We start from the raw sequence: 56,636 nt of genomic DNA on the forward strand, positions 1-56,636 counted from the left end.
GTCGCCGACCCCCACGGCGAGCCGGGCGCGCGGATGTACCGCACCGGCGACCTGGCCGGTCTCCGGCCCCGCCCGCGGGATGGCGGGAATGCGCCACGTCGCCGTCGCGGCGTCCGCGCACTGGCTGCTCGGGCCGCGGTGGGCGCTCGGCGGGAACGGCCCGCGGACGAACCAGATCATGGGATGGCTCGCGCTGGTCACCGCCGTCACGGTCGCGAGCCTGCTGGCCGGCCTGGTGTCGCATACGGCTCACCGGCCCGTCCCCGCACCTCCCCCGGAAAGACATTCCATGACATTCCAGGGTTACCCCTGATGCGCATCCCCGGATATGGGGCCAGGATGGATCATGTACAGCTATGCCGGTCCCCGCCCGGGGACCGCTTTTTCCGAAGACCACGATGGAGTGAGGATGGCGAACGCCGGAGTCATCGACGACTACGTGACCCGGCTCGGCCGCGCCCTCAAGGGCCCGCCCGGCCCCAAGCGGGACATGGTCGCCGAGGCTCGCGACAGCCTGGTCGACACCGCCGAGGCGCTGGAGGACGGCGGTCTGGACCGGGCCGAGGCCGAGCGGGTCGCGGTCGAGGAGTTCGGCGGGATCGACGAGATCGCCCCGGCCTACCAGGAGCGGCTGGCGGTCTCGGCGGGCCGCAGGCTGGCGGCCCTGCTCTTCGTCAGCGTGCCGCTCACCTGCCTCATGTGGGGCGTGATCTGGAAGTTCTTCCCCGGTGACCCGGCCGGCTACGTCTCCAGGCCGGGATGGTTCGGGCCGGTCGCCCGCGCCGTGGATCTCATCCAGGTGCTCGTCGGCGTGGTCGGCGGGCTCGCGCTGTTCGCGCTCGGCCGGGGACTGCGCAGGATCCGCCGGCCGCGGTTCGTCATCAGGTCGCTCGCCATGCTGGTCTGGGTCATGCTGCCGACGGTCGGCGTCCTGTCGCTGGCACTGACGTACGGCTCGCACAACGCGGGCGGCTTCCCCGCCTACGGGACGGCCGCCGCGCTGGTGAGCGACGCGCTGTCGCTCGTACAGCTGTACGGCGCGGTGCGATGCATGAGGGTCACCCGGCGCCGGCTCGCCATCGCCTGACCCCGCGCACCCGTTCACGACCCGCCCGCCCGCACACACGCTCGGCCGGCCACGGCCCGCCCGCGTGCCCGGTCCCGCGCTGACCGCATGCCCGGAGCGCCGGTCGTGTCCGTCCTCGGCTCTCTGCGCCGAACGCTCTCCGCCCTGAGCGCGCCCCGCTCCGAACGCTCCCCGGTATAGACCAGTTGGCATGGCCGTACCGCCTCGTTGTGAATTTGATATTTGCTGGTATAGACCGGCCCCCCGGTTCCGGTTTACCTTGGCGGAGCCGTACACGAGGGGCGCCTGCCCGTTCCTCACTGCCGGTACGGACCAGCCCCCCAATCCCAAGGTGGTAACCGAATGAACAAGAGGATCATCGGCGTGGCCGGCGCCGGCGTGGCCGCCGTGCTGGCCCTGTCGGCCTGCGGCTCGGGCGGCGGCGAGAGCGGCGGCGGGGAGAAGGCGGCCGACGGCTCGGTGACGCTGAAGCTCGTCGCCGCCGACTACGGCGGCGGTCCCAGCGCGCCGGACAGCGGCGACAAGTTCTGGAAGGGCGTCGTCGACGAGTTCCAGGCCGCCAACCCCAAGATCAAGGTCGACGTCCAGGTCATCAACTGGAACGACATCGACAAGCAGGTCGCGACCATGGTGCAGAACGGGCAGGTGCCCGACATCCTGCAGACCGGTGACTACTCCGGCTTCGTCAAGGACGGCCTGCTGTACAAGACCGACGAGATCCTCTCCTCCCAGACGCAGTCCGACCTGCTCGCGAAGTTCGCCGACTACGGCAAGGTGGACGGCACCGCCTACGGCATCCCGTTCGTCTCCTCCGCCCGCGCCCTGTTCTACAACAAGGCCCTCTTCACCAAGGCCGGGATCTCCGAGCCGCCCAAGACCTGGGACGAGCTCAAGGCCGACGCCGAGAAGCTGAAGAAGGCCGGGGTGTCCCAGCCGTTCGGCCTGCCGCTCGGTCAGGAGGAGGCGCAGGCCGAGTCGTTCCTGTGGTTCATGGGCAACGGCGGCGGCTACAAGGACGCCTCCGGCAAGTGGACGGTGAACTCGCCGCAGAACGTCGAGGCGTTCACCTTCCTCAAGGGCATGGTCGACGCCGGTCTCACCACCCCCAACCCCGGCACCAAGGACCGCAAGAAGGTCTGGGAGGACTTCGCCGCGGGCAAGGTCGGCATGGTCAACGGCGGCCCCATGTCCATCCCGATCTTCGAGAAGGGCGGCCTGACCGACTTCGGCGTGGCCCCGATCGCCGGCAAGACCGGTCCGCTGGACACCACCCTCGGCGTCATGGACTGGATCATGGCCTTCAACAAGAACGGCCACAAGGAGGAGATCAAGAAGTTCTTCGACTTCTTCTACTCCTCCTCGGCCGTGCAGAAGATCAGCGACACCTACAAGCTGCTGCCGGTGACCACGTCGGGCATCGAGAAGCTCTCCTCCGACGAGAAGCTCAAGCCGTTCCTCGACGCGCTGCCCAACGCCACCTTCTACCCGTTCACCGACCCCAAGTGGTCCGAGGTGAACACGCAGATGAAGCAGACCGTCGGCAACGCCGTCACCGGTGACCCGGCCCAGGTGCTCGGCGCGGTCCAGAAGGTCGCCGACGCCGGCTGAGTGAGGTCGATGGCTGTGTTCATGGCGGCGCGCAGCGCCGCCATGAACACAGCGAGAGGCGCGTCGGTGCCTGGACTGACGAGCACCGGGAGCGCAGCGACCAGAGCGAGGAGGGAAGGCGCCGACCCCCAGCGCCTCGAGCCGCGGCGCGCAGCGCCGCCATGAACACAGCCGCCATCAAAAAGGCAGGAATTATGCAGCAGACGTCCACCCTGAAACGGGTGATCCGTGCGCTCGGTCCGCTGCCCTGGATCGGCCCGGCGGTGGTGCTGATCGGCGTGGTGGTCGTGTGGCCGGTGGTCACGATGATCCAGTCGTCGCTCCTGAAGATCAGCCGGTTCGGCGTGACCCAGGGTTCCAACGGGCTGGACAACTACACCAAGCTGTTCGACGAGCCCGACTTCGGCGGGGTGATGTTCCGGAGCCTGGTGTGGGTGGTGGCGGTGGTCACCCTCACGGTCCTGATCTCGCTCGCCCTGGCCCAGCTGTTCAACCAGCGCTTCCCCGGCCGCCGCATCGCCCGCTGGGCGATGATCGCGCCCTGGGCCGCGTCGGTGCTGATGACCGCGATCATCTTCAAGTGGATGCTCGACCCCGAGGTCGGCCTGATCAACATGATCCTGCGCGATCTCGGGCTGCTCGACGCGCTGGGCGGCGTGGACGCCGACCCGCTCGGGCGGGCCTCGACGGCGATGCCGTGGCTGGTGGCCGTGGCGGTGTTCGTGTCGCTGCCGTTCACCACCTACGCGCTGCTGGCCGGGCTGGCCACGATTCCGGCCGACGTCTACGAGGCGGCGCGGATGGACGGCGCGTCGCGGTTGCGGACCTACTGGTCGATCACGCTGCCGCTGCTACGGCCGGCGCTGACCGTGGCGACGCTCATCAACGTGATGAACGTCTTCAACAGCTTCCCGATCATCTGGGCGATGACCCACGGCCAGCCGGGCTACTCGACGGCCACGTCCACGATCTTCATGTACATCCTCAAGGGAACCGACATCGGCGAGTCGGCCGCCATGTCCGTGGTGAACTTCGGCATGGTGATCGTCCTGGTGGCGATCTTCCTCAGGGTCAGCAAGTGGAAGACCGAGGTGTCCTGACATGTCCGCCATCGAGGCCGCACATCCGGCGGCGGGGGCTCCGCGTTCCAGGGAGATTCGATGACCGCCACCGAGACCGCGCGCCCGGCGGCGGGCACGACCGCCCGCCGTACCGCGCCCCCGGCCCCCGCACGACGGCTTCCGAGGATCAGGACGGTGCTCGTCGCGGCGACGGCGTACCTGGTCGCGTTCATATTCCTCTTCCCCTACCTGGAGATGGTGCTCACGGCGCTGCGGCCGCAGGAGGAGCTGCTCAAGGCGTCCTACCTGCCGACCGTCTTCGCCTGGGAGAACTTCACCGCCTTCTGGTCCGGCGGGCTGGCGGGCAACCTGCTGGTCACGCTGCAGGTCGCCGCGGGCTCGACGGTCCTGGTGCTGCTGGTGGCGCTGCCCGCGGCCTACTACACCGCCCGGCACGCCTTCCGGGGCCGCACGGCGTTCCTGGTGCTGGTGCTGATCACCCAGATGTTCCAGCCGACCGCGCTGCTGGTCGGCATCTACCGGGAGTTCTTCCAGTTCGGCATGGTCGACTCGATCTGGTCGCTGATCCTGGTCAACGGGGGCTTCAACCTCGCCTTCGCGGTGTGGATCCTCAACGCCTACTTCTCGTCGATCCCGCGTGAGCTGGAGGAGGCGGCGTTCATCGACGGCAACGGCCGGTTCGGCGCGCTGTTCCGGGTCACGCTGCCGCTCGCGGCGCCCGGCGTGGTCACCGCGCTGATCTTCACGTTCATCGCCGCCTGGAACGAGTTCGTGGTCGCCCTGACACTGACCACCACGCCGGAGCGGCAGCCGCTGACCGTGGCGCTCAACTCGTTCATCGGCCAGTACGAGGTGGACTGGCAGAACCTGTTCGCCGGATCGGTGATCGCGACGATCCCGGTCATCATCCTGTTCGCGCTGATCGAGCGGAAGGTGGTGGGCGGTCTCACGGCCGGGTCCATCAAGTGACGCCGTCCTGACGCCGGGACACCGCGCGGCCCGCACTCCTCGATGAAAGGGGGGTGCGGGCCGCGCCGTGTTCCGGCCGGCGACGTGCCCGCGCACCCCCGACGGCCGTACGGCTCACACCCTGACACCCCGGCGCGCCGTACCGGTTCCGCGGCTCCACGCTCCGGGAGCGGACGGGGCGGCGCGCGGCGGGTCAGCGGGTGGTGCGAGGTTCCAGGACGCTGCCGATGGCTCCGGTGAACTCGCGCCAGGCGGAGCGCTCCCCGGCCAGGGCGGTGCGGCCGGAGGAGGTCAGCCGGTAGGTGCGCCGTTTGCGCCCGCCCACCACGGCCCATTCGCTGGCGAGGTATCCCGCCTGCTCCAGGCGGCGCAGCGCCGGGTAGACGGTACCGGTCGGCACGCTCAGCGCGCCCCCGCTGCGCTCCTGGAGCGCCTCGATGATCGCGTAACCGTGCAGGGGCTCGTTCTCCAGCACCGACAGCAGCAGGGCGTCCATGTGCCCGCGGAGCGCGTCGGTGTTCACACCGCCTCCCCGGTCGTCTCCCCTGTCGTCTCCGCGGTGGGACGCGCGGGACTGGCGGGACGGCCGGAGGACGCGGGATGCGAGGGAGGCACGGCCCTCGCGCCGTCGCTCTTGTCGGCTCGCTCACTCACCCTCATCACCCTACCTCTCGAATAGGCATCCTACATGTAGGCGTTCTACATGTAGAGTGCCTATAGGTAGACAGACACAACAAGAGATGTGACGGAGGTGAGATCGTGGACGTGCTCGACCTGGCCCGGACCCAGTTCGCCGTGACGGGAAGCCTGCACTTCCTGTTCGTCGTGCTGACCCTCGGCCTGGCCCCCCTGGTCGCGATCACGCACACGCGGTACGCGCTGACCGGCAGGCCGCTCCACGAACGCCGGACCCGGTTCTGGGGCCAGATCTACGTGATCAACTACGCCCTGGGGATCTTCACCGGGCTGGTGATGGAGTTCCAGTTCGGCCTGAGCTGGAGCGGCCTGTCGCACTACGCGGGCGACGTCTTCGGCGCGCCACTGGCCATCGAGACGCTCGGCGCGTTCTTCCTGGAGTCCACGTTCCTCGGCCTGTGGATCTTCGGCTGGCACCGGCTGCCGAAGTGGCTCCACGTGGCCTGCATCTGGCTGGTGACGCTGACCGCCTACGCCTCCGCGCTGTGGATCATGGCGGCCAACTCGTTCCTGCAGAACCCGGCCGGCGCCGTGGAGCGGGGCGGCCGGCTGGTGCTGACCGACTTCGGGGCGCTGCTGACCAACCCGGCGCTGGCCATGTCCCTGCCCCACGTCATCGGCGCGTCCCTGTGGACCGGTGGCTTCGTGGTGATGGGCGCCAGCGCCTACCACCTGTACCGGCGCGACGGCGACCGGGAGTTCTTCACCGGTCCGCTCCGGCTCGGCGTGATCGTCGCGTCCGTCGGCTCGCTGATCACGGTCGGGTTCGGCTACGCCCAGTTCGGCATGCTCGGTCAGTACCAGCCGGGCAAGTTCAGCGCCGAGCCGCTGGCCGGGACCGGGCTCGGCCTGATGATCCTCATCGGCCAGACGCTCCAGCTCCTGCTCGCGTTCGTGCTGCTGCCCGCCGTGTACTGGCTGCCGCGCTGGCGGTGGGCGCAGCCCCTGCTGATGATGATGACCCCGCTGCCGTTCGTCGCCGCGATCTGCGGCTGGCTGGCCCGTGAGGTCGGCCGTCAGCCCTGGCTGATCAACAAGAAGCTGACCGTCGCGGACGCCATGTCCCCGGGCCTCACCTCCGGCATGGTCACCGCCTCGCTCATCGGGTTCGCCGGCGTGCTGGGCCTGCTGGCCGTCGCCGACTACCTCCTGATCGCCCGCGCCGTACGGCGCGGCCCCTCCTCCGTCGCCCTCGGCTCCCCCGGCCCGGCCGATCCGGCCGAGCGCGAGCCCGCGCTGAGCCTCTGACCCCCTCCGACCCCCGGGAAGGCACATGGACATCCTCTGGCTGGGCGTGCTCGCCCTGCTGCTGATCGGTTACTTCGCCCTGGAAGGCTTCGACATCGGCCTGGGGCTGCTGCTGCCCGTGCTGGGCCGTACCCCCCGGGACCGCGACCGGATCGTCGCCGCCATGGCGCCGTTCGTGCTGGCGAACGAGGTGTGGCTGGTGGCGGTGGCGGGCGTGCTGTTCGGCGCCTTCCCCGCGGCCGAGGGGGAGGCCCTGTTCGGCCTCTACCCGCTGGTCGTCTCCCTGCTCCTTTCATGGATCGTGCGCGACGCCGGCCTGTGGTTCCGCCGCCGCCTCGACGGCCCGGCCTGGCGGGCGGCCTGGGACTGGGCGATCTTCGCCGGCTCGGCGGGCCTGGCGCTGAGCTGGGGCATGGCGCTGGCGGCGATGGCCGGCGGCCTGTCCGGGCCCGCGATCGGGCTGCCGGGCATCGGCGCCGGGCTGCTGGTGGCCGCGGCGTTCGCCTTCCACGGCTGGACGTTCGCCTCCTGGCGCCTGCCGGACGGCCCCACCGGGGCGCGCCGTACCGGGACGGCGCTGCTGGTGTCGGCGTGCGTGGCCGCCGCGCCGGCCGCGGCGGTGGCCGCGGCCGCCGCCCCGTGGCTGCTGGAGCGCGTCGCGTCGGCGGAGACGCTGGGTGTGCTCAGTGTCATAATCCTGCCGTTCACGCCCCTGATGGTCGGTGCGCAAGTATGGGTGTGGCGCGCCTTCGGTCCCCGGAGCGCCGCCGACCGGATGCCGTCGTTCTTCTAGCGTCGCTCTTCTAAGGTTCGCATGCACAAGGATCTCCTACGGCTGGCGCGTGGCGAGCGCGCCGTCCGCGGGCACCTGGCCCTCTGCCTGGCCGCGGCGGTCCTCGCCGGATCGCTCGTCCTCGTCCAGGCGGAACTGCTCGCCGGGGTGCTGTCCGGGCGGTTCGCCACCTCCGCGCTGGGGCTGCTGGCGCTGGTCGTCGCGGTCCGCGCGGCGCTCGGCCTGCTGCAGGGCGTGGCGGCCGGGCGCACCGTGGCGGGGGTGAAGACCACGCTGCGCCTCCGGCTGCTGGGCAGGCTGCGGGACATGGGCCCGGCACGGCTGGCCGCGCACCGCTCCGGCGAGCTGGTCACGCTCGCCGGGCGGGGGCTGGACGCCCTCGACCCCTACCTGACGGGATACCTCCCGGCGGTCGCGGTGGCCGGCGTGGTGCCGATCGCCGTGCTGGTCCGGCTGTTCGCCGCCGACCTGACCAGCGCGCTGATCGTGCTGGTCACGCTGCCGCTCATCCCGGTCTTCGGCGCGCTGGTCGGCATGCACACCAAGGCCGTCACCGAGCGGCAGTGGCGGGCCCTCGCCCGGCTCGGCGGCCACTTCCTGGACGTGGTCCGGGGCCTGCCCACGCTGCGGGCCTTCGGCCGCGCCCGCTACCAGGCCGAGGTCATCGCGAAGGTGGCCGACGCCCACCGCGCCGCGACGATGCGCACCCTGCGGGTGGCGTTCCTGTCGTCGCTGGTGCTGGAGCTGGCGGCGTCGCTGTCGCTGGCGCTGGTCGCCGTGCCGGTGGGCCTGCGGCTGCTGTCGGGGTCGCTGGACCTCTCGGCCGCGCTGCTGGTGCTGCTGCTGGCGCCGGAGGCGTACCTGCCGCTGCGCGTCATGGGCAACAAGTTCCACGCGGCCATGGAGGGGGTCGCCGCGGCCGACGAGGCGTTCGCCGTACTGGACGAGCGGGCCGGCCCCCCGGCGGCAGGCGCGACCTCCGGGGACGGCGCGGCGGGTACGGTGACCGGTGCGGCGCCGGAGATCCGGCTGGAGAACGTCACCGTGCGCTACCCGGGCCGCGAGGACGCGGCGCTGGAGGACGTCTCGCTGGTGATCGCGCCCGGCGAGCGGGTCGCGCTGGTCGGCGAGAGCGGCGCGGGCAAGAGCACGCTGCTGCACCTGCTGCTCGGTTTCGTCGCCCCCGCCTCGGGCCGGGTCCTCGTGGACGGCGTGGAACTCGGCGGGCCCCGCGAGCCCCGGTCCGGCGAGGTCGCGGAGACCCCGGAGCCCACGGAGCCCGGGAACCACGCGGAGCCCGGGAACCACGCGGAGCCCGGGAACCACGCGGAGCTCGCGGAGCTCGCGGAGCTCGACGCCTGGCGGGCCCGGCTGGCGTTCGTGCCGCAGCGGCCGCACCTGTTCGCCGCGTCCGTGGCCGACAACATCCGGCTCGGCGCCCCCGGCGCGACGGACGCCGAGGTCCGGGACGCGGCGCGCGCCGCGCACGCCGACGAGTTCGTCACCGCGCTGCCCGAGGGCTACGACACCGTGCTGGGCGAGCGCGGGGCGAACCTGTCGGCCGGGCAGCGGCAGCGGGTCGCGCTCGCCCGGGCGTTCTGCCGCCCGTCGGCCGGCCTGCTGCTGCTCGACGAGCCGACGGCCCGGCTCGACGGCCGTAGCGAGGCCGCCGTGGTGGCCGCGACCCGGGAGCTGACCGGGGGCCGTACCGCGGTGATCGTGGCGCACCGGCCCGCGATGATCGACATCGCCGACCGGGTGATCAGGATCGCCGACGGGCGCGTGGTGGCCGCCGTCCCGGCCGGGGAGGCTCGATGAGCCGGCGGGACGAGGAGCGGGAGGACACGGCGGTGGGCCAGGACGACACGGGCCTGGAAGGCACGGCCGCCACGGTGAGGGCTGAGGATGCTCCCATCCGGACGAAAGCGCCGGTACGGCCCGGCAGGCGGCTGGCCCTGGCCGCGGTGGCCGGAGCGGCGGCGGAGCTCGCCGGGCTCGGGCTGATCGGCTCGGCGGCGTGGCTGATCACCCGGGCGGCCGAGCAGCCCCCGCTGGCCGCGCTGAGCGTGGCGATCGTGGGGGTGCGGGCGTTCGCGACCACCAGGGGCGTCCTGCGCTACGGCGAGCGCCTGGCCGGGCACGACGTGGCGCTGCGCGCCCAGGCCACGACCCGGGAGCGGCTGTACGAGGCGCTCATCCCCGCCGGGTTGCCGGGGCGGCGCGGTGCCGACCTGCTCAGCCGGATGGTGGACGACACCGACGCCGCCCAGGATCTGCTGGTGCGCGTCCTGCTCCCGGCGGCGGCGGCGCTGGTGACCGCGGTCGCCGCCGTGGTGCTCGCCGCGTTCCTGCTCCCGGCGGCGGCCCTCGCGCTGCTGGCCGGGCTGGCGGTGGCCGGGGCGCTGATCCCGGTCGGCACCGCCGCCGCGGCCCGCCGCTGGGCGGCGCGGATCGCCCCGGCCCGCGCCGACCTGGCGGCCCGGGTCGCCGACCTGGTGCACGGCTCGGCCGACCTCGCGGCCTACGGCGCCGGGGACCGGGCGCTGGCGGCCTGCGCCGAGGCCGACGCCCGCCTGGCCCGGCTGGAACGCCGCCAGGCGCGGGGGAACGCGCTGGCCACCGGCGCGGGCGTGCTCGCCCAGGGCCTCACCGTCCTGGCCGTCGTGCTGGTCGCCCGGGGCGCCGGGACGGGCCCGGTCGCCACGGCGGTGCTCGCGCTGACCGCGCTGGTGGCGTTCGAGCCGGTGCTGCCGATGGCCGCGGCCGGGGAACGGCTGACCGGGGTGCTGGCCGCCCTGCGCCGCCTGCGGGAGATCCGCGTGACCCCGCCGGCCGTCGCCGAGCCGTCCAGGCCCCTGCCCGTACCGGCGGGCCCGCCGTCCGTCGAGGTCTCCGGCCTGGTGGTCCGGCACGGCGACGGCCGCGCCCCCGCGCTCGACGGCGTCAGCCTGACCCTGACCCCCGGCAGGCGCGTCGCCCTGGTCGGCCCCAGCGGGGCCGGCAAGAGCACGCTGCTTTCGGCGCTGATGCGCCTGGTGGAGCCGGAGTCCGGAGTGATCCGGCTGAACGGCGCCGACATCCGCGAACTGGCCTCCGACGACGTCCGCGCGGTGATGACGGGCCTGACCCAGGACCCGTACGTGTTCCGGGCGTCGCTGCGCGACAACCTGCTGCTGGCCGGCCCCGAGGCCGGCCCGGAGGAACTGGCGGAGGCGGTACGGCGGGCCCGCCTGGAGACGTGGGTGGAGCGGACCGGCTGGGACACCGTGCTCGGCGAGGACGCCCGGACGGTGTCCGGCGGGCAGCTCCAGCGGCTGGCACTGGCGCGGGCCCTGCTGCACGACCCGCCGGTGCTGCTGCTGGACGAGCCCGCCGAGGCGCTGGACACCGAGACGGCCGAGGCTCTCATGGCCGACCTGCTGGACGCCACGCGGGGCCGTACGACGCTGCTGGTCACGCACCGCCTGCACGGCCTGGAGCAGGTCGACGAGATCGTCGTCCTGGAGAACGGCAGGGTGACGCAGCGCGGCACCCACGACGAGCTGGTGGGCGCTCCCGGCTACTACGGCGACCTGTGGCGGTCGGAGGAGATGATCTCCCGCCGCTGAGGCACCCCGCCGGACCTCTTCCGCGAGATTTCTCCGCCGAATCCCGCTGAGGGGTTGAGTTGGCGGCGCAAGCAGGTTTACAGTTCAAACCAGAGGGTTTGCAACGCAAACTTGTTTACCGCCGAAGGAACACCGTGGACGACGACGAGCGGGTGCTGAGCCCGCAGGAGATGCTCCGGCTCATCGAGCAGCAGGAGACGGCCGCCGCCGAGCGGTTCACCCCGAACCCGGTGCCGCACTTCCTGGCCTGGGGAGTGGCCTGGCTGGCCGGGTTCGGCGCGCTCTTCCTGAGCTACGGCCTGTCCGGCAGGCCGTACGCGCCGGTACCGATCTGGACGGCCCTGGTGGTCCTTTGGGTGCTCACAGTCGCCGCTCTGGTGATCAGCGCGGCGACCATGTGGCAGCTGCGCAGCCCGGTGCGCGGGGCGTCCCAGGAACGCGGCACCAGGTACGGCATGGCCTGGGGCCTGGGCTTCCTCGGCGTGTGGACGGTGGGCATCCGGTTCGGCCAGCTGCTTCCCCCGGCCGAGACCGGCCTGCTGTGGGCGGGCCTGTCGATGATGACGGTCGCCATGCTCTACGTGGCGGGCGGCGCCGTCTGGAACGACCGGACGATGTACCTCTTCGGGGCCGGCCTGGCCGTGCTCAACGCGGCCGGCGTGATGGCCGGCCCCGGCTGGCACTCGCTGCTGATGGCGGCGGGCGGCGGGGGCGGGTCGATCGTGGCCGGACTGCTGCTGCGCAGGGCGAGACACCGGTGACCCCCGGCCTCGACCCGGTGATCCACGCGCCGGCCCGGCTGCGGGTGGTCGCCACGCTCAACGCCCTCCGCGAGGGCGACACCGTCACCTTCCCCGGCCTGCGCGACCTCCTCGACATGACGGCCGGCAACCTCTCGGTGCACCTCGGCAAGCTGGAGGACGCCGGGTACGTCGAGATCACCAAGACCCACCGGGGCCGCACCCCCGTCACCTACGTCGCCCTCACCCGGCGGGGCCGGCTGGCCTTCGAGGACTACACCGCCGAGATCCGCTCGCTGCTCGACGCCGCGACACCGCCCACCGACGGCTGACGGCTGACGGCCGGCAACCGACGTCGGCGGTCGGCCCGCCTCCCCAACGACCCCGCACGACACGAAAGGCCCCACATGGAGACGCTGGCACGCGCCATCGAGGTCACCCGCCGTTACGGCAGCGTGACAGCCCTGGACGGGGTGTCGCTCGACATCCACCGGGGTGAGCTGGTCGGCCTGCTCGGCCCCAACGGAGCGGGCAAGTCCACCCTGATCAACCTCTTCGCCGGGCTGCGCAGGCCCCACTCGGGCCGGGTCGAACTGTTCGGCGGCTCCCCCGCCGACCCCGTACGGCGCCGCGACATCGGCGTCACCCCGCAGGAGACCGGCCTGCCGTCGACCCTGCGGGTCCGCGAGGTGGTCGACTTCGTCACCGCCCACTACCCCCGCGGCGCCGCCCGCGGGGAACTGCTGGAGCGGTTCGGGCTGACCGGGATGGAGCGCCGGCAGATCGGCGGGCTGTCGGGCGGGCAGAAGCGGCGGCTCGCGGTGGCGCTGGCCTTCGCCGGGGACCCTCGGCTGGTCTTCCTCGACGAGCCGACCACCGGCCTGGACGTCGAGGCCCGCCGGGCGCTGTGGGACGCCGTCCGGGACTTCCACGCCGGAGGGGGCACCGTGGTGCTCACCAGCCACTACCTGGAGGAGGTCGAGGCGCTGGCCGAGCGGGTCGTGGTGGTCGACCGGGGCAGGGTCCTGGCCGACGACACCGTGGCGGCGATCCGGGGCATCGCCGGGATGCGCCGCGTCACACTCACCGCCGGGGAGCTGCCCGACCTGCCCGGCGTCGTGCGCGCCGAGCGGGACGGCTCCCGTGTCCTGCTGCTCACCGCCGACGCCGACGCGCTGGTCCGGGCCCTGGTCCGGGCCGACGTCCCCTTCTCCGGCCTGGAGATCACCTCCACCTCCCTGGAAGAGGCGTTCCTGACCATCACCGCCCGCGAACCCCAGGCGGCCTGAACCCCGGTCGCGGGCCCCGGTCGCGTCGCGGCCGTCCGCTCCCCGCCGCGTCGCCCCCAGGTCCACGCCGCCCTGTCCGGCGGCTCCGCGCCCCGCACCGCTTCTCCTCTCCCCGGCTCTCATGCTTCCGGGAATCCCCGGTTCCCACGCTCCCGAGAAAGGGACGCCCCCATGTCGTCGCTCCTCCTGACCCACACCAAGTACCGGTTCCTGGAGACCATCCGGGTGCCGATCGCGGTGGTCGGCAACACCTTCTTCCCCTCGGCCTCGATGCTGTTCTTCGTCGTCCCGTTCACCGGGGAGGACCCGCTCCTGGCCACCCTCGCGACCGGGTCGATGATGACGTTCTCGGTGATGTCCACCGCCCTGTTCACGCACGGCCTCGGGGTCGCCGACGACCGCGCCCAGCCGTGGGACCCGTACATGCGCACCCTGCCGGCGGGCCCGTGGCCGAGGTTCGGGTCCAACATCCTCAACGGGTTGATCATGACCCTGCTCGGCATCCTGCCGGTGCTCGTCATCGCGGCCACGCTCACCGAGGCGACCGTGACCCCGTCGCAGCTGCTGCTCGGCCTGGGCGCGCTGCTCGTCGCGTCGGTCCCGTTCACCCTGATCGGGCTGTTCGTCGGCTATCTGCTGCCGGCCAAGGCGGCGATCGCGGTCGTCCAGCTCGTGCTGCTGCCGATGGCGGTGGGCGGCGGCCTGCTGATGAGCCCGACGGACCCGCCCGCGTTCATCGCCGCCGTCGCCCCCTACCTGCCCACCCGGGGCGGGGCCGAGCTGGTCTGGGCGGCGATCGGCGGGCCCGCGCCCCGGATGCTTCCGCTGGTCATGCTGGCGGTGTGGACCGTGGTGGCCGGGGCGCTGGCCGTCTGGGCCTACCGCCGCGACGAGGGCCGCCGCTTCTCCTGAGGCGGCCGCGCCCGCGGGGCCGGGCCGTACGGCGGCGCGTGCCACCGGGCGGTCCGGCCGGGCGTACGGCGGGCCGGGCGCGTCGGGTCGTCAGGAGGTGGTGGTCTTCTCCTCCAGGGTCACCCGGACGTTCTGCTCGCGGCCGTCGCGGACGTAGGTGAGCGACACCTCCTGGCCCGGCTTGAGGCCGCGCACCGCGCCGACCACCGTGTCGGGGCCGTCGACCGCGGTGCTGCCGATCTTCGTGATGACGTCGCCCTGCTTGATCCCGGCCTTCTCCGCGGGGCTGTCCGCGGTGACCTGGGCGACGAGGGCGCCGGACGCGTCACCGGTGGCCTGGGCGAGGTTCACGCCGAGGAACGCGTGGGAGACCTTGCCGCTCTTGATGAGCTGGTCGGCCACCTGCTTGGCCGTGTTGATCGGGATGGCGAAGCCGACGCCGATGTTGCCCTCGCCGCCGTTGGTGGCGATGGCCGAGTTGACGCCGACGACCTGGCCGCGCGTGTCGACCAGCGCGCCGCCGGAGTTGCCGGGGTTGATCGCCGCGTCGGTCTGGATCGCGTGGCCGATCGTGGTGGGCCCGCTCGCGGACTGCTGCTGTTGCTGCCCGCCGCCCCAGCCGCCGCCCCAGCCGGGCGGGAGCTGCGGCTGCTGCTGCTGGCCGCCGACGGTCACCGTACGGTCCAGGGCGCTGACGATGCCCGCGGTGACCGAGCCGGACAGGCCCAGCGGGCTGCCGACGGCGAGCACGGAGTCGCCCACCTTGAGCTTGTCGCTGTCGCCGAGCGACGCGGCGGTGAGGCCGGAGACGTCGTTCGCCTTGATCACCGCCAGGTCGGTGGCCGGGTCGGTGCCGACGACCCGCGCGGTGGCGGTCTTGCCGTCGCTGAACTTGACGGTCACCTCGCCGCCCTGCCCGCCGGCCTCGACCACGTGGTTGTTGGTCAGGATCATGCCGTCCGCCGTCAGCACCACGCCCGACCCCTCGCCGCTGCCTCCGGAGGTCTTGACCTGGATGGACACCACCGACGGCTGGACCGCCGCGGCGACGTCGGCGACCGTGGTCACGTTGCCGACCGGGGCGGCCAGCGGCGCCGACACCGCGGCCGACACCGCGGTGGGACCGTCGTCGAACGAGGCCGTGGCGACGGAGCCGACCACGCCGCCTCCGACGGCCGCCACGGCCAGCGCCAGTCCCGCGCCGATCTTCTGTGCGGCGGTGAGCCGCGTCCGCTGGGCGGGGACGGCTCCGGGCGCCGGGGCGGTGAGCGTCTCCGGCATCGGGTGGATCATCGTCGGCTGCGGGCCTTCGGCCCTGGAGGCGGCGAAGCCTCCCGCTCGCGGCGGCACCTTGCCGAACTGGCTCCAGCCGGTCACATCGGCCGGGGTGGTGTCCTGCCCATCCTTGTTCGGTTCCATGTCCTGCTCCCCAACTCCTCGCGTCCGCCCGTGCCGAGCCGAGGCGGCGACCGGTGACTCCAGTGCATCCAAAGATGCCGGAGAGGGTGTAAGACCAGGTTAAGAGGATGATCGGGAAAGAAGCGCTCTTCTGATGCCGGCTTTATGCGCCGTGGTCAGCGGGTCCGGCCGGCCCCGGAGATCGGTGACGGAAATCACGCCGGGCCGCGTGGGGGGCCGCGCGGGGCGGGCCGCGCGGGGTTGAGCCACCCGGGAACGGGCCGCGACGGCGCGCGTCAGCGTCCGGTGGGCCAGTACTCGTCGCGCAGCAGGCGCTTGTAGAGCTTGCCGGTGGGGTGGCGGGGCAGCTCCTCGCGGAAGTCCACCGACTTCGGGCACTTGTACGGCGCGAGCCGCTCCCGGCAGTAGGCGATCAGCTCCGCCTCCAGCGCGGGACCGGCCTGGTCCATCGAGACCGGTGAGACGACGGCCTTGACCTGCTCGCCCATCTCCTCGTCGGGGACGCCGAAGACCGCGACGTCCGCGACCTTCGGGTGCACCGACAGGACGTTCTCCGCCTCCTGCGGGTAGATGTTCACCCCGCCGGAGATGATCATGTAGGAGCGGCGGTCGGTCAGGTAGAGGAAGCCGTCCTCGTCGAGGTATCCGATGTCGCCGAGGGTGGTCCAGCCCCGGCCGCGGGGGTCGCGCGACGCCTCCGTCTTGGCCTCGTCGCCGTGGTAGACGAACCGCGGCCCGTCGGAGAAGTAGACCGTGCCGTGCTCGCCCGGCGGCAGCTCCTCCCCCTCCTCGTCGAGGATGCGCACGACGCCGAGCAGGGCGCGGCCGACCGTGCCCGGGTGCTTGAGCCAGTCCTCGGAGCCGACGTGCAGGAAGCCGTTGCCCTCGGTGCCGGCGTAGTACTCGTGGATGATCGGCCCCCACCATTCGATCATCCGCTCCTTGACCGGGATCGGGCAGGGGGCGGCGGCGTGGATGGCGCACCTCATCGACGACAGGTCGTGGCGGGCGCGGACCTCGTCGGGCAGCTTGAGCATCTTGATGAACATGGTCGGCACCCACTGCGAGTGGGTCACGCCGTACTTCTCGATGAGCGCGAGGGCCCGCTCGGGGTCGAACCGTTCCATGACCACGACCGTCGCGCCGAGCCGCTGGAAGGTCATGCAGTACCGCAGCGGAGCGGCGTGGTACAGCGGGGCCGGGGAGAGGTAGACGCTGTCGGCCGACGGCGCGAACAGCAGCCGCACGAGTTGCAGCAGGCCGCCGGGCGCGTCCAGCGGCGCCTTGGACAGGGTGGGCTTGACGCCCTTGGGGCGGCCGGTGGTGCCCGAGGAGTAGAGCATGTCCGCGCCCTGGCACTCGTCGGCGACGGGGGTGGGCGGGTGCGCCGCCACCGCCTCCTCGTAGGAGGCGAACCCCTCCGCCCCCTCCGGGACGCCGTCGAGCATGAGCCGCAGCTCGACCTTCGGGGTCAGGGCGGTGACGGAGGCGGCCACGTCGGCCAGGGAGGCCGAGGAGATGAAGACCCGCGCCCCGCAGTTGTCGACGATGTAGGCCAGTTCGTCGGTCCGCAACCGGGAACTGATCGCCGTGTAGTACAGGCCCGACCGGTGGGCGGCCCAGGCGATCGTCAGGAACAGAGGGTGGTTCTCCAGCATGAAGGCGATGTGGTCGCCCGGCCGCAGTCCCGCGGCCCGGAGGAGGTGGGCCAGCCGGTTGGACTCGGAGTCCAGCTCACGGTAGGTGACGACCTGCCCGGAGTCGGCCATGATCACGGCGGGCTTGTCCGGCGAGGTGGCGGCGATCGCTCCCGGGTGCATGAAACCGAACATTACTCTGCCGGTTGCCCGGTGAGAAGAGATGACCGGGCCGCGGCCCCGGGGGTCCGGAGACCGCGGCCCGGTCGTGCGGCACGCGCGTGGCGCGGGGTGTGCGGGACGGCACGGGCGCGAGACTCGCACGGGAACGCCGCGGAACCGTATGGAACGGTCGTGGGCCCGTACGGCACGCGCGGCGCGGGGTCAGGAGGCGGGGATGACCGCGCCCTTGTACTGCTGCTCGATGAACTGCTTCACCTCGGGACCGGCGAGCAGCTTGGCGAGCTTGACCACGCGCGGGTCCTTCTCCTTGCCGGCCGCCACGACCAGGCCGTTGGCGTAGGGGTTGTTCTCGGACTTCTCCAGCACCAGCGCGTTCTCGGCCGGCTTCAGGCCCGCCTCCAGGGCGTAGTTGCCGTTGATCACGGCGGCGTCCACGTCGTCGAGGGAGCGGGGCAGCTGCGCGGCCTCCAGCGGCTGGAACTTCAGGTTCTTGGGGTTGCCGGTCACGTCACGCTCGGTGGCGGCGGTGCCGACGCCCTCCTTCAGGGTGATCACGCCGTTGTCGGCGAGCAGCCTCAGCGCCCGGCCGAGGTTGGTGGCGTCGTTGGGCACGGCGACGGTCGCGTTCGAGCCCAGCGCGTCCAGGCTGGTGATCTTCTTGGAGTACAGGCCCAGCGGCTCCAGGTGGACCGGCTGCACGAAGGTCAGCTTGGTGCCCTTGGAGGAGTTGAAATCGTCCAGGTAGGGCTTGTGCTGGAAGTAGTTGGCGTCGAGCTGGCCGTCATTGAGCTGGACGTTCGGCTGGACGTAGTCGGTGAACTCGACGATCTCGAGGTTCAGGCCCTCCTTGGCGGCGAGCTTGTCCTTGACGAACTTCAGGATCTCGGCGTGCGGGACCGGGCTGGCGCCGACCTTGAGGACGTCGGAGGCCGAGGACGTGCCTTCGCCGCCGGACCCGGACGAGCCCGAGCCGCAGGCGGCCAGGGCCAGGGTCAGCGCGATGATCGCGGAGACGATTCCGATGAGCTTGCGCATGGTGTGCTTCCTTGTGGATACGGCGTCCGGCGGCCCGCTCGCGGCGGGGCCTCCGGGGGACGGGAAAGGTACGGCCGGCCCTCCGGGAACCCGTCTCGGCGGGATCCCGGGGGGACGGGAGGAACGCGGGGGGGCGCGGGGGGCGCGGGGGCGCGGAAGGTCAGCGGCGGGCCAGGCGGCGGGCGGCGAAGTCGCCCAGCATCTGGCCGAGCTGCACGATGACGATCAGGACGACGACGGTGACGATCATCAGTGAGGTCTCGAAGCGCTGATAGCCGTAGCGGATGGCCAGGTCCCCCAGCCCTCCGCCGCCGATGGCGCCGGCCATCGCCGAGTAGGAGATCAGCGCGACCACGGTCACCGTCAGGCCCGCGACCAGGCCGGGCATGGCCTCCGGCAGCAGGACCTTGCCGACGATCGTCGTACGGCTCGCGCCCATGGCCTGGGCGGCCTGCACCTTGTCGTCGCCGACCTCGCGCAGGGCGGTCTCCACCAGGCGGGCGAAGAACGGCGCGGCGCCGAGGGTCAGCGGGACCACCGAGGCGGTCGTGCCGATGGTGGTGCCGACGATCATCCGGGTCAGCGGGATCACCGCGATCATCAGGATGATGAACGGCAGCGAGCGGCCGATGTTGACCACCAGCCCGAGCACCCGGTTCAGCGGTCCGGAGGGCAGCAGCCCGCCGCGGTCGGTGACGATCAGCGCGACGCCGAGCGGCAGCCCGATCAGCACGGTGAACAGCGTGGACCAGGCGACCATCTCGACGGTCTGCCAGGTCGCCTCCCACAGCAGGGGGGCCATCTCGTCCCAGGTCATCGGGCTTCCTCCACCAGCAGGCCGCGCTCGGACAGGTGGGCGAGGGCGGCGTCCCTGCCGCCGCCGGTGAGGCGCACGCGCAGCCGTCCGGCGGAGACCCCGGCGACCTCCTCCAGCGCCCCGCCGAGGATGTTGACGTCCACGTCGAACTTGCGGACCAGCTGCGAGATCACCGGCTCGCCGGCCTGCCCGGCGAAGGTGATCGTGACGGCGTCCGGCTCGGCCGGGGGAAGCGGGAACAGCTCCTCCGTCAGCCGGGACCCCGGACGGGCGAGCAGGTCGGGGATGGCTCCGGACTCCTGGATCCGGCCGTCCGCCATGATGGCGGCCGAGTCGCAGATCGACTTGACGACGTTCATCTCGTGGGTGATCAGCAGGATCGTCAGGCCGAGCTCGCGGTTGAGGCTCTTCAGCAGGGCGAGGATCGACTGGGTGGTGGCCGGGTCGAGCGCCGAGGTGGCCTCGTCCGACAGCAGCACCGCGGGCCTGCCCGCCAGCGCGCGGGCGATGCCGACGCGCTGCTTCTGGCCGCCGGACAGCTGCCCGGGGTGCGCCTTCGCCTTGTCGCCCAGGCCCACCAGCTCCAGCAGCTCGGCGACGCGCCGGGCGCGTTCCGCCCGGCCGGTCTTCATGACCTCCAGGGGGAACGCGACGTTCCCGGCGACCGTGCGGGAGGACATCAGCGCGAAGTGCTGATGGACCATCCCGATGCCGCGGCGGGCCAGGCGCAGCTCGCCCTCCCCCAGCGCGGTCAGCTCCCGGCCGGCCACGGTCACCGTGCCCTCGGTGGGCCGTTCCAGCAGGTTGACGCAGCGCAGCAGGGTGCTCTTGCCCGCGCCGCTGCGGCCCAGCACACCGAAGATCTCACCCTCGCGGACCCGGAGGTCGACGCCGTCGACGGCGACCACCTCGCGTCCACGATCCCGGTAGACCTTGCGCAGGCCTGACACGTCGATCACAGCCGTGAATCCCCCAAACGGATGTCGAAGAAAGGACGTCGAGCGGGGGACGGGCTAGCGGGTGCCGGGGGGGAAGGGCAGGTGGCTCAGACGGCGCAGGACGAGACGGTCCGCGGGGCAGGTCATGGTGGAAGCCTTCGTGGGTTCGCGAAGAGGACGGGGCGGGGGCGGGGTCAGCGCGCGGAGCGGATCCGGTGAGTCCCGCACATGCACATGCCACGACACGACCCTCGGTCCGTCGAGGTCGGGGCGGCACGGCGCGTCGTCTTCACGTGGGCGTCAACACATGCTTTAGAAGCCCTATTCCTGATATTTCATGTGATTCAGGCCACTTTACCAAAGTAGGGTTGACCAGGGAGAACCGGGGATACGGTCTCCCGGGAGGCGCTCCGGGGACCGCGACGGCCTCCCCCGAAGCCGTACGGCGACCACCTGGCGGGGCCGGGTCTCGCGGTCCCCCCGAGAGCGCGAGGCGCGCCACCGGCTCAGACGTCGTGGTCTCCCGGAGACCGCGAGACGCGCCACCGGCTCAGACGTGGCGGTAGGGGTCGCGCAGCGGCACCGCCCGCGCGGCGAAGCCGTCCTTGATCTCCTGCATCCGCGGGCCGGGCGCGTAGAAGCGCCCCTTGGTCTCCCCGTACGGCCGCAACCATCCCCCGGCCGCCAGGTCGCGCAGGTCCCGGGCCGCCTGCCCCTGGCTGAGCGCCTCGTCGGCCTGGTACCGGCTGCGGCGCAGCCGCCGGTTGACGAACACCTCGTAGAGCGCGGAGACGGTCCGCGGGTTCAGGCCGTCGGCGTCGACGCGCTCCTCCAGCATCGTCCACACCTCCCCCGCCTCGGCCAGCCGCCGCCCGACCTGCTGGGCCTGGAGGTGGTGGGCGCGCAGGCAGAACCGCACCCAGGGCAGCGTGTCGCCGTGCGGGTTCCACCGGATGTCCCGCCGTGTGCCGGACAGGGCGCGGTAGTAGTCGACCGTGTTCTCCAGGGTGCCCAGCCACTCCTCGATGGAGGAGAACTCCGGGGTGGTGATCTGGTCGCGGCCGAGCACCAGCGTCTGCAGCGCCCGGGACATCCGGCCGTTGCCGTCGCGCCAGGGGTGGATGCTCACCAGGTTGAAGTGGGCCATGGCCGCCCGCACGTAGCTCGGCGCGTCGAGGTCGCCGGAGTTCAGCCAGCCGGTCAGCTCCTCCAGCAGCTCCGGCACCTCCTCGGCGTCCGGGCCCTCGTAGACGACCTCGCCGGTGGCCGTGTTGCGGACGTAGATGCCGCCGGGCCGTACGGCGCCCGGGGTCTTGTCCACGTGGTGGCCGATCATCATGAAGTTGAGCGCGTGGAGCAGGCCGGTGTCGAATCGGAACGCCCTGGCGTGAGAGAGGATCCGGATGTAGGTGAGTGCCTGCTGGTAGCCGGAGATCTCCCTGGCCACCGCGGCGGAGGTCTCCAGCGGGTCCTCACCGGCCATGATCGACTCGATGTCCTCGACGCTGGCGCGGTAGCCCTCGATGGAGTTCGAGCCCTGGATGGCCAGGGCCTGGAGGTGGCGCCGGAGTTTCCCGTCCCAGCGGTGGGTCTCCGCGAGGCGGTATTTCAGGTCGCGCCGCATCTCCTCGATCTCGCCGAGGACCTTGTCGTCGATGGCCTCCAGCCGAGGCGTGCCGTACAGCATGCCCCCATGACAGCATGGACGGATCATCCCTTCAAGCGAATGAATAATTCGTCCATTTATGTCCTTTGGGAGGGCCGGCCGAACCACCGCGGCCGTCCGGAACGGCGGACGGCCCGCCCTCTCGGAAGGGCGGGCCGTCACGGGTACGGCCGGCCGGGCCGCACGCGGCCGGCCGTACCCCGGGCGGCCGGTCGGGCCGCGGGAGGCGGGCCCGGCCGGGTGAGGCGGGCGGGGCCCGTGAGCCGGGTCAGGCCGCGGCGCGGTCGGCGACCTTGGCCGGGGTGAGCGCGATCTCCAGGACCTCGCGCACGTCGCTGACCGTGTGGACGGTCAGCTCGTCGCGCACCGCCTGGGGCACGTCGTCCAGGTCGGGCTCGTTGCGGGCCGGGATCAGCACGGTGGTGATGCCCGCCCGGTGGGCGGCCAGCAGCTTCTGCTTGACCCCGCCGATCGGCAGCACCCGGCCGGTGAGGGAGACCTCGCCGGTCATCGCCACGTCGCTCCTGACCTGGCGGCCCGACAGCAGCGAGGCCAGGGCCGTGATCAGGGTGACGCCGGCCGACGGACCGTCCTTGGGAACGGCGCCGGCGGGGAAGTGGACGTGCACCGAGCGGTCCTTGAGGGAGGACACCGGCAGCTCCAGCTCCGCGCCGCGCGAGCGCAGGTAGGACAGGGCGATCCTGGCCGACTCCTTCATGACGTCGCCGAGCTGGCCGGTCAGGGTCAGTCCGGTGTCGCCGGTCTCCGGGTCGGCCAGCGACGCCTCGACGTACAGGACGTCGCCGCCCGCGCCGGTGACCGCCAGGCCGGTGGCCACGCCGGGCACCGCCGTACGCTGGCGGGACTCCGGGAGCGAGGACTCCGGCACGTGCCGCGGGCGGCCGAGGTAGGGGACGAGGTCCTCCACCGTCACCGGCAGCTCCCCTGCGCCGAGCGCGACGTTGGCGGTCACCTTGCGCAGGACCCTGGCGATCGAGCGTTCCAGGGACCGCACGCCGGCCTCCCTGGTGTACTCGCCGGCCAGCCGGCGCAACGCGTCCTCGCCGATGACGACGTCCTCGGCGGTCAGGCCGGCCTTGTCGAGCTGGCGGGGCAGCAGGTGGTCGCGGGCGATGGCGACCTTCTCGTCCTCGGTGTAGCCGTCGAGGGTGACGATCTCCATGCGGTCCAGCAGCGGGCCGGGGATGGCCTCCAGCACGTTGGCGGTCGCCAGGAACAGCACGTCGGACAGGTCGAGCTCGACCTCCAGGTAGTGGTCGCGGAAGGTGTGGTTCTGCGCCGGGTCGAGGACCTCCAGCAGCGCGGCGGTGGGGTCGCCGCGGTAGTCGGAACCGACCTTGTCCACCTCGTCGAGCAGCACGACCGGGTTCATCGAGCCGGCCTCGCGGACGGCGCGGACGATCCGGCCGGGCAGCGCGCCGACGTAGGTGCGGCGGTGACCGCGGATCTCGGCCTCGTCGCGGACGCCGCCGAGGGCGACGCGGACGAACTTGCGGCCCATCGCGCGGGCCACCGACTCGCCGAGGGAGGTCTTGCCGACCCCGGGAGGACCGGCCAGCGCCAGTACGGCGCCGCTGCGGCGCCCGCCGACGACCCCGAGCCCCTGGGCGGCGCGGCGGCCGCGGACGGCGAGGTACTCGATGATGCGGTCCTTGACGTCGTCGAGGCCGGTGTGGTCGGCGTCGAGGACGGCGCGGGCCGCGGCGATGTCGTAGGAGTCCTCGGTCCGGGTGTTCCACGGGATGTCGAGGACGGTGTCGAGCCAGGTGCGGATCCAGCCGGTCTCCGGGGACTGGTCGGAGGTCCGCTCCAGCTTGTCGACCTCCTTCAGCGCGGCCTCGCGCACCTTCTCGGGCAGGTCGGCGGCCTCGACGCGGGCGCGGTAGTCCTCCTCCTCGGTCTCCGGGGAGGAGCCGTTGAGCTCCGACAGCTCCTTGCGGACGGCGGCGAGCTGCTGGCGCAGCAGGAACTCGCGCTGCTGCTTCTCCATGCCCTCCTGGACGTCCTTGCGGATCGTCTCGGCGACGTCGAGCTCGGCGAGGTGCTCGCGCGCCCACTCGACCAGCTTGGCCAGCCGGTCGGCCGGGTCGGCGGCCTCCAGGATCTCGGCCTTGCGCTGGGTGCCCAGCCAGGGGGCGTAGCCGGAGCTGTCGGCCAGGACCGACGGGTCGTCCATCTGGTTGACGGCGTCGACGACCTGCCAGGCGCCCCGCTTCTGCAGGATCGTGGTGGTCAGCGCCTTGTACTGCTTGGCCAGCTCGACGGCGCGCTCGCCCGCCGGAACGGCCTCGATGACGGTGGCCTGCACCCACAGCGCGGCGCCGGGTCCGGTCGTGCCGGCGCCGACGCGGACGCGGTCGACGCCGCGCACCACGGCGGCGGGCTCGCCTCCGGGCAGCCTGCCGACCTGCTCGATGACGGCCTTGACGCCGACGGAGCCGTAGCGGCCGTCGATGCGGGGAACGAGCAGGACCTGCCCCTTGTTCTCGGTGAGCGCCTGAGCCGCGTCGATCGCGGCCCGGACCTCGGCCTCGGACAGGTCCAGCGGAACCACCATTCCCGGCAGCACGACCTGGTCGTCGAGCGGGAGAACCGGGAGGATCAAGCTCTCACTCATGCGCACTCCAAGGGTTGAGTTACATCGACTCAATTAATGGGAGCGTGGAAATGTTCCCGGGATTGAGCGTGTTCGCCGTGAGCGATCGTAATTCTGTAATCGACTCCTCTGGCGAGTCTCCCGGGAGCCTCGGGGCGGCCGTCGCCGGGGGCTCCGCAGGACTTCGGAAGCCCGAGGGCCGGCCGGGCGGTTTCGCGGGACACGCCGGGATCACCCCCGGCGCGGACCTCCCCGGGGATCGCCGCGAAGGGCTTCGGGGAAGGGTCACCCCCGAGAGGTACGCGACGGATCACCCCGGGGCGGGACGACAGCCGTCCGCGACCTCCCTAGGCTGGGCCGGTGCCCCTGCGCGACGCCCTCCCCCGGTTGTCCCGGCCGCTGGTCCGCGCCCTGGTGAAAGGGGAACCCGGTCCGCCGTTCCCCCGATCCCGGCGCCTCCGCCCCCGGCTTCCGGTCTTCCTGGGACTGCTGCCGTTCCGGACCGTCGACCTGGTCCTGGTGGCCGACCTGGTACTCGCCTGGATCCTGTTCGCCGGCGGCTACTCGCTCCTGCTGACCCTCAACGGCATGCCGCCCCGGCCGGGTGTCCCCGCTCAGGGGATCAACGAGAACGTCCTCTTCCTCTGCGCGCTCGTCTCCTCGCTGCCGGTGGCGCTGCGCAACCGGTGGCCGCTGGCGGCCTGGCGACTGGCCACCGGCGGCATGCTTCTGGCCGCCCACTTCGTGGACCGGCTGTTCAACCAGCCCTACTCCATCTCGGGCGTCATCACCTACCTGCTGGTCGTCTACTCGGTGGCGGTGCGCTGCGACCGCGAGACCACCCTCGGGGCGTGGCTCGTCTCGATGCTCGCCCTGTTCGCGGTCAAGCCCGACGACCCCCTGATCGCGCTGGGCGCCGTCATGCTCACCGTGACCGCGCTCCTCGGCTACAACGTGCGGACCAGGCGCCTGGCCGCCGGCCGGCTGGCGGAGGAGGAACGGCGCAGCGAGCGGGCCCTGGCGGCGCAGGCCGTACTGGAGGAACGGACCAGGATCGCCCGGGAGCTGCACGACGTCGTCGCCCACCACATGTCGGTGATCGCCATCCAGGCCGAGGCCACGCCGCTGAAGGCCGCCGGGGATCCCGGGACGCTGGAGGAGGGGCTGCGGGAGATCCGCGCGCTGTCGCTGGCGGCCATGACCGAGATGCGCCGCGTGCTGGGTGTGCTGCGCGACGGCGACGAGCGCGCCGACACCGCGCCGCAGCCCGGCCTCGGCCGCCTGGAGGAGCTGATCGCCACCGCGCGCTCCGCCGGGCTCACCGTGACGCTCCGGCTCGGCGGCGACCTGCTGGGGCTGCCCACGACGGTGAGCCTGTCGGCCTACCGGATCGTCCAGGAGGCGCTGAGCAACGCCATGCGCCACGCGCCCGGCGCGGCCGTCTCGGTACGGATCACCCGCTCCGGCGACGAGCTGCGCGTCCACGTGGCGAACGGCGCCGGCGGCGGTCGCGAGCGGCCGCCGGGCAACGCCGGGCACGGCCTGCTCGGCATGCGGGAACGGGTCTCCATGATCGGCGGCAGACTGTGGGCCGGGCCGGTCGGCAAGGGCTTCGCGGTCACCGCCATACTGCCGATCATGGAAGACGCGGAGGACGGCGCATGACGATCCGGGTGCTCATCGCCGACGACCAGGGCATGGTGCGGACCGGCTTCACCGTGTTCCTCGGTTCGCAGCCGGACATCGAGGTCGTCGGCGAGGCCGCCGACGGGCGCGAGGCCGTCGCCCGGACGGCCGAGCTGCGGCCGGACGTCGTGCTGATGGACGTGCGGATGCCGGTCATGGACGGCCTGGCCGCCACCCGGGCCATCCTGGAGGCCGACGGCCCGAAGCCGAAGGTGCTGATCCTGACCACCTTCGATCTCGACGACTACGTGTACGAGGCGCTGCGGGCCGGGGCGAGCGGGTTCCTGCTCAAGGACGCCTCCGCCCAGCAGCTCGCCGAGGCGGTCCGGGTCGTCGCCTCCGGCGACGCGCTGCTCGCGCCGTCGGTGACCCGGCGGCTGATCTCGGAGTTCGCCCGGGTCGGGCCGCGCCGCCCGCGTGCCAGGCCGGCCGACATCACCGAGCGCGAGACCGAGGTGCTCACGCTGATCGCCCAGGGCCGCTCCAACCAGGAGATCGCCGAGCAGCTCGTGCTGTCGGAGCAGACCGTCAAGACCCACGTGGGCCGCATCCTGGCCAAACTGGGTCTGCGCGACCGCGCCCAGGCGATCGTCTACGCCTACGAGTCGGGCCTGGTCCGCCCCGGCGGCTGACCCCGGGGCCCCTTCGCGCGGCCGGGCGCCGTCCCCCCGGCAGGGACCTCGTACGGCGAGCGGCCCCCGGGACACCGCGCGCCCGGACACGCCCCCGGCGGGAACCTCGTACGGCGAGCGCCCCCGGGACGCCGCGTGACCGGTCCCGGTGCGACCCCCTCCCCCCACGGGGTGACCCGGCAGGTGAGCGCGGCGGGGTGACGCGGGCGACGGGCTCCGGTCCCTAGCGTCCTGTCCGATCCCCCTATCGGACCGGAGGTCCCATGCCCCGTCGCGCGCTCACCGCGGTCGTCGCCGCCGCCCTGGCCTACACGGCCGTCCCCGCCGCCCACGGCGACCGGATCGTCCGCGTCTACGGCGACCTGAGCGCGGCCGAACGCGTCGCGGTCGTCGTCCCCGGATCCGACACCACGGCCGCCAACTTCGACGGCGGCCGGGCCGACCCGTACAGCACGCCGGCGGTCGGGGCCCGGACCGTGCTGGCCGAGGCGCGGGCGCTGGACCCCGGGGCCCGGCTGGCGGTGGTCGCCTGGCTCGGCTACGACAGCCCGGCCACGGAGAGCGTCGGCGCGCTGACCGACCGGGCCGCCCGGAGGGGGGCGGCGGAGCTGCGGCACTTCCTCGCCGGAACGGCGTTCCGTGGCAAGCGGGTCAGCCTGCTGTGCCACAGCTACGGCTCGGTGGTGTGCGCCCTGGCCGCGCGGGGGTCGGGCGTGGAGAGCGTCGCCGTCTTCGGCAGCCCGGGGCTCGGCGTCTCGTCCGCGGCGGAGCTGGGCGTCCCGCTGTGGGCGGGCAGCGGGAGCGGCGACTGGATGCGCCGGGTGCCGAAGGTACGGCTGGGTCCGCTGGGGTTCGGGCCCGATCCGGCGGGGGCGGGCTTCGGGGCCCGCGTGTTCGCCGCGGGCGGCGTGGGACACAGCGGCTACCTGCACCCCGGCACCGAGTCGCTGCGCAACCTCACCCTGATCGCCCTGGGCCGGACCGGCGAGGTGTCCCGTGGCTGACCGCACCGGATCGGCGCGACGGCCCGCTCGCGACCGCGCCACCCCTCCCGCCACCGGCCCCCTCGGCGCCGTCGCCGCCCGGATCGAGGCCGCCACCCCGGCCGGCCGGGACCGCGGGGCGGACGCGCTGCGGGCGCTGGCCATCGCCGGGGTGGTCACCGGCCACTGGCTGGTCACGGCGTGGACGCCCGGCACCGGCGGGACGGTCCGCGTCTCCAGCCCGCTCGCCTACATGCCCTGGCTGACGCCCGTCTCCTGGGTACTGCAGACGCTGGCGGTCTTCTTCTTCGTGGGCGGGTACGCGGCGGAGCGGAGCCTGCGGTCGGCCGCCGGATACGGGGTGTGGGCACGGGCCAGGATGCGGCGGCTGCTGCGGCCGGTGGGCCCGCCCGTCCTGGTGTGGGCGGGCGCCGCCGCCGGTCTGGCACTGGGCGGCATGCCGGTCGGCTCGGTCAGGTCGCTGGTGCAGCCCACGGCCGGGCCGCTGTGGTTCCTGGCGGTCTTCGCCGCGCTCACCGCGGCCACACCCCTGCTGCGGGCCGCGCCGCTCGCCGTGGCCGGATCGGCCGCCGCCGTCGTGCTCACCACGGACGTGATCCGGTTCGGGCCCGGCGGGCCGTCCTGGCCGGGATGGGTGAACGTGGTGGCCGGGTGGCTGGTGCCGTACGCGCTGGGCGTCGCCTGGGCACGCGGGGCGCTCGCCTCGCGCCGGGCGGCGGCGGGCCTGCTGGCGGCGGGCGCGGCCGGGACCGCGGCGCTGGTCGTCTGGGCCGGGTATCCGGCGAGCATGGTCGGCGTCACCGGGGCGAAGGTGTCCAACCTCGGCCCGCCCACGCTCGCCGTGGTCTGCTTCGGGATCGCGCAGACAGGGCTGGCGCTGCTGGTGCGCGAGCCGCTGGCCCGGCTGGCGCGGCGGCCCCGGGTGTGGGCGGCGGTCGCGCTGGTGAACCTGTCGGCGATGACCGTCTTCCTGTGGCACCAGACGGTCCTCGCCGCGGCGGCGCTGGCCGCGCTGCGTTTCGGGGGTGTGCCCGGCCTGGTGGAGACACCCACCGGGCCGGCCTGGCTGGCGCACCGGCTGGCCTGGCTGCCGCTGCTGGCCGTACTGCTGACCCTCGTCGCGCTCGTCACCCGTGCGGGGGGACGGTTCCGCGGCGGGAGGACGGCCGAGGGGTGAACGCCCGTGACGGGCGGACCGGGGAGTCGGGTGGTTCCGCGGCGGGCGCGCCGGACCCGGGTGATCGGCGTGAGTTTGACGGGTTTGATGGGCTTTGTGAGGCTGGGGAGTCCATGCCGACGTAAAGCCCCTTCCACCACGGAGTGATACCGATCGAGGCACCGTTCTCCGAAGTGCTCAGGAACGCCACCCGGGACGACCACGCCGCGGCCGAGAACCAGGACTATCTCGTCGCGCTGCTGGCCGGCCGGCTCAGCCCGGAGGGCTACGGCGCGATGGTCGCCCAGAACCACTTCGTCCACGCCGCGCTCGACCGCGTCTCCCGGGCCCTGGCGGACGACCCGGTCGCCGCGCCGTTCGTCCTGCCGGAGCTGTACCGGGAGGAGGCGTCGGCGCGCGACCTGGAGATGATCCTCGGCCCCGGCTGGCGGACCGCGATCGAACCGTCGGCGCCGACCCTGGCCCTGGTCGCCCGCATCGACCGGACCGCCGCCTGGCCGGGCGGCTACGTCGCCCACCACTACACCCGCTATCTGGGCGACCTGTCGGGCGGGCAGTTCATCCGGAGGGAGCTGCGGCGGATCTACGGCTACGGGCAGGACGGCGGCGCCGACGCCTACCGCTTCGACGCCGTCGGCAGCATCCCCCGCTTCAGGAAGGAGTACCGCGCCCGGCTGGACGCCCTGCCCGTGGACGAGGACGAGCGGCGGCGGATCGTCCAGGAGGCCAGGCTCGCCTTCCGGCTCACCACCGAGGTGCTTGCCGGCCTCGGCCGCGCGGTCCTCGCCGAACCGGCCGCCTGAACCGCGAGCGCAGATCACCGCAGGCCGGCCCGAGCAGCACCGTGACGACCACCAGCGTCGCGAGCCAGCCGTGGTGCACCACCTCCCAGTTGTCCTCCTGCGGATACAGCCACGGCCAGTACGGACCCCGGGCCGCCAGGCTCACCGAGACGGTCGCGAGCAGGCCGCCCGTCCCGGCGAGACCGGCCACCCTCCCCGAGTGCAGCCGGGCGGCCACCGACGCCGACAGCAGCCCCACCGCGGCGCACACCGCCGCCTCCACCGCCATCCCCGGCACCCTCAGCTCGTCTCCCGCGCGCAGCCTGGCCACCGCGACCACGCAGGCGGCCGACCAGACCAGCCCGGCGCCCAGTGCGCCCAGGGCGCAGCGCAGCCCCTGACGCACCCGGCGGGGCACCGGGGTGGCGGCGGTGTCGGCGTCCATCACGTCGGGCACGGTGAACGCGGCCGCCGCGCCCAGCAGCACCGCCGTCATCCGCAGCAGGGTGAACGCCGTCCCCCACCCCAGACCCGCGCCGGTGTCCACCATCGAGATGATCAGCAGGGACAGGGCGGCGGCGACCGCGAGGGGGGTCCAGTGGGTCGCGCTGAGCACCGGCCGCACCAGGCGGATCACGAGCACGGCGTCCCCCTGACCGGCTCGGGGGCGAAAGCCGGGCGCAGTCCCAGCAGCGGCAGCGCCCGCTCGATCGTCGTGCCCGGCGCAAGCAGCGTGTCCCAGTGCGCCCAGATCCGCTCCCGGGCTCCCGGCGTGGCCAGGAGCTCGCGGGCGTAGCCCAGTTCGGCCGCGCCGTAGCCGGCCGCGCCCAGCGGCGACAGCCGGGGCTCGAACAGCGACCCCCCTATCTGCAGCTCGCTCTCCACGGCGGGCGCCGGCGGCGCGACCTGGCCGAGAAGCCACAGACCCACGACGGTTCTGGCCTGCCCCCGCCCGTCACAGCCCGCACTCGTCGGGGCCTCCAGCCGGGTGAACCGGTTGATCAGCCGGGCGGCGAGCGCCGTGCGGTGAGCGTCCCGCGCGCCGGCCCGCCCCCACATCATGAACGTCCCGATGAACCGCTCGTCGTGATCTTCGGCCATCCACCAGCTGTCGGAGTACTGCCGGACGGCCGGCAGCCGGCCGCGCGCCGCCGGGGGCAGCGCCTCGACGACGGGCTCCACGGCCGAGGCCCACAGCGGGATCCAGGAGACGTACTCGGGGAACGCGCAGTAGGTGACGGCGCCCCGCTTCTCGCACCTGCGGGAGTCCGGCCCGAAGTAGCGGTCGCGGACCGGCGCCGGGACGAGCCGCGCGGTGAACTCCGTACCCACCGGCAGGGACGGGTTCATCTCCGCCCGTCCCGGGGCGGCGGCGGTCGCGACGGCCCCCGCGGGCACCGCCACCGCCGCCGCGGTCACCGCCGCCGCCAGCCGCGCCGGCCGAACCCCGTGCCGCAGCAGGGCCAGGGCTGCGAAGAGGACGACGGCCGCGACCAGGTACGGCACGTGCAGACCGGACGGCCGGGCCGGCCAGTCGGGGCCGTGGAACAGCACCACCGGCAGGAACCAGCCGCCGTAGCCGCCCTGGTTGCCGTTCAGCCAGGTGAACGCTCCCAGCAGGAAGACCGCCGCGGGCACCGCGACCGGCCAGGGCGCCCACCTGCCGAGCACCGCGCCCAGCCCCGCGGCGAACGGCACCGCCAGCACCCCCGCCAGCGCCTCGTACGGGTCGAACGTCCCGGCCACCGGCCCCATGGCCAGCCGCGCCGCGAGGTAGAGGGCCATCGTCAGCGCGGCGATCCCGGCGCTCACGGCCACGACCGCGACCACCGCGGCCGCGGTCCGCTCCGGCGCCCGGCCGGGCAGCGGGCCGAGGGACTCGGGCATGCCCTCGCGGGTGTCCCGGGAGACGGCGAGGTGGGCGGCCAGCATGGCGGCGGCGGCGAGCAGCAGCATGGCGCCCGACATGCTCACCGGGTCGATGGTCAGGTCCGGCAGCCACTCATGGACCGCGTACAGCCGCAGGCCCAGGCACAGGGCCGCCGCGCCCCACAGCAGCGGGCCGCGCAGCAGCCGGCGCGTCTCGAAGACCGTCAGCGTCCACAGACCGGCGGAGGGCGTCGGCGCCCGCAGGCCGGCGGAGGCCGTCACCGCCCGCGGACCGGCGGAGGGCCTCACGCCGTCACCTCCGCCGCGTCGCCGAGGAGGAGCAGGTAGCCGTCCTCGATGGCCGGCTCGGCGGGGACCGCGCCGGCCGGCCGCTCCCCCAGCGTCCGGTAGCGGCCGTCGGCGGTCCGCCAGAACAGCCGCGACGCCGCCGGGGGATGCTCCGAGAGCCACACCTGCCCGGACGCCGCCGTGGCGAGACCCGCCGGGGTCCCCACGAACACGACGCGCCCCCCGCGCATCACGACGACCTGCTCGCACAGGGCGGCGACGTCCTCGGTCTGGTGGGTCGACAGCAGCACCGTGCGGCCCTCGCCGAGCCGGGAGACCAGTGCCCGGAACCGCATCCGCTGCTCGGGGTCCAGCCCGACCGTCGGCTCGTCCAGGACGAGCAGGCCCGGCTCGCCGAGCAACGCCTGGGCCAGAGCCAGGCGCTGCCGCATGCCCCCGGAGAGCCTGCGGACCTTCGTCGCGGCCCGGTCGGACAGGTCCACCTCGGCCAGCACCCGGCGCACCTCCCGGTGACGCTCCCGCCGATCGGTGATCTCCTTCAGGATGGCCACGTAGTCGACCAGCTCGAAGACGGTGAAGTGCGGGTAGGCCCCCGGGTTCTGCGGCAGGTACCCCAGGCGGCGGCGCAGCGCGGTGCGCTGTCCCCGGTCGGCGGGGTCCAGGCCGAACACGCGGATCTCACCGGAGTCGGGGGCCAGCGTCGTGGCCAGGCAGCGCAGCAGGGTGGTCTTGCCCGCGCCGTTCGGGCCGAGCAGCCCGGTCACGCCGGGACCGGCGCCCAGGTCGACCCCGTCGAGGACGGGGGTGGCTCCGTAGCGCTTGGTCAGCGCCCGGACGTCGATGGTCGTGGTCAACGGTGTTCTCCGGGGTCGAGGCGGCGGCGCCGCGCGTACAGGAGGGGAAGGAGCAGTGCGACGGCCGCGCCGTACAGGGTCTGGGCGGGCGCCTGGAAGGGCAGGAACCGGTCGCCGGCGGCCACGCCGCAGACCAGCACCGCGCCCCACCACGCCACGGCGAGCGCGGCGGCGGCGACGAGCGGCGAGACCCGGGTGGACAGCACCAGCGCCGCCAGGCTCAGCGCCAGCGAGGGCAGCAGCCAGGCCGCGCCGGAGCCGCCCGGCACGGACGGGCGGGGCAGCAGCAGCGCGGCCACGCCGGTCAGGGCGAACGCGACGGCCAGCACCGCCACGGCCCGCAGCAGGAACAGCCGCGGCCCCGAAAGCGGGGTGGCGGCCTGCGCCTCGTGGACCGGGTCGACGCGCGGGCCGTAGGCGAACGCGATGCCCAGCAGCGGCAGGACCGGAGCCGCCGCCAGGAACGTCAGCACCGCGTCCGGGTCGCGGACGGCGAGGCGGGCGGAGGCGACGGCGAAGACGAGCACCAGCGTCACCGCGGTCAGCCAGGCGCGGCCGAGCGCCGGGGTGGCCGCCACCAGCCTCGCCAGGTGCCCGGGCACGCCCAGCCGGTGCAGGACCCGCTCGGCGAGCCGCGGCCGGGGCCGTCCCACCACGTCCTCGATCGCCGCCCAGCTCTCCGCCAGCCACTCCCGCTCGTACGGCACCGCCGCGCGGCACCGCCCGCACCGGGTGAGGTGACTCTCCACCGACATCACCTGTGCCGCGTCCAGCCGGCCGGCCACGTAGCCCTCGGTCAGCCCGGCCGGCAGGTGCCACTGCGCGCTCATGCGAGATACCCCTTCACGCCAGATGCCTCCGAAGCTGTGCCTTGGCCCGCATGACGCGGGTCTTCACGGTGCCCTCGGGCACGCCGAGGAGGCGTGCCGCCTCCCTGACGGTCAGCCCGTCCAGGACGGTGGCCTGCAGGGCGGCGCGCAGGTCGGGCGAGAGCCGGGCGATCGCGGTGCCGAGGTCGCCGTGCTCCACGCCGACGAGCACGGCGTCCTCGGCGGATTCGGTGACCAGGCGCGCCTCGCCCGGCCTCGCGGAATCCGTCAGACCCGCGAGGTCCGCGAGTTCTGTGAGCCTCGCGGTCCGGGCGGAACCGGCGGCCCCGGCCCGGCGCAGGGCGGAGATCAGCCGGCGGATCGCGATCGTCCAGATCCACGCCGCCGCCTCGCCCCCCGCCGCGTCGTAGCGGCGCGCGTCCCGCCAGACGGCCACGAACGTGTCCTGGAGCGCGTCGTCCACCAGGTCCGCGTCGGCGCAACGGCGGGCCAGCCGGGCCCGCAGCCAGGGCGCGTGCCGCTGGTGCAGCAGCCGCAGCGCCTCCACCCGCCCTGCCGCGACGGCCGCCATGAGCTCGGCGTCGTCGCTGCCGGGGCCGGCCGGTGGCGGTTCGCGGCGCCTGGTCCTGAAGAGATCCACATTCCGGTCTATCGCGGGATCCACCGGTTCCGGTTCCGTCCCGGAGGAAATACCGGGCCGGGGAGAACACCGGACCGGCTTCCGTGAGGGCCGGGCCGCTTCCGTGAGGGCCGGGCCGCTTCCGTGAGAGCGGGGCCGCTTCCGTGAGGGCAGGACCGGCTTTCGTGAGGGCGGAGCCGATTTCGTGAGGGCAGGACCGGCTTTCGTGAGAGCGGGGCCGCTTCCGTGAGAGCAGGACCGGTTTTCGTGAGAGCGGGGCCGATTTCGTGAGGGCAGGACCGGTTTTCGTGAGAGCGGGGCCGATTGCGCGCGGCCGGGAAATGTCGGTGACGGCGGCTAGTTTCCGATCATCCCGACCGCGAGGAGACCGCCGATGTACCGCCAGGGTGACATTCTGATCGTTCCCGTCGACGAGGACGCCGTGCCGCCCGAGGCCAGGACCGCGCCGTCCGCGCCGCGCGACGCCCGGGGCCGCCTGGTCCTGGCGCTGGGCGAGGCCACCGGCCACGCCCACGCGGTGGTGGGCCCCGGCACCCTCGTCCGCGGCCCGCGCCCGATGGACCCCGACCACCTGCACCTGCCCGGCGGCGGCCGCGTCGTCCACGAGGAGCACGCCGCGATCCCCCTGCCCAAGGGCTGGTACCGCGTGCAGCGCCAGCGCGAGTACGTCCCCGGCGCCTTCCGCGTCGTCGCCGACTGAGGAGCCCCCGAGCATGACCGTCACCACCGTCACCACCGAACTCACCGACGCCCTGACCGCCGCCGCGCTCCGCTGGGAGGAGGTCGCCTTCCGGGCCGGGCCCGCCGACCGCCCCGAGGCGGAGGCCGGCGTACGGCTGGCCTACCGGGCCGCCGGGCTGACCGAACCGGAGGAGATCGTCTGGGTCGGCTCCCCCCTCGCCGGCGCCCGGGCCGCCGCCCTGCCCGGCAGCGGCCGGTCGGTACGCGACGCGGTGCGGACCGTCCCGTGGCAGCGCGCCAGGGCGGAGGCGCACACCGCCCTGGGCCCGGCGGACTGGGCGCTGGCCTGGTCCCTCACCGGAGGGCGGCTCTGGGACCCGGTGAACGGGGTGGTGGCCCGGATCCGCCAGGGCGTCACCTCCACGGAGGAGTCGCAGACCGCCGCCGCGCTGCGCGCCTCGACCCTGGACGCCGTGCTGGGCCAGCACGACGCGCCGTGGCTGGCGCTGTTCGACGCCCTGGAGCGGCCGGAGACGGAGGGGCTCGCCCGGGTCGCGCGGTCGGCGGGCTGGTGGTGGCCGTTCGAACGGGTGGCCATCGTGTGTGAGCGCCCCGCCGGACTGCACCGCGACGGGCTGTCGCGCCTGCACCGCGCCGACGGTCCGGCGCTGTCGTTCCCCGACGGGTTCGCCGTGCACGCCTGGGGCGGCATGCCGGTCCCCGCCGGCTTCGCCGCCACCATGGCGGCGCTGACCGTGCAGCGGATCGACGCCGAGGAGAACGCCGAGCTGCGCCGGGTCATGCTGGAGCACTTCGGCTACGACCGCTACCTCGCCGAGTCCGGCGCCGTCCCCGTGCACCGCGACGAGACCGGCGTGCTGTGGCGGATCGTCCTGCCCGACGACGAGCCGGTGACGACGGTCGAGGTGGTCAACTCCACCGCCGAACCCGACGGCACCTTCCGCAGGTACTGGCTGCGGGTCCCGCCGTCCACCCGCACCGCCCGCGAGGGCGTGGCCTGGACCTTCGGCATGGCCGAGGCCGACTACCGGCCGGACAGGGAGACCTGAGCCCGCCCGCGTCCCCGGCCGGCGGCACGGGCGCCCGCCCGCTCCTGCGGGAGCGGGAGGATCCCGGCGACGACCGGCGTCACGTCGCGGTGGCCGGGCGGCCTCCTCCGGGTGACCGGACCGGCCGGCGGGACGGCGAGGGCCCCGATCCGGCCTCCGGTCTCAGCCGATCTCAGCCGGCCCGGCCGTGGAAGGCGGGGATGCGCTCCAGGATCCCCCCGGCGAAGACGTCGTAGAGGCCGGTGGGCTCCAGGTGCACGTAACCGATGTGACAGTCGCACAGGGCCGCCGGGCACGGCCGGGCGCGCGGCCGGAACGTCCCGTCGTAGAGGTTGCCGAGGACCTCCGGGACGAAGTGGCAGCGCCGTACGGTGCCCTCGCCGTCCACCGAGATGACGGTGTCCCCCGTACGGCACGGCCGCCCGGCGCTGCGGTGCGGCGTGCGGCTGTAGGAGAAGAGCGGATCCAGCCGCGTCCACTCGGCCGCCTCGGCGTCGGTGTAGGAGTGCCCCTCGGCGGCGTTGACCCACAGGTAGACCTCGGCGGGCAGGTCGTCACGGAGCCGGCGGGCATGGTCCAGGTGCTCGGGCAGCCCCACGACGCCGACGCTGAAACGGACGCCCATCCCGGTCAGCTCGCGGCACCGGCCGAGGAACCGCTCGTGGGCGACCTGCCCGGGGTGGTAGGTGACCCACAGGGCGAGGGTGCCGAGGTCCGCCTCGCCCAGCCAGGCGGTGCGGCAGCTGAGGTTGGTCTGGATGGCGACCCGCCGGACGTGCGGCAGGTGGCTGAGCCCGACCATCGCCCGCCGGTACCACGACCGGACCAGCCCCTCACCCCAGGGGGTGAACAGCACCGAGACGGGGTGGTCGCGCTCCGCCGCCCACCGGGTGAACCGCTCCAGCGCCGCCCGGTCGCGGCGCAGCCGGGCGGGGTCGTCGCGGCGCTTGGCGAACGGGCAGTAGGGACAGTCGTAGTCGCAGCTGGACAGGGGCCCCCGGTAGAGGACGGTCAGGTGGCCGGCGTCGTGGCCGTGCGCGGCGCGGTCGTGCGCGGCGTGCTGGTCAAACGTGTCGTGCGCGGCGCGGTCGTGCGCGGCGGCGTCCTGGTCACACGCGCCGTGCGCGTCGCGGTCGTGCACCGTGAGGACGGGCAGTTCGCGGGGGCGTTCCCGTCCGGTCACCGCGGCTCGTATCCCGCCATCAGCTCCCGGACCGCGCCGGAGAACAGCCCCGGGCCGATCGCGTCGGAGTGCGCCAGCCCTTCCGCGGTGAGGCGCAGCCACCCGGAGGCGTCCGTCTCCAGCCACCCCCGGTCGGCGAGGCGGTCGAGCTCGGCGCCGAAGTCGGCCGTCGCCCCGGTTCCGAAGCGCGCCCGGTAGGCGTCCGGGTCGAGCCCCTCGGCCTGGAGCAGGGACTGGATGAGATGACGGCGGCGGCGCTCGTCGTCCCCCAGGCGGAACCCCACGTTGGCGGCGGTGAAGTCGCCGGGCTCCAGCCGTACGTAGTCGTCGATGATGGCGCGCACCTGACGGGTGCCGACCGCGTACTCGTGGGAGTAGTGCAGGGCGGAGGTGTAGGAGCGGGCGCCGCAGCCGAGCCCGACCATGCCGTCGCTCTGGCAGCAGTAGCCGGTCGTGTGGATGGGGCCCGCCGTACGGGCGGGGGCCGCCGTGCGAGGGGAGGACCCCGTGTGAGCGGAGGTCGTCATGCGGGCGGGGGTCATCGTGTGAGCGGAGGTCGCCGTACGGGCGGAGGCCGGCAGCCGGAACATCCGCATGGACACCTGCTCGTACCCCGCGGCGAGCAGGTGGTCGCGTCCCCGCCGGTAGAGGCCCAGCCGGTGGTCGTCCCAGTCACGGGCGCGGCGGCCGAGACCGGTGAGCGGCCGGACGTACAGCGGGTAGAGGTAGATCTCCTCGGGTTTCCAGGCGAGCGCCGCGTCCAGCGAGTGACGCCACGACCGGGCGTCCTGCCCGTCGATGCCGTAGATGAGGTCGAGGTTGAGCGTCTCGAAGCCGGCCTCCCTGATCCGGCCGAGCGCCGCCTCGACCTCCGCGCGCCGCTGCGGCCGGACCGCCGCGCGGGCCTCGGCGTCGACGAAGCTCTGCACGCCGATCGAGATCCGGGTGGTGCCCCGCTCGGCCAGTACCGCCAGGCGGTCGGCGGTCGCGGTCGCCGGTGAGGTCTCCACCGACAGCGGCACGGCCCGCAGGTCGACGCCCATGGTCCGCTCGGCCAGGTCGAACAGCCGGGTGAGCTCGGCCGCGCTCAGGTAGGTGGGGGTGCCGCCGCCGACGGCCGCGACCGCGAACACCGGACCTGCCGGGGCTCCGGGAGCGCCGGAAGCACCGCCGGAGGCGCCGGGAGCGCCGGGACCACTGCCGGGGGCGCCGTCCAGGGCCGCGTCCAGGGCCTCCCGTACGGCGCCGGCCTGGCGTTCCAGGGCGTCCAGGTAGGCGGCGACGAGCTCCTCCGGCGCGCCGGTCCGGGTGAACAGGTTGCAGAACCCGCAGCGCATCTCGCAGAACGGGATGTGCAGGTAGAGGGAGAGGCTGTCCATCGGCTCGCCCTCCCACACCCGCCGCAGCGGCGGGCGCGGGTCCAGCGGCCGGTAGGCGGTTTTGTGCGGGTAGGCGTAGACATAGCTTTGGTACGGCCCACCCCCGGCCGAGCCGTCGGCGATCATCGCCATTCCCCCTGTTCCATCGTGAACTCTCCATAGGGCACGGTCCAGACCACCTCGTGGCCGATCCGATGACCGATATATCCGTCTTCACCGTAGGCGGTGCCATGATCGGAGCAGACGATCGCGAAGCCCGGACGCCTGCTGCACATCAGCGCGAACAGCCTGCCGATGTGCCGGTCGACGTACTCCAGCGCGGCGGCGTGAGTGTCCCGCCCGTCCCCGTGCTCGCGGGTGGCGCCCGGCAGGTGGAACCAGTTCGGCTGGTGCAGCGCCGAGACGTTGACGAACAGGAACACCGGTCCCCGGGCGCCCCGCACCGCCCGCTCGGCGCACTCGATCTGCGCCTCGAACGAGGTCGGCGAGGTCACCCCGAACGCCGGCTCCCAGTGACTCTCGGCGAACAGTCCCGGCAGCGCGGAGCCGAGCGGGGTGAGTTTGTTGAAGAAGCCCACCCCTCCCACGCAGACCGTGTGGTATCCGGCCCGGTCCAGCCCGCCGGGCAGGTCCGCCGCGTCGAACACCCAGGTGCCCTCGGCCGTCGTCTCGCTGCCGGGGAACTCCGCCGCGAACAGCCGGGGATGCGGTCCCGGCGCGGCCGGGGTGGGCAGGAAACCGGCCAGGATCGCGGCGTGCGCGGCATAGGTGAAGCCGCCGGGGCTGTGCCGGCGTTCCCATCGCCCGCCGGGCAGCGCCCGGGCCAGGGTGGGCAGCCTCCCCGCCCTGATCAGCTCGTCGGCCACGTCGTAGCGGAGCGTGTCGAGCGTCACCAGCAGCAGGTCGTGGCTGCCCACGATCGCGTTCATGTCCCGGATCGCACCCGGCGCGCCGCCCCGGCCGCCCCTCTCGCCGCCCACCCTCTCGCCGCTCACCGTGTCACCGCTCACCGTGTCACCGCCACGTGGGAAAAGGCCGCGTGGCCCGCGGGCGGGCTGCTCTCGGATGGACGGCCCGTGGACGGATGGCTCACGGATGGATGGCCCGTAGGCGGACGGCCCGCGGGTGCGCCGGAGGGCGTGTGGGCGGGAGCGTGGCGGGCGAGGACCGCCCGGACCTGGGCCGCGTACGTGTCGAGCCCCTCGGCCGCGCCTCCCGGCAGGCCCGTCAGCCCGGGCAGCAGGTCGCCGAAGGCGTTGACCTCCGCCACGGCGACGCCGCGCCAGTCGGCGCCCACCATCACGTCCACCCCGGCGCACAGGCTGCCGGGAAAGCACGCCGCGGCCCGCGCGCAGACGTCCAGAAGCCGTTCCCAGCCCCGCGGGCCGAGCCGCGCCCGGACCGCGCCGAGGTCGCCGCGCACGCCGCCGAGGTGCAGGTTCGTCATGGGGGTACGGGCGGCACGGACGACCGCGTGGGTGGGCGTGCCATCGACGGTGACCACCCGCAGGTCGATCACCCGGCCGCCGAGGCCCGCCTTAGGGAACCACCGCTCCACGTGGAGGCCGTCGGCGGCCAGCAGGTCGACGATCGCCGCCACCTCGGCCTCGTCCGTGTAGGAGCGCACCCGGAGCGAGTTGTGCAGCTCCGCCGCGTCCCGCTCGCCCCCGGCCCGGTCGTCCCCGGCCCGGTCGTCCCCGTACGGCACGGCCCCGGCCGGTTCGCCCCGGGTCAGCTCGGCCGAGGTCACCGCCTTGATCCTGGGCCCGGCGACCTGCAGGGCGACGACCCCGGAGGCCGACGAGCCGTGGGCGGGTTTGACGAACACCCTCCGCCAGCCGGCCCGGTCCATCCGCTCGCGCAGTTCGGCGTAGCCGCCGACCGGTCCGGGCAGGGCGGGCGGCACCGGCACCCCGGCCGCCGCCAGCCTCGCGTGGCACCGGCGTTTGTCGAACATCACCGCGATCTCGTCGACGTCGGCGAGCAGCACCGCGCCCGGCGTGCGGGTGACGGCCCGGCGGATCCGCTCCAGCCCGGCCGTCAGGGCCGCGTGCCAGGCGGCTCCTCCGCCGGCCCGGGTCGGCCGTCCGGGGCCGCGCAGCAACGCGTCGGCCTCGGCGTCCTGGCCGGGCGACTCGATCCGCACGAGCGTCCCCGGTTCAAGCCGGATCTCCTCGCCCCGCAGCACGCGGGTCCACGGGACGACCGCGGGCGCGGGCAGGCCGTACCGGGCGCAGGCGGCGGCGAACAGGGTCACCCTGCGGTCGCCGGGTGTCCCGACGACGGCCGTCCTGACCGGTGCGTGATCACCGTGCTCGGTCACCTGGGGTCCTTACGGGATCGAGGTCGGGGCCGGGGCCGCGCCGAGGCCGGGGCCGGGGCCGGAAACGGGTCGAGGTCGAGGTCGAGGTCGAGGCCGGGAGAGGGCGACCGGAGGGGGTCACTCGGCCACCGCGACGTAACGCCAGTCGTCGTCGGGATCCTCCCGCTCCGACAGGTCGACCTCGACGCCGGCGAAGGCCGCCCGGACCCGCTCGATCATCTCCTCGCTCAGATAGTGGTGGTGCAGGTCGAGGCGCTCAAGGTGGGTCAGCGGCTGGCCGGACAGCAGCGCCTCGGCTCCGGCGTCGGTCAGGGCGCCCATCGACAGGGCCAGCGACGTGAGCCGTGCGACCACCGGCGCCGACGCCACCGCCGCGGCGATCTCGTCCTGGATCTCACTGTCCTGCAGACCCAGGTGGCGCAGGGCCGGCAGTCGCTCGCCGGACAGGATCGGTGCCAGGTCCGCCACGGTGGCGTCTCCGCCGTACTCCTGGACGCCCAGCCACAGCTCCAGGTACTCCAGGGCGGGAAGATCGGACGCTGCGACGCCGCGCACGACCTGGGCGGGCAGCCCGCCCGTCTCGAACCGGAGCACCCTGAGGCCGGCGTGACGGACCGGGCTCAGCATGAGCTCGGTGCCCCCGCGCACCTCCAGCCGCTCCAAAAGCGGGAACGCCTCCAGCAGCGGGGTGACGTCGCTCTGCTGGATCCAGGAGATCTCACACTCCTCCGACGGCATCGCGCCGAGGAACAGGGAACGCAGGGCCGGGAGACGGCCGGCGTTCTTGACGAGCAGGTCGACGACCCCTGAGCTGTCCTTCTCGTAGGCGTCCTCCCAGCCGCCGACGATCAGCGCCCTGACCGCGGTGGTGTCCGTCTTCTCCAGGAACGTCGCGAACCGCTGCTCGAAGCCGTCCCCCGAGTCGTAGACGTCCTCGGCGATCCGCCACGCCGCCCGGTCGGCGGCGGGCGTCCGGTCGCCTTCGCCGTCCGGGAGCGCGATCGGCAGACCGGCGTAGGTGCCGTCGTAGAGACCGTCGACGCGGTCGGTGAACTCGGTGTGGTCCATTTCGGGGGCTCCCGTCAGGTGGTATGCGACAGGAGACGTCCTACCAGAGATCACCGACACCCCGGGAACCTCGGCCTCCCGCCGGCGTCGGAAGGGTGCCTGCGGCGGAGAGTCGCGATGTCCCGCCCCACCGGGGAAGCGGGGCCTCCCGGAAGCATCCGGTGACCGATGGCGAGCCCGGGAGGCATGAGGTGATCGACGGTGACCCTCCGGGGCCGCCGGGTGACCGGCGGGTCTCCGTTTCCGGCCGCGCGGGCCGCGGGCCGCGAACGGCCGGCGGCGAGCCGGAACAACCGCGGGATCCCGGTGATTGTGACAACCATGGACAACGGTCATCTCAGGCTCCGTTCGGCCGCCGGCCGGTGGGTGCTCCTCGCCACCGTGCTCGGCTCCGGCATGGCGCTGCTGGACGGCACGGTCGTGAACGTGGCGCTCCCCACGCTCGGCCGCGCTCTGGACGCCGACGTGGCGGGCCTGCAGTGGACCGTCAACGCCTACACCCTCACCCTGGCCGGCCTGATCCTCCTGGGCGGCTCACTGGGCGACCGGTACGGCAGGCGGCGGATCTTCCTGGTCGGCGTGGTGTGGTTCGCGCTCGCCTCGGCCGCGTGCGGGCTGGCGCCCGGGGTGGAGGCGCTGGTCGCGGCCCGGGCCCTGCAGGGCGTCGGCGGCGCCCTGCTGACCCCCGGGTCGCTGGCGATCATCCAGGCGTCCCTCGCGCCCGAGGACCGGCCCCGCGCGATCGGCGCCTGGTCGGGGCTGGGAGGGGTCGCGGCGGCCGTCGGGCCGCTGCTCGGCGGCTGGCTGGTGGAGACGGCCGGCTGGCGCTGGGTGTTCCTGATCAACCTGCCGCTGGCCGCGCTCGTGGTGGCGGTGACCGTACGGCATGTGCCGGAGAGCCGGGACGCCGGGGCCACCGGGCGGTTCGACGTGCTCGGCGCGGCGCTGGCCGCGCTGGCGCTGGCCGGGATCACCTACGGCCTGATCGGTCTGTCGGCACCCTGGGTGGCGGCGGGCGCGGCGCTGGGCGCGGGGTTCGTCTGGCTGCAGATCAGGCGCTCGCCGGACGCGCTCGTGCCGGTCGGGGTGTTCGCCTCGCCGGTCTTCGTCGCGGTCAACGCCGTCACGCTGGTCATGTACGCCGCGATGGGCGTGGTGTTCTTCCTGCTCGTCGTCCAGCTCCAGGTCTCGGCCGGCTTCTCGCCGGTGGCCGCCGGGTCGGCGATGATCCCGATCACCGTGCTGATGCTGCTGCTGTCGTCGAGGGCGGGCGAGCTGGCCAGGCGGATCGGCCCGCGCGTCCCCATGACGGGCGGCATCCTGCTGTGCGGCGCGGCGCTGGTGCCGATGTCGTGGATCGGCCCCGGCTCCTCCTACGTCACGGGCGTGCTGCTGCCGGTGTCGCTGTTCGGCCTGGGCCTGTCGGCGGCGGTGGCGCCGCTCACCGCCACCGTGCTGGCCAGCGCCGCCGACCGCTACGCGGGCGTGGCCAGCGGCGTCAACAACGCCCTGGCCAGGACCGGCGGGCTGCTGGCGGTCGCCGCGGTCCCGCCCCTGGTGGGCCTGACCGGCGACGCCCTGCGGGACCCCGTGGCCTTCACCGCCGGGTTCCGCATGACGATGCTGGTCGCCGCGGTGATGATGGCGGCCGCCGCGGTGACCGCCTTCTGCACCATCCGCCGCAACGTCCTGACCGGAGAGGACGGTGCGGCGCTCAGCGGCGCGCCGGCCGGGCCAGACCGGGATGGTCGGTGACGATCCCGTCGGCGTCGGAGGACAGGTCCGCGGTGAGGCCCTCGCTCCCCCTGCGTCCGGCCTCCCGCCCGCGGGGAAAACCGGCCGACGGCACCGACGCGCCCCCGCAGACCCCCGCAGAGCCGCCGGGTCGCCGGGTCAGAAGGTGAACGCCTGCCGGCGGACGCTGTTGTCGAAGTTGGACACCAGCAGTTCCGGCTCGCCGACCGTGCGGATCATCGGCAGCCGGGTGAACAGCTCGCGGAACATCGTCCGGATCTCCAGGCGGGCGAGGTTGGCCCCCAGGCAGAAGTGCGGGCCCGGCCCGCCGAACCCGACGTGCGGCTTGGTGTCGCGGGTGATGTCGAACCGGTCGGGATCGGGGAAGACCGCCTCGTCGCGGTTGGCCGAGCCGTAGAAGAGCACGACCTTGTCCCCGCGCCGGAGGCGCAGGCCGCGCAGGTCGTGGTCCCGGGTGACGGTGCGGCGGAACTGCATGATGGGCGAGATGTGGCGGACCATCTCCTCGACGGCCCCGCCGACGCGCCCGTCGAAGTCCTCCAGCAGCGCGCTTCGCTGGTCGGGGTGGTCGGTGAGCAGCTTCATGCCGTGCGCCATGGTGTTGCGGGCCGTCTCGTTGCCCGCGACGAGCAGCAGTGCGAAGAACGATCCCAGCTCGCGGTCGGTGAGCCTCTCGCCGTCCACGTTGGCGGTGACCAGCGCCGAGATCAGGTCGCCGCGCGGCTCCCTGGCACGTTCCCGGCCGAGCCGGATCACCAGGCGCTGCAGGGCGAGGAGAGCGACGGTGTTCTGTGCGGCCATCCGCACGGTGTGCGGCAGGCTGGGACGTATCCCGCTGTAGGCGGTGGAGATGTCCACCTGCCGGTGCACCGCGGCCCGCACGTCGTCGGGGATGCCCATCATGTCGCAGATGACGTGGATGGGCAGCCGGGCGGCGACCTGGGTGACGAAGTCGCGCGGTCCCTCGGCCAGCACGTCGTCGACGATCCGGGCGCACGCGGCCTCGATGCCTCCCTGCAGCCCGGCGAGCATCTTGGGGCTGAACGCGCGCGAGACGATGCGGCGCAGCCGGGCGTGCCGGGGGTCGTCCATGTTGACCATGGACTCGCCGAACACGTGCTTGACCCAGCCCGGCGGTTCGGGGCTGGTCACGCCCGGCTCGCTGGAGAACACCCTGGCGTTGCGGCTGGCCTCCACCACGTCGGCGTGCCGGACCAGCGCGTAGAAGCCCTTGCCGGAGCGGAGCAGCGGCACCCGCTTCTCCGCGAAGAACACCGGCCGATCCAGAGCGCGTAACCGGGCGAACGCCTCGTGACGTTCCTTGGGCGGACGACGCCAGAAGTCGAGATCAGCCAGGTCGATGTGCATGGCCTCAATCCTGACATGCCCTTTACCTGAGCCGATCACCCCTGACCAGGTCTTTACCTTACGTGGTCGTGATATAGCGCATCCCGTACCCACGCCCGCCACGGGGATTTCATCTCCTCGTGAGCCGGATGTCCGGGTCCTCCCGGAGCATTCATCTCATGAGAGCAGCGCTCCTCGCCTCCGCCGTCGTCGCCTCCCTCGGGGTCTCCCTCGGCCTCTCCCCCGCCGCCTCCGGCGCCCTCCCCGTGGTCTCCGGTGCGGCCGCCGCCCCCGCGGGTGCCGCGGGCACCGCGGCCCGGTCCTGCTCCGGAGTGCCGTCCGACTTCGACGGAGACGGCCGCGCCGACCTCGCGGTCGCCGCGCCGTACACCCGGGTGGGCGGCCGCGCCCGCGCCGGGGCGGTCACCGTCCTTCCCGGCGGGCGCGGGGAGAAGACCCTGCTCACCCAGGACTCCCCCGGCGTCCCGGGCGAGGCCGAGACCGGCGACGCGTTCGGGTCGGCGCTGGCGGCCGGCGACTTCGACGGCGACCGGTGCGCGGACCTGGCCGTGGGCGTCTCGGAGGAGGACCGCTCGCGGCCGGACGCCGAAGGCTCCGGCGTGGTGCAGCTGTTCCACGGCTCGCCGGACGGCCTGCGCCCCGGCCGGGTGATCGACGCCCGCGACCTGGGCGGCAGGCGCGGCGCCGACCGGTTCGGCGCCGCGCTGGCCGCCGGGGACCTCGACGGCGACGGCGACGACGAGCTGGTGATCGGCATCCCGGGTCTGGGCGGAGGAGGCGTCGGGGTGTACGGCCTCACCGGGCGCGCCCCCCGGATCGTCACGCGGCGGACCGGCTGGGTCGGGCAGCGGGAGGCGCAGACCGACCAGTTCGGCGCGTCCCTGGCGATCGGCGACTTCGACGGCGACGGCCGTGACGAGATCGCCGCCGGCGCCCCCGGCGACTCGGTCCGCGCCAGGGGGCAGGGCTCGGTGACCGTCCTGGACGTCCGCCGCCGCACGGCGCGCCTGCTCACCCAGGACAGCCCCCGGATCGCCGGCCGGGCCGAGGACTGGGACTCCTTCGGCGCGGCCCTGGCCGCCGGCGACTTCGACGCCGACGGCCGCGACGACCTGGCGGTCGGCGTCCCGGGCGAGGGACTGACCAGGGACCAGCGGGCGATGGACTACGGCGACGGCACCGTGGACGTGCTCTACGGCTCGCCGGGCGGGCCGGGGGCCGGGCGGACCGAGGCGTGGTCGCAGCGGTCGCTGCGGGGCGAGCCCCGCTACTTCGACAGGTTCGGCGCCGCGCTGGCCGCCGGGGACCTCGACGGCGACGGCGACGACGAGCTGGCGGTGGGCGTGCCGGGCGAGAACGCCGTCCAGGTGCTCGCGGGCACCCGCTCGGGCGGCCTGACCCGTGCCGGCAACGCCCTGGTCACCGGCCGGGACGGCGGCTTCGGCTCCGCGCTGGCCGTCCTCCCGGGCAGGGGGCTGGCGGTCGCGGCCCCGCTCGGGGGCAGGGTCGCGCTGGTGCGCGTCCGCCCCGGCGCCGGGGCGGACGGGCGTCCGGCGACGGCGACCCTGGCCGCCGCCGGGAACGCGCTCTTCGGCTACGCCCTCACCGGACCTTCGACGTCGCGGTGACGCGGCTGCGGACCGTCTTGGCGAGCGCGCCGAGCGAGGTGTGGCGGTCGGAGGTGACGGCCGCGCCGAACTTCGCCACGGCGGTGCCGCGGCGGCGGACCACCCAGCCCCGGATCTTGACGGTCGTCGAGTCCCCCTTGTCGAGCGAGGTGACCAGGCACCGTACGGAGCGTCCCTTGGCGGAGCACTTGACGCTGCGCGGCTTGGCGATCACCTTGACCTTGCGGAAGGCACGGGAGAAGTCGCCGGTGAGCGCCATGTAGTGCTGTCCCTTGGCGCTCTTGTTGCGGACCTTGATGGTGTAGGTGAGATAGCCGCCCCGGTGGGTGTACTTGGGGAAGTACACGTCGTAACGGAACTTCCTGGGGGGAGCGGCGGCGGCCTGGGCGGCCGCGGCGGTGGCGGCCCGGGCCGCGGCCACGGGGGGCGCCGCCGCGGCGGCCGGTGAGGCGGGGATGAGGAGGGTGCCGCCCGTCGCCGCGGCGAGAGCCGCGGCGGCGAGCCTCGTGGAGAGGTAGCTCATACGCCGCATCATCCATCAAAAACACCCGGATTCTCCGGGTTGTCCGGAACGAATTCGACGCGACCGCGGCCCGGGGCATGGCCGGGACCCGTGCCACGCACCGTACGGGCGGCCAGGCGTGGCCGGGACCCGCGCGGCGCGCCGTACGGGCGGACACCCGGATCCCGGGGATGTCGCGGGTGCGCCCGGGGCCCGCTCAGACCAGGGCGGACCGCCCCGCCGGGACGGTGAACCGCGCCCCGGTCCGCGCCGGGGCGCCCCGCCTGCTGATGCGGTCGAGCGTGCGGAAGTCCGCGCTCAGCTCGTCGGCGGTGACCCGGCAGAGGATGTAGCCGCGCCGCTGGTCGACGTAGGAGATGTGCGGGTTCTCCGCGACCGTCTCGGCGATCTTCCCCTCGTCGCGGTAGCCGTCGCCGTCACTGGAGATCGAGGAGGTGACCAGTTCCACCGCCACCCTCGGCGAGTCGGGGTCGTCGAAGTCGAGCCGCAGGTCGGCCGCGTGGTGCATGTGCGCGTCCCCGGTCAGCACGACCGGGTTGGCCGCGCCGGAGTCGCGGAACCCGGCCAGCAGCCGGGCCCGCTCGGCGGCGTAGCCGTCCCAGGAGTCCAGGTTGACCTCCGACCCGGGGCCGACCCTTGCGTCCTTGCGGGCCATCAGGACCTGCTGGCCCACGAGGTTCCACCGGGCGCCGGAGGCCGCCAGGCCGTCCAGGAGCCAGCGCCGCTGGTCCTCCCCCAGCATGGAGCGCCCCGCGGCGAGCCGGTCGTCACAGCCCGCCCTGGCGCCGTCGTCGCACGCCTGGTCGTCACGGAACTGCCGGGTGTCGAGCAGGTGGAAGCGGGCCAGCGGCCCCCAGTCCACCCGCCGGTGCACGCGCATCGACGCCCCGTGCGGCACGCTCGCCCGGCGCAGCGGCATGTTCTCGTAGTAGGCCCGGAAGGCGTCGGCCCGCCGCCGGGCGAAGCGGGGGGTGCCGTTGCTGGAGACGCCGGCCGCCCAGTTGTTCTCCACCTCGTGGTCGTCGAAGGCCACCAGCCAGGGCGCGGCGGCGTGCGCGGCCCGCAGGTCGGCGTCGGTCTTGTACTGCGCGTGCCGCAGCCGGTAGTCGCCCAGCGTGGCGCACCTGTCCCCCGCGTGCCGCCTGACGGCGCCGCCCAGGGCGGTGTAGCCCCGGTGGGCGTACTCGTACATGTAGTCGCCCAGGTGGACCACCAGGTCCGGCTCCTGCTCGGCCAGCCGCCGGTAGGCCGTGTAGTACCCGTGCTCGTAGTGGGCGCAGGCGGCCACCGCCAGCGTCAGCGGCGACAGCGCGGCCGGGGCGGTGCGGGTCCGGCCGGCCGGGGAGACGTGCCCGGCGGCGCGGAAGCGGTAGAAGTACTCCCTGCCGGGCTCCAGCCCCTCCGGCTCGACGTGGACGCTGTGCGCCGCGCCCGGCCGGGCGGTCGCGGTGCCGTGGCGGACCACCCTGGCGAACCGCTCGTCGACGGCGACCTGCCACTCGACGTCCACGTCCCGGGAGGGCATCCCGCCCCGCCCGTCCGGGACCAGCGGATCGACGGCCAGCCTGGTCCACAGCACGAACCCGTCCCGCGACGGGTCTCCGGAGGCGACGCCCAGGGTGAAGGGGTCGCGGGCGAGGGTCCGGGCCGGCAGGCCGGCCCCGGTGAGCGTCAGGCCGCCCGCTCCGGCGGCGGCGATGGTCAAAAACGCTCTGCGTGTCGGCTTCTGCTCCACACCGCCAGTGCAGCCCGCCGCGCTTTCCCGGCCGTGGCCCGCGGGACACGGCCGGGTGAACAGCCGCTGCACAGGCGCGCCGCGCGCCGCGAACCGGGTGCCCGCCGTACGGCGGAGCGGCACCGGCCCGATCCGGCGGCCGAGGCGGGACCGCCGGGGGCGCGGACCGGCGAAGGAGGCCGTACGGCCGGGCGCGGTCTCAGGCGTGCGCCGGGACGCTGAGGTACGGCGCGAGGTGGGCGTTGAGCGCGCCGCACCCCAGGTACTTCTCCACGGTGTGGAAGTCGAACCGGTCGAGGTTCACCAGGGTCTCGGCATCCACCCCGGTGAAACAGGCGCGCAGGCTCGGGGGGATCGCCGCGATGTCGTCCTTGTCGGCGATGTTGACCCAGCGCCGCACCCCCGGCGGCCGGGCGCCCCAGCCGTCGACCGGCGCGGGCAGCAGCCGCTCGAAGATCACGTCACGCATGCCGAGCGGGCTGCCGAGGGTGATCAGCAGCTCCACCTCCAGGCCGGGATCGGACCACAGCGTCTCGTAGGCCACCACGCTGCCGAGCGAGTGCGCGATCACCGCCTTCGGCCTGTTGCGCCTGATCGTCTCGGCCACCGCCGAACGCACCTTCGCCCGCACCCCGCCGTCCGCGGCGAGGTAGGCGGCGACGTCCGGGCAGAAGAACCCGGCGAAACCGGCCGCGTCGGAGTGCATGCGGCCCAGCAGCCAGCGGGTCATCCGGTTCAGCGCCCCGGTCAGCCCCTCCCCCACCGCGTCGAGCTGCTTGGCCCAGGCGACGAAGACGGCCTGCGTCCCGGCGTCCATGCGCTCCACGGACCGCTGCGCCTCGTCGCCGTGCCCGCCCAGCAGGTGGGCGTAGTAGGCGATCTCGGCGAGGTAGCGCTCCCCGCCGTACGGCCGGCCGCCGGTCAGGCCGGCGTGCAGGTAACGGTCCCACTTGCCGCGCATCGCGGCGGCGGCCCCCGCGACGGAGTTCCCGGCGTCGCGGTAGTAGTGGTACTTGCCTATCCCGTGCACACCGACGATCTTGTCCACGTGCCCCGTCCCTCGCTCGACCGATCCGCGTCCGCCCCCGGCCGCCCGGGGCTCCGGTGCCGGAGTCCGTCCGCGTCCCGCCCGGGGAGTCCGTACCGCCGGCGACCGGCGGTCACCGGGCCGCAAGCAACTGTGACGGAAGCGGCGGCGCGCCACAAGAGCATCTTCCGCCGGTCGACGCCATGTGGGGGCATAAATCGCTTGATCGACGGGTTTGGCCGCTGGTTATCCTGGAACCCTTCCCCCGGGGAGAACCCGCCGCCACCCGCACCCGCCATGAGGAGCCAGCGCCATGCCCGGTCCGCTTCAGATCAGCGGCTCGGTCATCGTGCCCGAGGCCGAGCTCCACTGGCGCTTCTCCCGCTCCTCGGGACCGGGCGGCCAGGGGGTCAACACCACCGACAGCCGGGTCGAGCTCGGCTTCGACCTCGCCGCCACCGACGCCTTCCCCCCGGCCCTCAAGACCCGCGCCCTCTCGCGCCTGGGCCCCCGCCTGGTGAACGGCGTCATCACCGTCACCGCCTCGGAGTTCCGCTCCCAGCTGCGCAACCGGGAGGCCGCCGGGATGCGCCTGGCCCAGCTCCTGCGCGAGGCGATCACCCCGCCGGCCAAGAAGCGCCGACCCACCAAGCCCAGCCGGGGCGCCGTCGAGCGCCGCATCGCCGACAAGAAGCGGCGCTCGGAGCTCAAGCGCCTGCGCCGCGACGGCTCCTGAGCCGGGGCTCCCCTCCACCGGGGACGTGCTTCCGCCGGGACGCGGGTCCGCGGCGGGAACATGGGGCCGCCGCCACGGCCGAGGCCGGCCGTGCGGACGGTCGCCTGGAGTCGTCCCCGCCGTTCCACGAGCCGTCAGACGCAGCCCCATCTGATGCCTTGGAAGTCGACCCCGTTAGCCCATTTAAACCATTTACCCTTTCCCGATCGGACGATGTAGCAAGGACTGTCCAGCCCCACCTTCCTGATCGAGAAGGAAACGGTGTACGGGCACAGATTTAGGACCGTTACCTTCTGCGTAAGAATCCCCGAAGAATGCGAGTAGCGCACGCATTTCGGGGCGCTCTCCGCCACCCTTCCGGGCGTTTCCGCGGCGTCCGGCGACACCTCACCCGGCGACGCCTCCGGATCACTCCGCCCGGACTCCGGATCAGCCGGGACGGCATCGCCGGGAGCGGCCTGCGGACCGCCCGGCGACGCTCCGTCAGGAGCGGCCCCCGGGCCGCCCGGCACCGTCCCGACCGGCCCGCCCGGAGCGTCCCCCTGTCCGCCCGGAGCGGTCTCCGGGGCGCCCGGCGCCGCGCCGCCGGGGTCCAGGGCCCCTGCGAACCCCTCCCCGGCGAACGACCGTGGACCGTCGGCCCTCGCCGGAGCGACGAGGGCTCCGGCCAGCAACGCCGCGGCGGACAGCGCCAGCCCGGCATCGCGGATGTTCCGATGAAGCATGACTTCCCTTTCCGAATGACCCGGGCAGGGATCGTCCTTCGCCTGCCCCCCTTCTTGATATCCGGCATGACGTCAAAACTCATTCTCGTTCTGTTTCGACATGGAAGGTCTTTTGTCGCCCTCGATGAGCGACACAAGCACACAGTTTTCTAAAAATACTGATTTGTCGCCCCACAGAGACGGGCCACGCCACCGGAACCGGGGCGGCCGGCCACCGCCCCCGCCGACGACCGGGAAGCACCGGGCGATCCGGCGGGCGGCGCGACGCGCCACCGGACGCCCCCCGCACCGCCCGACCGGCCCTCATCCGAGGCACGGCCGCATCCCGCAGAACGCGGCAGGACGGCAGGGCGGGGTGACCGATTCCAGCGCGGGACGCACCGGAGAACTGCCTATGCATGACGGATTCCGGACACCCGCCGCCCTCATAACGTGGTGACCCGTACCGAAGAGGGCGGAGCGCGAGCACCCGCCGCCGTCACCACCACGGGAGGACACCATGACCGCCTACGCCATCGCCCACCTGCACCGGACCGAGGTCGGCCCCGAGATCACCGAGTACCTCGAGAGGATCCAGGACACCCTGGACCCCTTCTCCGGCCGCTTCGTCATCCACGGCCCGCCCGCCGAGGTCCTGGAGGGCGCCTGGCCCGGCGCCCTGATCGCCATCTCCTTCCCCGGCATGGCCGAGGCCCGCGCCTGGTACGACTCCCCCGCCTACCGGGAGATCCTGCCGCTGCGCACCCGCAACGCCGACGGCGACACCATCCTCATCGACGGGGTGCCCGAGGGCCACCTCGCCACCGACGTCCTCAAGGGCTGACCCGGAAGGCGAGGTCCGTCCCGCCCGGCCACCGGCGCGCGGCCCGCTCACGGGGCGGGCCGGCGGTCCTCCATCTCCCACAGGTGGTCCAGGACGTGCCAGGCGATCCGGCGGGCGGCGTAGCGGGCCGGCCAGCCGCCCGGCACCACGGGCCCGCCGCCGGACGGCTCGGCCAGCACCGCGGAGATGTCCGCCCGCAACGCCGCCAGACCCTCCGCGTCGCGGAACGGCCGGTGCCGTACCCCGATCTTCCGCGCGTACGAGCGCTCGGCCTCGATCACGTGGGCCACCATCTTGTCGCGGTCCCGGCCGCCGCCCCGCGGCCCCTTGCGCAGCTCCTCAGGGGAGACCGCCGCCGCCTCGTCGAACAGCTCCCACGCCGCCCGGACCAGCGCGGCGGCCCGCGCCGCCTCCGCCGCCTCCACCGGCTTGCCGTCCAGCTCCGGGATCAACGAGATCGCCCCGAAGTCGGTCATGTCGGTACCCCGGACCCGCTCCACGACCACCGGATCACCCGGCTCGAACACCAGCCCGGCGCGCTCGGCGACCGGCCGGTAGCGCGATGCGTAGTCCGCCAGCGCCTCCAGCGCCGACTCCTCCGACCGGCCGATCCGGCACCACCCCGGCCACTCCACCGAGCAGGCGAAGACCTTCTTGGGACCGGCTTCCAGATAAACGTCTGTCATACCGCCCCAGCGTGCCACCGGAACATGACAGCCCCCGTCAGGTACGGCCGGCCCGTCAGCCCCCCGCCTCGACCATGTCGATCAGGTCCGCCACCGAGTTGACCACCTGGGACGGCCGGAACGGGTAGCGGTCCACCTGGTCACCGCCCATGACGCCGGTGAGCACCAGGATCGTGTGCAGCCCCGCCTCCATGCCCGAGACGATGTCGGTGTCCATCCGGTCACCGATCATCGCGGTGCTCTCGCTGTGCCCGTCGATGGCCCGCAGCGCGCTGCGCATCATCATCGGGTTGGGCTTGCCGATGAAGTACGGCGAGACCCCCGTCGCCTTGGTGATCATCGCGGCGACCGCGCCGGTGGCCGGCAGCGACCCCTCGGTGGACGGGCCCACCGGGTCGGGGTTGGTGGCGATGAACCGGGCGCCGCCCTCGATCAGCCGGATGGCCCGGGTGATCTGCGTGAAGCTGTAGGTGCGGGTCTCACCGAGCACCACGTAGTCGGGGTTGATGTCGGTCAGGACGTACCCCGCCTCGTGCAGGGCGGTGGTCAGCCCTGCCTCCCCTATCACGTAGGCGGAGCCGCCGGGCCGCTGCAGGGTGAGGAACTGGGCCGTGGCGAGCGCCGACGTCCAGATCGCCTCCGGCGGGATGTCCAGCCCCGCCGCGCGCAGCCGTACGGCCAGGTCCCGCTGCGTGTAGATGGAGTTGTTGGTCAGGACCATGAACCGCTTGCCGGAATCGCGCAGGCGCCGGATGAACTCGTCGGCTCCGGGCACCGGCTGCCCCTCGTGGACGAGCACCCCGTCCATGTCCGACAGCCAGCACTCGATCGGCTTGCGCATCTCCACCGTTCCCTCATCTTCCATGACATCGGGCTTCGAACAGTCCAATGGGACAAGGATGGCAGGAGAGGTGCGAGCGGCTCGCGGGAGGTCGGGACGCGGCGCGACCCGCACGCCGGGACCGGGCCCCGAGGGCCGGGAGCAACGAGGAAACCAGGGAACACAGGGTGCGGCGGGACGGGGCGCCGACCAGGGCCCGACGACCGGGAGACGGGCAGGTCAGGGCGCGAGAGCCTCCAGTGCCGCCTCGGCGCGGCGCATCGACTCCACCGGGTCGGCGTCCGGCGAGCCGATCTCCGGGTCGAAGTTGAGGTCGTGGAAGACGTCGGTGACGCCCTTGGCCTCCAGGCGGGCCACGTCCCGCCGGATCTCCTCGAACGAGCCGGTCATCGGAGTCCTCTCCGCCTCGCCGGACGGCCGTACCCGGGTGACGCATCGTGTGACGAACCGCAGAGCCTCGGGGTCGCGTCCGTTCTCCCGTGCCGCCTCCTTTACAATGTAGATTTTTTGATCGATGTCGTCGAGGTCCTCCCGGCTCGCGCTGATCCAGCCGTCCGCCAGCCGCCCCGCGCGGCGCAGCGCCGGCTCCGCGCCCCCGCCCAGCAGGATCGGCGGCGGGGTGAGCGGCTTCGGGTCCTGGTGCACGGGCGGCAGCTCGTAGAACTCCCCCCGGTGCTCGACGACGTCCTCCGCCCAGAGCCTGCGCAGCAGGTACAGGAACTCCTCCCCCCGCCGGCCGCGCAGCTCGAACGGCACGCCGGAGGCGACGAACTCCTCCCGCAGCCATCCCAGCCCGAGCCCCACGTCCAGCCGCCCGCCCGACACCGCCTGCAGGGTGGCGAGCTGCTTGGCCATCAGCGCGGGCGAGGCGAACGGCATGTTCAGCACCGCCGCCCCCAGCCGGATCCGGGAGGTCACCCCGGCGAGATAGGCCAGCGTGACCACCGGGTCGTGCACGCTGCGGTACACCGGGCCCATCGGGTGCCCCCGCGGATACAGCAGCCGCTGGAAGGTCCACACCTCGTGGTAGCCGAGCTCCTCGGCCCTGCGGGCGACCCGCGTCATGTTGCCCGGCGTCGCCCAGGACCCCGAGACCGGCACCGCGAATCCGATCCTCATGCACCGCACTGTATGCCGCGCGGCACGTCACGGCGCGGCTCCGGCTCGGCGTGCCCGGCATCCGGCACGACGCCCTCCTGGCTCCGGTACGACGCGCCCTCGGGCTCCGGTGAGGCGCGCTCCCGGCTCCGGCTCGACGGGGCCCGGACCGCGCACCGGGCTCTCCGGCTCCGGTGCGGCGGGACCGGTGACCGGTGGTTCACTTGGCGGGTGAACGACAGCGACGATCTCATCGACGACCTCCGGCGGCTGGCCGAGCGGCACGGCGACGGCCCCGCCGAGGTCGTCCCGACCCGGCCGGACGTGGTGATCGTCCGGGCCGGGTCCATCGTGGTCAAGGCGCACGGTCCCGGCACGCGGCGGGAGCCGCTGGAGCTGCGGGTGCGGGCGGCGGCCCACCCCGCGCTGCGCGGGATCGTGCTCGGGCCGGTGACCGAGGAGGTCACCGCCGTCCACGGCAGGCTCGTCACCGTGTGGCCCGCGGGCACCCCGGTGGACCCGGGCGACCCGGACGCGGCCCCGTGGACGGCGGCGGCGCGGCTGCTGGCCCGGCTGCACGCCGTACCGGCGCGGGCGCTGCCCCCGCTGCCCCCGGCGGGCGGACCGGCCCGGGTCGCGGCGACGGTCGCCCGGCTGGAGGGCCGCTCCCCCGCCGCGGACCTGGTGCGCCGCACCCTGGCCTGTCTGCCCCTGCCCGGCCCTCCCGGCGTCTCCCCGGCCTCCCCGGCCGCCCCTCGGATCGCCCCCGGAGACCTCCCCGCTCCCGCCGCGGAGCTGCCCGGCCCCCGCGTCCCCCTCGACTCCACCGGCGCTCCCGGCCTCCCCGGCACTCCCCGCGCCGCCGGCCTCCCGGGCCGGTCCGGTGCGGCCGGTGCGGCCGGTGTCGCGGGCTCGCTCGCCCACGGCGACTGGCACATGGGCCAGCTCGTCCGCACCGGAGGCGAGTGGATCCTCATCGACGTCGACGACATGGGGACCGGCGACCCGGCCTGGGACCTGGCGCGGCCCGCGGCGTGGTTCGCGGCCGGGCTGCTGGAGCCGTCCGTCTGGCACGGCTTCCTGGCCGCCTACCGGGCGGCCGGGGGACGCGCCGCCGGAGCCGGGGGCGACGACCCGTGGCCGTGGCTCGACCTGCCCGCCCAGGCGATGACCGTGCAGCTCGCGGCGGCCGCGGTCGACAAGGCCGATCGGGCGGGCCGGCCGCTGGACGAGGTCGAGCACGCCCTCCTCGACACGTGCGAGAAGATTGCCAGGGCCAGAAACGCCTGCCACGGCGCATCCGCGCAGTAGGTTGTGGATACTCCAAGGAAACGCGAACAACAAGGAGATCAGCCAGATGCAGTGCCCGAAGTGCCGGGGCCTGATGCGCACCTACGAGCGCAACGGCGTCCACATCGACCAGTGCGAGAGCTGTCGAGGGATCTTCCTTGACTACGGCGAGCTGGAGACCCTCACCCGCGTCGAGAGCCAGTGGTCCCAGCAGCACCACTCCGCGCCGCCGCCTCCCCCGCCGCCGCCGCACGGCGCCCCGGGCTGGGGCGCGCCGCACCACGGTCACTACGGCCACCACCGCCAGCGCAGCTGGGTGGGCATGCTCTTCTCGACCTGACCGGCCGCGGACGGCACCGGGCCGGGGCCCGTCACGGGCCCCGGCCCGCTCGTCCCCGGCCGCCGCGCCCGCCCTCCCCGATCCGGCGAGGGCGGGCGCGCCCCGGAAGGACGAGCGCGTCCCCCGTCGCCCCGGGGGCGCTCAGGCCGGTCAGGCCGATCAGGCCGGGAACTCACCGGGCTTGACCTTCCGGGAGCGGGCGTTGCCCCCGACGACGGGGTTCAGGGTGA

52 protein-coding genes (1 of these 52 running past the window's edge) are annotated in these 56,636 nt (G+C 73.8%); 26 read left to right on the forward strand and 26 right to left on the reverse strand.

Features of this window, described 5'->3' with window-relative positions; genetic code table 11:
• From AB0D67_RS21135 to AB0D67_RS21155, 5 genes are all read left to right on the forward strand, one after another.
• On the forward strand, window positions 1-313 hold a 313-nt coding region (locus AB0D67_RS21135), incomplete at its 5' end, for a hypothetical protein (RefSeq protein ID WP_362938065.1).
• 96 nt (window positions 314-409) lie between these two features.
• The gene (locus AB0D67_RS21140; protein ID WP_362938068.1) at window positions 410-1,087 is read left to right on the forward strand and encodes a permease prefix domain 1-containing protein; all 678 of its coding nucleotides are present in this window, start codon (window positions 410-412) and stop codon (window positions 1,085-1,087) included.
• A 342-nt stretch (window positions 1,088-1,429) separates the two neighbouring features.
• Window positions 1,430-2,695 carry an extracellular solute-binding protein gene (locus AB0D67_RS21145; RefSeq protein WP_362938071.1) on the forward strand — a complete coding sequence of 422 codons (1,266 nt, stop codon included), beginning with the start codon at window positions 1,430-1,432 and terminating at the stop codon, window positions 2,693-2,695.
• A 221-nt stretch (window positions 2,696-2,916) separates the two neighbouring features.
• The gene (locus AB0D67_RS21150; RefSeq protein ID WP_362938074.1) at window positions 2,917-3,795 is read left to right on the forward strand and encodes a sugar ABC transporter permease; all 879 of its coding nucleotides are present in this window, start codon (window positions 2,917-2,919) and stop codon (window positions 3,793-3,795) included.
• 60 nt (window positions 3,796-3,855) lie between these two features.
• Complete coding sequence (locus AB0D67_RS21155) at window positions 3,856-4,746, forward strand: carbohydrate ABC transporter permease (protein WP_362938077.1); 891 nt, start codon at window positions 3,856-3,858, stop codon at window positions 4,744-4,746.
• A 193-nt stretch (window positions 4,747-4,939) separates the two neighbouring features.
• Here the strand turns inward: AB0D67_RS21155 and AB0D67_RS21160 are convergent, their stop codons facing one another.
• Window positions 4,940-5,269: a helix-turn-helix transcriptional regulator gene (locus AB0D67_RS21160; RefSeq protein WP_362938080.1), complete on the reverse strand. Its 330-nt coding sequence runs from the start codon at window positions 5,267-5,269 to the stop codon at window positions 4,940-4,942.
• Between the two features lie 236 nt (window positions 5,270-5,505).
• On the opposite strand from AB0D67_RS21160, the gene AB0D67_RS21165 reads away from it, so the two are divergent.
• The 8 genes from AB0D67_RS21165 to AB0D67_RS21200 all read left to right on the forward strand — a co-directional run bounded on the left by AB0D67_RS21165 (window position 5,506) and on the right by AB0D67_RS21200 (window position 14,032).
• Entirely contained in the window at window positions 5,506-6,690 is a 1,185-nt protein-coding gene (locus AB0D67_RS21165) for a cytochrome ubiquinol oxidase subunit I (RefSeq protein WP_362938083.1), read from the forward strand.
• A gap of 25 nt (window positions 6,691-6,715) precedes the next feature.
• Complete coding sequence (locus tag AB0D67_RS21170; RefSeq protein ID WP_362938086.1) at window positions 6,716-7,483, forward strand: cytochrome d ubiquinol oxidase subunit II; 768 nt, start codon at window positions 6,716-6,718, stop codon at window positions 7,481-7,483.
• A 21-nt stretch (window positions 7,484-7,504) separates the two neighbouring features.
• Window positions 7,505-9,301, forward strand: a complete 1,797-nt coding sequence (gene cydD / locus AB0D67_RS21175; protein ID WP_362938089.1) for a thiol reductant ABC exporter subunit CydD — start codon at window positions 7,505-7,507, stop codon at window positions 9,299-9,301.
• Window positions 9,298-11,091, forward strand: coding sequence for a thiol reductant ABC exporter subunit CydC (gene cydC, locus AB0D67_RS21180; protein ID WP_362938092.1), 1,794 nt, complete (start codon window positions 9,298-9,300; stop codon window positions 11,089-11,091). The genes cydD and cydC overlap by 4 nt, the downstream gene beginning before the upstream one ends.
• Before the next feature lie 134 nt (window positions 11,092-11,225).
• A complete protein-coding gene (locus AB0D67_RS21185; protein ID WP_362938095.1) occupies window positions 11,226-11,852 on the forward strand; it encodes a hypothetical protein in 627 nt (208 codons plus the stop codon).
• Entirely contained in the window at window positions 11,849-12,163 is a 315-nt protein-coding gene (locus AB0D67_RS21190; protein WP_362938098.1) for a transcriptional regulator, read from the forward strand. The genes AB0D67_RS21185 and AB0D67_RS21190 overlap by 4 nt, the downstream gene beginning before the upstream one ends.
• Before the next feature lie 75 nt (window positions 12,164-12,238).
• Window positions 12,239-13,120, forward strand: coding sequence for an ABC transporter ATP-binding protein (locus AB0D67_RS21195; RefSeq protein ID WP_362938101.1), 882 nt, complete (start codon window positions 12,239-12,241; stop codon window positions 13,118-13,120).
• 171 nt (window positions 13,121-13,291) lie between these two features.
• Window positions 13,292-14,032: an ABC transporter permease gene (locus AB0D67_RS21200; protein ID WP_362938104.1), complete on the forward strand. Its 741-nt coding sequence runs from the start codon at window positions 13,292-13,294 to the stop codon at window positions 14,030-14,032.
• Between the two features lie 90 nt (window positions 14,033-14,122).
• Here AB0D67_RS21200 and AB0D67_RS21205 read toward each other — a convergent pair whose 3' ends face one another.
• The 7 genes from AB0D67_RS21205 to lon form a co-directional block, all read right to left on the reverse strand.
• Entirely contained in the window at window positions 14,123-15,451 is a 1,329-nt protein-coding gene (locus AB0D67_RS21205) for a trypsin-like peptidase domain-containing protein (RefSeq protein WP_362938107.1), read from the reverse strand.
• Between the two features lie 275 nt (window positions 15,452-15,726).
• On the reverse strand, window positions 15,727-17,271 hold the full coding sequence (locus AB0D67_RS21210) for an AMP-binding protein (RefSeq protein WP_362938110.1): 1,545 nt from the start codon (window positions 17,269-17,271) through the stop codon (window positions 15,727-15,729).
• Between the two features lie 201 nt (window positions 17,272-17,472).
• Window positions 17,473-18,306, reverse strand: coding sequence for a MetQ/NlpA family ABC transporter substrate-binding protein (locus AB0D67_RS21215; protein ID WP_362938114.1), 834 nt, complete (start codon window positions 18,304-18,306; stop codon window positions 17,473-17,475).
• Between the two features lie 160 nt (window positions 18,307-18,466).
• Complete coding sequence (locus tag AB0D67_RS21220) at window positions 18,467-19,123, reverse strand: methionine ABC transporter permease (protein WP_362938117.1); 657 nt, start codon at window positions 19,121-19,123, stop codon at window positions 18,467-18,469.
• Window positions 19,120-20,082: an ATP-binding cassette domain-containing protein gene (locus AB0D67_RS21225; protein WP_362938120.1), complete on the reverse strand. Its 963-nt coding sequence runs from the start codon at window positions 20,080-20,082 to the stop codon at window positions 19,120-19,122. Before AB0D67_RS21225 ends, AB0D67_RS21220 begins: the two co-directional genes overlap by 4 nt.
• 529 nt (window positions 20,083-20,611) lie before the next feature.
• Window positions 20,612-21,748, reverse strand: coding sequence for a Fic family protein (locus AB0D67_RS21230; protein WP_362938123.1), 1,137 nt, complete (start codon window positions 21,746-21,748; stop codon window positions 20,612-20,614).
• Between the two features lie 247 nt (window positions 21,749-21,995).
• A complete protein-coding gene (lon, locus tag AB0D67_RS21235) occupies window positions 21,996-24,365 on the reverse strand; it encodes an endopeptidase La (protein WP_362938126.1) in 2,370 nt (789 codons plus the stop codon).
• 339 nt (window positions 24,366-24,704) lie between these two features.
• Here lon and AB0D67_RS21240 point away from each other — a divergent pair, with 339 nt between their 5' ends.
• From AB0D67_RS21240 to AB0D67_RS21260, 5 genes are all read left to right on the forward strand, one after another.
• Complete coding sequence (locus tag AB0D67_RS21240) at window positions 24,705-26,009, forward strand: sensor histidine kinase (RefSeq protein WP_362938129.1); 1,305 nt, start codon at window positions 24,705-24,707, stop codon at window positions 26,007-26,009.
• Window positions 26,006-26,662 (forward strand): response regulator transcription factor, encoded by a 657-nt coding sequence (locus AB0D67_RS21245; protein WP_362938132.1) that lies wholly within the window; start codon window positions 26,006-26,008, stop codon window positions 26,660-26,662. The genes AB0D67_RS21240 and AB0D67_RS21245 overlap by 4 nt, the downstream gene beginning before the upstream one ends.
• Before the next feature lie 263 nt (window positions 26,663-26,925).
• The gene (locus AB0D67_RS21250; RefSeq protein WP_362938135.1) at window positions 26,926-27,666 is read left to right on the forward strand and encodes an alpha/beta hydrolase; all 741 of its coding nucleotides are present in this window, start codon (window positions 26,926-26,928) and stop codon (window positions 27,664-27,666) included.
• Window positions 27,659-28,843 (forward strand): acyltransferase, encoded by a 1,185-nt coding sequence (locus tag AB0D67_RS21255; protein WP_362938138.1) that lies wholly within the window; start codon window positions 27,659-27,661, stop codon window positions 28,841-28,843. The genes AB0D67_RS21250 and AB0D67_RS21255 overlap by 8 nt, the downstream gene beginning before the upstream one ends.
• Before the next feature lie 173 nt (window positions 28,844-29,016).
• Window positions 29,017-29,646: a biliverdin-producing heme oxygenase gene (locus AB0D67_RS21260; RefSeq protein ID WP_362938141.1), complete on the forward strand. Its 630-nt coding sequence runs from the start codon at window positions 29,017-29,019 to the stop codon at window positions 29,644-29,646.
• Here AB0D67_RS21260 and AB0D67_RS21265 read toward each other — a convergent pair.
• The 5 genes from AB0D67_RS21265 to AB0D67_RS21285 are packed head-to-tail and all read right to left on the reverse strand — an operon-like array spanning window position 29,588 to window position 34,127.
• On the reverse strand, window positions 29,588-30,268 hold the full coding sequence (locus tag AB0D67_RS21265) for a hypothetical protein (protein ID WP_362938145.1): 681 nt from the start codon (window positions 30,266-30,268) through the stop codon (window positions 29,588-29,590). The two genes, AB0D67_RS21260 and AB0D67_RS21265, sit on opposite strands and share 59 nt — an antisense overlap.
• The gene (locus AB0D67_RS21270; RefSeq protein ID WP_362938149.1) at window positions 30,259-31,803 is read right to left on the reverse strand and encodes a hypothetical protein; all 1,545 of its coding nucleotides are present in this window, start codon (window positions 31,801-31,803) and stop codon (window positions 30,259-30,261) included. The genes AB0D67_RS21265 and AB0D67_RS21270 overlap by 10 nt, the downstream gene beginning before the upstream one ends.
• Complete coding sequence (locus tag AB0D67_RS21275) at window positions 31,800-32,657, reverse strand: ATP-binding cassette domain-containing protein (protein ID WP_362938152.1); 858 nt, start codon at window positions 32,655-32,657, stop codon at window positions 31,800-31,802. The genes AB0D67_RS21270 and AB0D67_RS21275 overlap by 4 nt, the downstream gene beginning before the upstream one ends.
• Entirely contained in the window at window positions 32,654-33,487 is an 834-nt protein-coding gene (locus AB0D67_RS21280; RefSeq protein WP_362938155.1) for a zf-HC2 domain-containing protein, read from the reverse strand. Before AB0D67_RS21280 ends, AB0D67_RS21275 begins: the two co-directional genes overlap by 4 nt.
• Before the next feature lie 13 nt (window positions 33,488-33,500).
• Window positions 33,501-34,127 (reverse strand): RNA polymerase sigma factor, encoded by a 627-nt coding sequence (locus tag AB0D67_RS21285; protein WP_362938158.1) that lies wholly within the window; start codon window positions 34,125-34,127, stop codon window positions 33,501-33,503.
• A gap of 373 nt (window positions 34,128-34,500) precedes the next feature.
• On the opposite strand from AB0D67_RS21285, the gene AB0D67_RS21290 reads away from it, so the two are divergent.
• Together AB0D67_RS21290 and AB0D67_RS21295 are read left to right on the forward strand one after the other, a co-directional pair.
• A complete protein-coding gene (locus AB0D67_RS21290) occupies window positions 34,501-34,827 on the forward strand; it encodes a hypothetical protein (protein ID WP_362938161.1) in 327 nt (108 codons plus the stop codon).
• A 13-nt stretch (window positions 34,828-34,840) separates the two neighbouring features.
• Window positions 34,841-35,878: a DUF6745 domain-containing protein gene (locus tag AB0D67_RS21295; RefSeq protein WP_362938164.1), complete on the forward strand. Its 1,038-nt coding sequence runs from the start codon at window positions 34,841-34,843 to the stop codon at window positions 35,876-35,878.
• A gap of 172 nt (window positions 35,879-36,050) precedes the next feature.
• Here the strand turns inward: AB0D67_RS21295 and AB0D67_RS21300 are convergent, their stop codons facing one another.
• From AB0D67_RS21300 to AB0D67_RS21320, 5 genes are all read right to left on the reverse strand, one after another.
• The gene (locus AB0D67_RS21300) at window positions 36,051-36,893 is read right to left on the reverse strand and encodes an STM4011 family radical SAM protein (RefSeq protein ID WP_362938353.1); all 843 of its coding nucleotides are present in this window, start codon (window positions 36,891-36,893) and stop codon (window positions 36,051-36,053) included.
• Between the two features lie 164 nt (window positions 36,894-37,057).
• Entirely contained in the window at window positions 37,058-38,572 is a 1,515-nt protein-coding gene (locus tag AB0D67_RS21305) for an STM4012 family radical SAM protein (protein WP_362938167.1), read from the reverse strand.
• Window positions 38,563-39,369 (reverse strand): STM4013/SEN3800 family hydrolase, encoded by an 807-nt coding sequence (locus AB0D67_RS21310; RefSeq protein ID WP_362938356.1) that lies wholly within the window; start codon window positions 39,367-39,369, stop codon window positions 38,563-38,565. Before AB0D67_RS21310 ends, AB0D67_RS21305 begins: the two co-directional genes overlap by 10 nt.
• 77 nt (window positions 39,370-39,446) lie before the next feature.
• Window positions 39,447-40,763 (reverse strand): STM4014 family protein, encoded by a 1,317-nt coding sequence (locus AB0D67_RS21315; protein ID WP_362938170.1) that lies wholly within the window; start codon window positions 40,761-40,763, stop codon window positions 39,447-39,449.
• 117 nt (window positions 40,764-40,880) lie between these two features.
• Window positions 40,881-41,831, reverse strand: a complete 951-nt coding sequence (locus tag AB0D67_RS21320; protein ID WP_362938173.1) for an STM4015 family protein — start codon at window positions 41,829-41,831, stop codon at window positions 40,881-40,883.
• 321 nt (window positions 41,832-42,152) lie between these two features.
• On the opposite strand from AB0D67_RS21320, the gene AB0D67_RS21325 reads away from it, so the two are divergent.
• Complete coding sequence (locus AB0D67_RS21325; protein ID WP_362938176.1) at window positions 42,153-43,586, forward strand: MFS transporter; 1,434 nt, start codon at window positions 42,153-42,155, stop codon at window positions 43,584-43,586.
• A 138-nt stretch (window positions 43,587-43,724) separates the two neighbouring features.
• Here the strand turns inward: AB0D67_RS21325 and AB0D67_RS21330 are convergent, their stop codons facing one another.
• Window positions 43,725-44,954, reverse strand: coding sequence for a cytochrome P450 (locus AB0D67_RS21330; RefSeq protein WP_362938179.1), 1,230 nt, complete (start codon window positions 44,952-44,954; stop codon window positions 43,725-43,727).
• A gap of 158 nt (window positions 44,955-45,112) precedes the next feature.
• Between AB0D67_RS21330 and AB0D67_RS21335 the strand changes: the two genes are divergently transcribed.
• Window positions 45,113-46,582, forward strand: a complete 1,470-nt coding sequence (locus tag AB0D67_RS21335; RefSeq protein ID WP_362938182.1) for an FG-GAP repeat protein — start codon at window positions 45,113-45,115, stop codon at window positions 46,580-46,582.
• Here AB0D67_RS21335 and AB0D67_RS21340 read toward each other — a convergent pair.
• From AB0D67_RS21340 to AB0D67_RS21350, 3 genes are all read right to left on the reverse strand, one after another.
• Window positions 46,557-47,105, reverse strand: a complete 549-nt coding sequence (locus AB0D67_RS21340) for a hypothetical protein (protein ID WP_362938185.1) — start codon at window positions 47,103-47,105, stop codon at window positions 46,557-46,559. The genes AB0D67_RS21335 and AB0D67_RS21340 overlap by 26 nt on opposite strands.
• Window positions 47,106-47,301: 196 nt before the next feature.
• Entirely contained in the window at window positions 47,302-48,840 is a 1,539-nt protein-coding gene (locus AB0D67_RS21345; RefSeq protein WP_362938188.1) for an alkaline phosphatase D family protein, read from the reverse strand.
• Window positions 48,841-49,039: 199 nt separating this feature from the next.
• On the reverse strand, window positions 49,040-49,888 hold the full coding sequence (locus AB0D67_RS21350) for a hypothetical protein (protein WP_362938191.1): 849 nt from the start codon (window positions 49,886-49,888) through the stop codon (window positions 49,040-49,042).
• 292 nt (window positions 49,889-50,180) lie between these two features.
• Here AB0D67_RS21350 and arfB point away from each other — a divergent pair, with 292 nt between their 5' ends.
• Together arfB and AB0D67_RS21360 are read left to right on the forward strand one after the other, a co-directional pair.
• On the forward strand, window positions 50,181-50,603 hold the full coding sequence (gene arfB / locus AB0D67_RS21355) for an alternative ribosome rescue aminoacyl-tRNA hydrolase ArfB (RefSeq protein ID WP_362938194.1): 423 nt from the start codon (window positions 50,181-50,183) through the stop codon (window positions 50,601-50,603).
• 1,224 nt (window positions 50,604-51,827) lie between these two features.
• Window positions 51,828-52,151 carry a DUF1330 domain-containing protein gene (locus tag AB0D67_RS21360; RefSeq protein WP_362938197.1) on the forward strand — a complete coding sequence of 108 codons (324 nt, stop codon included), beginning with the start codon at window positions 51,828-51,830 and terminating at the stop codon, window positions 52,149-52,151.
• A gap of 47 nt (window positions 52,152-52,198) precedes the next feature.
• On the opposite strand, the gene AB0D67_RS21365 is transcribed toward AB0D67_RS21360, so the two are convergent.
• From AB0D67_RS21365 to AB0D67_RS21375, 3 genes are all read right to left on the reverse strand, one after another.
• Window positions 52,199-52,837: a hypothetical protein gene (locus tag AB0D67_RS21365; protein WP_362938200.1), complete on the reverse strand. Its 639-nt coding sequence runs from the start codon at window positions 52,835-52,837 to the stop codon at window positions 52,199-52,201.
• A 55-nt stretch (window positions 52,838-52,892) separates the two neighbouring features.
• Window positions 52,893-53,702: an HAD-IIA family hydrolase gene (locus tag AB0D67_RS21370; RefSeq protein WP_362938203.1), complete on the reverse strand. Its 810-nt coding sequence runs from the start codon at window positions 53,700-53,702 to the stop codon at window positions 52,893-52,895.
• 195 nt (window positions 53,703-53,897) lie between these two features.
• The gene (locus AB0D67_RS21375) at window positions 53,898-54,797 is read right to left on the reverse strand and encodes a TIGR03619 family F420-dependent LLM class oxidoreductase (protein ID WP_362938206.1); all 900 of its coding nucleotides are present in this window, start codon (window positions 54,795-54,797) and stop codon (window positions 53,898-53,900) included.
• A gap of 210 nt (window positions 54,798-55,007) precedes the next feature.
• On the opposite strand from AB0D67_RS21375, the gene AB0D67_RS21380 reads away from it, so the two are divergent.
• Window positions 55,008-56,087, forward strand: coding sequence for an aminoglycoside phosphotransferase family protein (locus tag AB0D67_RS21380; protein ID WP_362938209.1), 1,080 nt, complete (start codon window positions 55,008-55,010; stop codon window positions 56,085-56,087).
• 46 nt (window positions 56,088-56,133) lie between these two features.
• Entirely contained in the window at window positions 56,134-56,406 is a 273-nt protein-coding gene (locus AB0D67_RS21385; protein ID WP_362938212.1) for a zf-TFIIB domain-containing protein, read from the forward strand.
• A 159-nt stretch (window positions 56,407-56,565) separates the two neighbouring features.
• Here the strand turns inward: AB0D67_RS21385 and AB0D67_RS21390 are convergent, their stop codons facing one another.
• Window positions 56,566-56,636: the final stretch of a hypothetical protein gene (locus AB0D67_RS21390; RefSeq protein WP_362938215.1), read on the reverse strand. Its footprint extends 871 nt past the window's final position; the window shows 71 of its 942 coding nt (coding positions 872-942); its start codon lies beyond the right edge, outside the window; it ends in the stop codon at window positions 56,566-56,568.

This window comes from Streptosporangium sp. NPDC048047, assembly GCF_040653115.1.
In the GTDB taxonomy this organism is placed as follows: domain Bacteria; phylum Actinomycetota; class Actinomycetes; order Streptosporangiales; family Streptosporangiaceae; genus Streptosporangium.

What these genes read in the sequence shown, in the direction of transcription:
- AB0D67_RS21375 (WP_362938206.1), bottom strand. Translation starts at nt 54,797, where the DNA reads ATGAGGATCGGATTCGCGGTGCCGGTCTCGGGGTCCTGGGCGACGCCG.
- AB0D67_RS21340 (WP_362938185.1), bottom strand. Translation starts at nt 47,105, where the DNA reads ATGAGCTACCTCTCCACGAGGCTCGCCGCCGCGGCTCTCGCCGCGGCG.
- AB0D67_RS21205 (WP_362938107.1), bottom strand. Translation starts at nt 15,451, where the DNA reads ATGGAACCGAACAAGGATGGGCAGGACACCACCCCGGCCGATGTGACC.
- cydC (WP_362938092.1), top strand. Translation starts at nt 9,298, where the DNA reads ATGAGCCGGCGGGACGAGGAGCGGGAGGACACGGCGGTGGGCCAGGAC.
- AB0D67_RS21335 (WP_362938182.1), top strand. Translation starts at nt 45,113, where the DNA reads ATGAGAGCAGCGCTCCTCGCCTCCGCCGTCGTCGCCTCCCTCGGGGTC.
- AB0D67_RS21140 (WP_362938068.1), top strand. Translation starts at nt 410, where the DNA reads ATGGCGAACGCCGGAGTCATCGACGACTACGTGACCCGGCTCGGCCGC.
- AB0D67_RS21360 (WP_362938197.1), top strand. Translation starts at nt 51,828, where the DNA reads ATGACCGCCTACGCCATCGCCCACCTGCACCGGACCGAGGTCGGCCCC.
- AB0D67_RS21280 (WP_362938155.1), bottom strand. Translation starts at nt 33,487, where the DNA reads ATGAGCGCGCAGTGGCACCTGCCGGCCGGGCTGACCGAGGGCTACGTG.
- AB0D67_RS21220 (WP_362938117.1), bottom strand. Translation starts at nt 19,123, where the DNA reads ATGACCTGGGACGAGATGGCCCCCCTGCTGTGGGAGGCGACCTGGCAG.
- arfB (WP_362938194.1), top strand. Translation starts at nt 50,181, where the DNA reads ATGCCCGGTCCGCTTCAGATCAGCGGCTCGGTCATCGTGCCCGAGGCC.
- AB0D67_RS21385 (WP_362938212.1), top strand. Translation starts at nt 56,134, where the DNA reads ATGCAGTGCCCGAAGTGCCGGGGCCTGATGCGCACCTACGAGCGCAAC.
- AB0D67_RS21330 (WP_362938179.1), bottom strand. Translation starts at nt 44,954, where the DNA reads ATGCACATCGACCTGGCTGATCTCGACTTCTGGCGTCGTCCGCCCAAG.
- AB0D67_RS21365 (WP_362938200.1), bottom strand. Translation starts at nt 52,837, where the DNA reads ATGACAGACGTTTATCTGGAAGCCGGTCCCAAGAAGGTCTTCGCCTGC.
- AB0D67_RS21215 (WP_362938114.1), bottom strand. Translation starts at nt 18,306, where the DNA reads ATGCGCAAGCTCATCGGAATCGTCTCCGCGATCATCGCGCTGACCCTG.
- AB0D67_RS21145 (WP_362938071.1), top strand. Translation starts at nt 1,430, where the DNA reads ATGAACAAGAGGATCATCGGCGTGGCCGGCGCCGGCGTGGCCGCCGTG.
- AB0D67_RS21325 (WP_362938176.1), top strand. Translation starts at nt 42,153, where the DNA reads ATGGACAACGGTCATCTCAGGCTCCGTTCGGCCGCCGGCCGGTGGGTG.
- cydD (WP_362938089.1), top strand. Translation starts at nt 7,505, where the DNA reads ATGCACAAGGATCTCCTACGGCTGGCGCGTGGCGAGCGCGCCGTCCGC.
- AB0D67_RS21230 (WP_362938123.1), bottom strand. Translation starts at nt 21,748, where the DNA reads ATGCTGTACGGCACGCCTCGGCTGGAGGCCATCGACGACAAGGTCCTC.
- lon (WP_362938126.1), bottom strand. Translation starts at nt 24,365, where the DNA reads ATGAGTGAGAGCTTGATCCTCCCGGTTCTCCCGCTCGACGACCAGGTC.
- AB0D67_RS21155 (WP_362938077.1), top strand. Translation starts at nt 3,856, where the DNA reads ATGACCGCCACCGAGACCGCGCGCCCGGCGGCGGGCACGACCGCCCGC.
- AB0D67_RS21200 (WP_362938104.1), top strand. Translation starts at nt 13,292, where the DNA reads ATGTCGTCGCTCCTCCTGACCCACACCAAGTACCGGTTCCTGGAGACC.
- AB0D67_RS21305 (WP_362938167.1), bottom strand. Translation starts at nt 38,572, where the DNA reads ATGGCGATGATCGCCGACGGCTCGGCCGGGGGTGGGCCGTACCAAAGC.
- AB0D67_RS21290 (WP_362938161.1), top strand. Translation starts at nt 34,501, where the DNA reads ATGTACCGCCAGGGTGACATTCTGATCGTTCCCGTCGACGAGGACGCC.
- AB0D67_RS21245 (WP_362938132.1), top strand. Translation starts at nt 26,006, where the DNA reads ATGACGATCCGGGTGCTCATCGCCGACGACCAGGGCATGGTGCGGACC.
- AB0D67_RS21370 (WP_362938203.1), bottom strand. Translation starts at nt 53,702, where the DNA reads ATGGAAGATGAGGGAACGGTGGAGATGCGCAAGCCGATCGAGTGCTGG.
- AB0D67_RS21295 (WP_362938164.1), top strand. Translation starts at nt 34,841, where the DNA reads ATGACCGTCACCACCGTCACCACCGAACTCACCGACGCCCTGACCGCC.
- AB0D67_RS21310 (WP_362938356.1), bottom strand. Translation starts at nt 39,369, where the DNA reads ATGAACGCGATCGTGGGCAGCCACGACCTGCTGCTGGTGACGCTCGAC.
- AB0D67_RS21210 (WP_362938110.1), bottom strand. Translation starts at nt 17,271, where the DNA reads ATGCACCCGGGAGCGATCGCCGCCACCTCGCCGGACAAGCCCGCCGTG.
- AB0D67_RS21170 (WP_362938086.1), top strand. Translation starts at nt 6,716, where the DNA reads ATGGACATCCTCTGGCTGGGCGTGCTCGCCCTGCTGCTGATCGGTTAC.
- AB0D67_RS21320 (WP_362938173.1), bottom strand. Translation starts at nt 41,831, where the DNA reads ATGGACCACACCGAGTTCACCGACCGCGTCGACGGTCTCTACGACGGC.
- AB0D67_RS21195 (WP_362938101.1), top strand. Translation starts at nt 12,239, where the DNA reads ATGGAGACGCTGGCACGCGCCATCGAGGTCACCCGCCGTTACGGCAGC.
- AB0D67_RS21250 (WP_362938135.1), top strand. Translation starts at nt 26,926, where the DNA reads ATGCCCCGTCGCGCGCTCACCGCGGTCGTCGCCGCCGCCCTGGCCTAC.